48 protein-coding genes and 1 pseudogene (1 of these 49 running past the window's edge) are annotated in these 57671 nt (G+C 61.3%); 21 read left to right on the top strand and 28 right to left on the bottom strand.

Annotation, left to right across the window (positions count from 1 at the left end; all coding sequences use genetic code 11):
- The 3 genes from FJ404_03870 to FJ404_03860 all read left to right on the top strand — a co-directional run.
- A protein-coding gene (locus FJ404_03870; protein ID MBM3822022.1) for an NAD(P)H-dependent oxidoreductase crosses the window boundary here: on the top strand, nucleotides 1-403 show its 3' portion. 245 nt of this gene lie to the left of the window's left edge; the window shows 403 of its 648 coding nt (coding positions 246-648); its start codon lies off the left edge, out of view; it ends in the stop codon at nucleotides 401-403.
- Nucleotides 404-421: 18 nt separating this feature from the next.
- Entirely contained in the window at nucleotides 422-1618 is a 1197-nt protein-coding gene (locus FJ404_03865) for a histidine kinase (GenBank protein ID MBM3822021.1), read from the top strand.
- A gap of 343 nt (nucleotides 1619-1961) precedes the next feature.
- Nucleotides 1962-6197 (top strand): DUF1592 domain-containing protein, encoded by a 4236-nt coding sequence (locus FJ404_03860; GenBank protein ID MBM3822020.1) that lies wholly within the window; start codon nucleotides 1962-1964, stop codon nucleotides 6195-6197.
- Between the two features lie 235 nt (nucleotides 6198-6432).
- Here the strand turns inward: FJ404_03860 and FJ404_03855 are convergent, their stop codons facing one another.
- The 5 genes from FJ404_03855 to FJ404_03835 form a co-directional block, all read right to left on the bottom strand.
- Nucleotides 6433-8115, bottom strand: coding sequence for an ABC transporter substrate-binding protein (locus tag FJ404_03855; protein ID MBM3822019.1), 1683 nt, complete (start codon nucleotides 8113-8115; stop codon nucleotides 6433-6435).
- Nucleotides 8112-9083, bottom strand: a complete 972-nt coding sequence (locus tag FJ404_03850) for a dipeptide ABC transporter ATP-binding protein (GenBank protein MBM3822018.1) — start codon at nucleotides 9081-9083, stop codon at nucleotides 8112-8114. The genes FJ404_03855 and FJ404_03850 overlap by 4 nt, the downstream gene beginning before the upstream one ends.
- 73 nt (nucleotides 9084-9156) lie before the next feature.
- Nucleotides 9157-10125, bottom strand: coding sequence for an ABC transporter ATP-binding protein (locus FJ404_03845; protein ID MBM3822017.1), 969 nt, complete (start codon nucleotides 10123-10125; stop codon nucleotides 9157-9159).
- Nucleotides 10126-10370: 245 nt separating this feature from the next.
- Entirely contained in the window at nucleotides 10371-11390 is a 1020-nt protein-coding gene (locus tag FJ404_03840; GenBank protein MBM3822016.1) for an ABC transporter permease, read from the bottom strand.
- A 151-nt stretch (nucleotides 11391-11541) separates the two neighbouring features.
- Nucleotides 11542-11868: a hypothetical protein gene (locus FJ404_03835; protein ID MBM3822015.1), complete on the bottom strand. Its 327-nt coding sequence runs from the start codon at nucleotides 11866-11868 to the stop codon at nucleotides 11542-11544.
- Between the two features lie 305 nt (nucleotides 11869-12173).
- On the opposite strand from FJ404_03835, the gene FJ404_03830 reads away from it, so the two are divergent.
- On the top strand, nucleotides 12174-12692 hold the full coding sequence (locus tag FJ404_03830; GenBank protein MBM3822014.1) for a sel1 repeat family protein: 519 nt from the start codon (nucleotides 12174-12176) through the stop codon (nucleotides 12690-12692).
- 33 nt (nucleotides 12693-12725) lie between these two features.
- Nucleotides 12726-14948: a sel1 repeat family protein gene (locus tag FJ404_03825; GenBank protein ID MBM3822013.1), complete on the top strand. Its 2223-nt coding sequence runs from the start codon at nucleotides 12726-12728 to the stop codon at nucleotides 14946-14948.
- Here FJ404_03825 and FJ404_03820 read toward each other — a convergent pair.
- Both FJ404_03820 and FJ404_03815 read right to left on the bottom strand, forming a co-directional pair.
- Nucleotides 14945-16191: pseudogene (locus FJ404_03820) on the bottom strand (anion transporter). The gene FJ404_03825 and the pseudogene FJ404_03820 sit on opposite strands and share 4 nt — an antisense overlap.
- On the bottom strand, nucleotides 16191-17777 hold the full coding sequence (locus FJ404_03815) for a TolC family protein (protein ID MBM3822012.1): 1587 nt from the start codon (nucleotides 17775-17777) through the stop codon (nucleotides 16191-16193). The pseudogene FJ404_03820 and the gene FJ404_03815 overlap by 1 nt, the downstream one beginning before the upstream one ends.
- 111 nt (nucleotides 17778-17888) lie before the next feature.
- Here FJ404_03815 and FJ404_03810 point away from each other — a divergent pair, with 111 nt between their 5' ends.
- The 3 genes from FJ404_03810 to FJ404_03800 all read left to right on the top strand — a co-directional run bounded on the left by FJ404_03810 (nucleotide 17889) and on the right by FJ404_03800 (nucleotide 21536).
- Nucleotides 17889-18410, top strand: a complete 522-nt coding sequence (locus tag FJ404_03810; GenBank protein MBM3822011.1) for a hypothetical protein — start codon at nucleotides 17889-17891, stop codon at nucleotides 18408-18410.
- Nucleotides 18411-18495: 85 nt separating this feature from the next.
- Nucleotides 18496-20715 carry a hypothetical protein gene (locus FJ404_03805; GenBank protein MBM3822010.1) on the top strand — a complete coding sequence of 740 codons (2220 nt, stop codon included), beginning with the start codon at nucleotides 18496-18498 and terminating at the stop codon, nucleotides 20713-20715.
- An 83-nt stretch (nucleotides 20716-20798) separates the two neighbouring features.
- On the top strand, nucleotides 20799-21536 hold the full coding sequence (locus tag FJ404_03800) for a Nif3-like dinuclear metal center hexameric protein (GenBank protein MBM3822009.1): 738 nt from the start codon (nucleotides 20799-20801) through the stop codon (nucleotides 21534-21536).
- 43 nt (nucleotides 21537-21579) lie between these two features.
- Here FJ404_03800 and FJ404_03795 read toward each other — a convergent pair whose 3' ends face one another.
- A complete protein-coding gene (locus FJ404_03795) occupies nucleotides 21580-22122 on the bottom strand; it encodes a glutathione peroxidase (protein MBM3822008.1) in 543 nt (180 codons plus the stop codon).
- Between the two features lie 86 nt (nucleotides 22123-22208).
- Here FJ404_03795 and metF point away from each other — a divergent pair, with 86 nt between their 5' ends.
- Nucleotides 22209-23102: a methylenetetrahydrofolate reductase [NAD(P)H] gene (gene metF / locus FJ404_03790; GenBank protein MBM3822007.1), complete on the top strand. Its 894-nt coding sequence runs from the start codon at nucleotides 22209-22211 to the stop codon at nucleotides 23100-23102.
- A gap of 3 nt (nucleotides 23103-23105) precedes the next feature.
- On the opposite strand, the gene FJ404_03785 is transcribed toward metF, so the two are convergent.
- The 5 genes from FJ404_03785 to rpmI form a co-directional block, all read right to left on the bottom strand.
- The gene (locus FJ404_03785) at nucleotides 23106-25541 is read right to left on the bottom strand and encodes a phenylalanine--tRNA ligase subunit beta (protein ID MBM3822006.1); all 2436 of its coding nucleotides are present in this window, start codon (nucleotides 25539-25541) and stop codon (nucleotides 23106-23108) included.
- Between the two features lie 38 nt (nucleotides 25542-25579).
- Nucleotides 25580-26770, bottom strand: coding sequence for an AP protein (locus FJ404_03780; GenBank protein MBM3822005.1), 1191 nt, complete (start codon nucleotides 26768-26770; stop codon nucleotides 25580-25582).
- Entirely contained in the window at nucleotides 26742-27758 is a 1017-nt protein-coding gene (pheS, locus tag FJ404_03775) for a phenylalanine--tRNA ligase subunit alpha (GenBank protein ID MBM3822004.1), read from the bottom strand. The genes FJ404_03780 and pheS overlap by 29 nt, the downstream gene beginning before the upstream one ends.
- Nucleotides 27759-27863: 105 nt before the next feature.
- A complete protein-coding gene (rplT, locus tag FJ404_03770) occupies nucleotides 27864-28235 on the bottom strand; it encodes a 50S ribosomal protein L20 (protein MBM3822003.1) in 372 nt (123 codons plus the stop codon).
- A 40-nt stretch (nucleotides 28236-28275) separates the two neighbouring features.
- On the bottom strand, nucleotides 28276-28485 hold the full coding sequence (gene rpmI / locus FJ404_03765; GenBank protein MBM3822002.1) for a 50S ribosomal protein L35: 210 nt from the start codon (nucleotides 28483-28485) through the stop codon (nucleotides 28276-28278).
- Between the two features lie 146 nt (nucleotides 28486-28631).
- Between rpmI and FJ404_03760 the strand changes: the two genes are divergently transcribed.
- The 7 genes from FJ404_03760 to FJ404_03730 all read left to right on the top strand — a co-directional run bounded on the left by FJ404_03760 (nucleotide 28632) and on the right by FJ404_03730 (nucleotide 36048).
- On the top strand, nucleotides 28632-29273 hold the full coding sequence (locus FJ404_03760) for a hypothetical protein (GenBank protein ID MBM3822001.1): 642 nt from the start codon (nucleotides 28632-28634) through the stop codon (nucleotides 29271-29273).
- Nucleotides 29274-29857: 584 nt separating this feature from the next.
- Entirely contained in the window at nucleotides 29858-30160 is a 303-nt protein-coding gene (locus tag FJ404_03755) for a hypothetical protein (protein MBM3822000.1), read from the top strand.
- A 113-nt stretch (nucleotides 30161-30273) separates the two neighbouring features.
- On the top strand, nucleotides 30274-31203 hold the full coding sequence (locus FJ404_03750; GenBank protein ID MBM3821999.1) for a hypothetical protein: 930 nt from the start codon (nucleotides 30274-30276) through the stop codon (nucleotides 31201-31203).
- A 66-nt stretch (nucleotides 31204-31269) separates the two neighbouring features.
- Nucleotides 31270-32700 (top strand): PhoPQ-activated pathogenicity, encoded by a 1431-nt coding sequence (locus FJ404_03745; GenBank protein ID MBM3821998.1) that lies wholly within the window; start codon nucleotides 31270-31272, stop codon nucleotides 32698-32700.
- Nucleotides 32676-33512, top strand: a complete 837-nt coding sequence (locus tag FJ404_03740) for a methyltransferase domain-containing protein (GenBank protein MBM3821997.1) — start codon at nucleotides 32676-32678, stop codon at nucleotides 33510-33512. Before FJ404_03745 ends, FJ404_03740 begins: the two co-directional genes overlap by 25 nt.
- Nucleotides 33451-34623: a sel1 repeat family protein gene (locus tag FJ404_03735; protein MBM3821996.1), complete on the top strand. Its 1173-nt coding sequence runs from the start codon at nucleotides 33451-33453 to the stop codon at nucleotides 34621-34623. The genes FJ404_03740 and FJ404_03735 overlap by 62 nt, the downstream gene beginning before the upstream one ends.
- Nucleotides 34624-34626: 3 nt before the next feature.
- Nucleotides 34627-36048, top strand: a complete 1422-nt coding sequence (locus FJ404_03730) for a hypothetical protein (protein ID MBM3821995.1) — start codon at nucleotides 34627-34629, stop codon at nucleotides 36046-36048.
- On the opposite strand, the gene FJ404_03725 is transcribed toward FJ404_03730, so the two are convergent.
- The 6 genes from FJ404_03725 to FJ404_03700 all read right to left on the bottom strand — a co-directional run bounded on the left by FJ404_03725 (nucleotide 36026) and on the right by FJ404_03700 (nucleotide 40693).
- On the bottom strand, nucleotides 36026-36592 hold the full coding sequence (locus FJ404_03725; protein ID MBM3821994.1) for a hypothetical protein: 567 nt from the start codon (nucleotides 36590-36592) through the stop codon (nucleotides 36026-36028). The two genes, FJ404_03730 and FJ404_03725, sit on opposite strands and share 23 nt — an antisense overlap.
- 21 nt (nucleotides 36593-36613) lie before the next feature.
- Entirely contained in the window at nucleotides 36614-37357 is a 744-nt protein-coding gene (locus FJ404_03720) for a hypothetical protein (protein MBM3821993.1), read from the bottom strand.
- A gap of 19 nt (nucleotides 37358-37376) precedes the next feature.
- Nucleotides 37377-37919, bottom strand: coding sequence for a hypothetical protein (locus tag FJ404_03715; protein ID MBM3821992.1), 543 nt, complete (start codon nucleotides 37917-37919; stop codon nucleotides 37377-37379).
- A gap of 13 nt (nucleotides 37920-37932) precedes the next feature.
- Nucleotides 37933-38403, bottom strand: coding sequence for a hypothetical protein (locus FJ404_03710; GenBank protein MBM3821991.1), 471 nt, complete (start codon nucleotides 38401-38403; stop codon nucleotides 37933-37935).
- Between the two features lie 316 nt (nucleotides 38404-38719).
- On the bottom strand, nucleotides 38720-39883 hold the full coding sequence (locus tag FJ404_03705) for a mannose-1-phosphate guanyltransferase (GenBank protein MBM3821990.1): 1164 nt from the start codon (nucleotides 39881-39883) through the stop codon (nucleotides 38720-38722).
- Between the two features lie 12 nt (nucleotides 39884-39895).
- Nucleotides 39896-40693, bottom strand: coding sequence for a tryptophan synthase subunit alpha (locus FJ404_03700; protein MBM3821989.1), 798 nt, complete (start codon nucleotides 40691-40693; stop codon nucleotides 39896-39898).
- Between the two features lie 388 nt (nucleotides 40694-41081).
- On the opposite strand from FJ404_03700, the gene FJ404_03695 reads away from it, so the two are divergent.
- From FJ404_03695 to FJ404_03680, 4 genes are read left to right on the top strand one after another with little or no spacing between them, the layout of a single operon-like run.
- Nucleotides 41082-41897 carry an AAA family ATPase gene (locus tag FJ404_03695; protein ID MBM3821988.1) on the top strand — a complete coding sequence of 272 codons (816 nt, stop codon included), beginning with the start codon at nucleotides 41082-41084 and terminating at the stop codon, nucleotides 41895-41897.
- Nucleotides 41894-42835, top strand: a complete 942-nt coding sequence (locus tag FJ404_03690) for a hypothetical protein (GenBank protein MBM3821987.1) — start codon at nucleotides 41894-41896, stop codon at nucleotides 42833-42835. The genes FJ404_03695 and FJ404_03690 overlap by 4 nt, the downstream gene beginning before the upstream one ends.
- An 18-nt stretch (nucleotides 42836-42853) precedes the next feature.
- The gene (locus tag FJ404_03685) at nucleotides 42854-43513 is read left to right on the top strand and encodes a CAAX prenyl protease-related protein (GenBank protein ID MBM3821986.1); all 660 of its coding nucleotides are present in this window, start codon (nucleotides 42854-42856) and stop codon (nucleotides 43511-43513) included.
- Nucleotides 43498-45123, top strand: a complete 1626-nt coding sequence (locus FJ404_03680) for a hypothetical protein (protein ID MBM3821985.1) — start codon at nucleotides 43498-43500, stop codon at nucleotides 45121-45123. Before FJ404_03685 ends, FJ404_03680 begins: the two co-directional genes overlap by 16 nt.
- 360 nt (nucleotides 45124-45483) lie before the next feature.
- Here FJ404_03680 and FJ404_03675 read toward each other — a convergent pair whose 3' ends face one another.
- From FJ404_03675 to FJ404_03640, 8 genes are all read right to left on the bottom strand, one after another.
- Nucleotides 45484-46791: a PQQ-like beta-propeller repeat protein gene (locus tag FJ404_03675; protein ID MBM3821984.1), complete on the bottom strand. Its 1308-nt coding sequence runs from the start codon at nucleotides 46789-46791 to the stop codon at nucleotides 45484-45486.
- A 269-nt stretch (nucleotides 46792-47060) separates the two neighbouring features.
- Nucleotides 47061-47630: an SRPBCC family protein gene (locus tag FJ404_03670; GenBank protein MBM3821983.1), complete on the bottom strand. Its 570-nt coding sequence runs from the start codon at nucleotides 47628-47630 to the stop codon at nucleotides 47061-47063.
- 9 nt (nucleotides 47631-47639) lie between these two features.
- Entirely contained in the window at nucleotides 47640-48677 is a 1038-nt protein-coding gene (locus FJ404_03665; protein MBM3821982.1) for an AAA family ATPase, read from the bottom strand.
- Between the two features lie 20 nt (nucleotides 48678-48697).
- Nucleotides 48698-49531, bottom strand: coding sequence for a DUF4159 domain-containing protein (locus tag FJ404_03660; protein ID MBM3821981.1), 834 nt, complete (start codon nucleotides 49529-49531; stop codon nucleotides 48698-48700).
- Complete coding sequence (locus tag FJ404_03655; protein MBM3821980.1) at nucleotides 49528-52131, bottom strand: tetratricopeptide repeat protein; 2604 nt, start codon at nucleotides 52129-52131, stop codon at nucleotides 49528-49530. The genes FJ404_03660 and FJ404_03655 overlap by 4 nt, the downstream gene beginning before the upstream one ends.
- A 452-nt stretch (nucleotides 52132-52583) precedes the next feature.
- Nucleotides 52584-53540, bottom strand: coding sequence for an ABC transporter permease (locus FJ404_03650; GenBank protein ID MBM3821979.1), 957 nt, complete (start codon nucleotides 53538-53540; stop codon nucleotides 52584-52586).
- 110 nt (nucleotides 53541-53650) lie between these two features.
- The gene (locus tag FJ404_03645) at nucleotides 53651-55318 is read right to left on the bottom strand and encodes an ABC transporter substrate-binding protein (GenBank protein ID MBM3821978.1); all 1668 of its coding nucleotides are present in this window, start codon (nucleotides 55316-55318) and stop codon (nucleotides 53651-53653) included.
- Nucleotides 55251-56363 carry a sugar phosphate isomerase/epimerase gene (locus FJ404_03640; GenBank protein MBM3821977.1) on the bottom strand — a complete coding sequence of 371 codons (1113 nt, stop codon included), beginning with the start codon at nucleotides 56361-56363 and terminating at the stop codon, nucleotides 55251-55253. Before FJ404_03640 ends, FJ404_03645 begins: the two co-directional genes overlap by 68 nt.
- A gap of 16 nt (nucleotides 56364-56379) precedes the next feature.
- On the opposite strand from FJ404_03640, the gene FJ404_03635 reads away from it, so the two are divergent.
- The gene (locus FJ404_03635) at nucleotides 56380-56598 is read left to right on the top strand and encodes a hypothetical protein (protein MBM3821976.1); all 219 of its coding nucleotides are present in this window, start codon (nucleotides 56380-56382) and stop codon (nucleotides 56596-56598) included.
- Nucleotides 56599-56640: 42 nt separating this feature from the next.
- On the opposite strand, the gene FJ404_03630 is transcribed toward FJ404_03635, so the two are convergent.
- Entirely contained in the window at nucleotides 56641-57369 is a 729-nt protein-coding gene (locus tag FJ404_03630; GenBank protein ID MBM3821975.1) for a type II secretion system protein, read from the bottom strand.
- Between the last annotated feature and the right edge of the window lie 302 nt (nucleotides 57370-57671).

The following is a 57671-nucleotide window of genomic DNA, read 5'->3' as shown; positions in this document are numbered from 1 at the left end:
AGTGAGGGTGGAGCGCGCGGACGCGCTCATCCTTGGAACTCCCGACTATCACGGAAGCATGAGTGGAGCGCTGAAGAATTTCCTCGACCATTTCTGGAGAGAGTTCGCCGGCAAGTTGTTTGTGCCGGTCGTCGGCTCGCCGGAGAAGGGGCTGACCGTTGCCGATCAGATTCGCACCGTCGCCCGGCAATGCTACGCGTGGTCGCTGCCCTACGCCGTTACTTTCTCGGACAAGGAAGATTTGAAGGATGGAGAAGTTTCGAGTGACAACTTGAAACATCGCTTGCGCATGATGTCCCGGGATGCGCGGATTTACGGAGGGCTTCTGTCCGGCCAGCGCCGGGAGGATCTCGCCGGCAACGACGCGTGCTTCATGGCGCGTTATCGCATCCCGACGGGATAGTTCCGAAAAGGAGGACGCATGAAGAACGCATCCCCCGCGGGTGTCGTCCCTCCCGGGGACCGCGCGATGTCCGCCCCTGCTCGATCCGGGGCAAGCGAGCCCCCAGGCGCGGTGTCCACGCCAGGAGCGTGGGAAATTCCGCGCGCCATGCGCTTGCTTTTCTTCGCCGGGATTTGGACGTTGATTGGGCTGAGTTTTGCCGGACAGTTCTACATCTCGAGTGCCAACGCGGGCAGTCCGGTGAGCTGGAGGCAGGCATTGGCCTGGTCGCTGGGGGATTGGTATGTCTTCGCCCTGCTTTCCTGGCCCGCTTCGCGCTGGATTCAAAGTCATCCCTTGCGCCGGGCATCGTGGTGGAGGCCGGCGCTGCAACATTTGATCGCCGGCGCTGTTTTCTCCCTGCTTTACATGGTGCTCCGGGCGTGGGTCGGGCAATGGCAGGGACAATGGTCGGGAAGAAGCGCCACGTTTGCCGACGCGTTCTCCCCGTTGCTCGTGAAAACCTGGCACTTCAACATCCTGATCTACGGCGTGCTCCTGGCGGTGGTGCAGGCGTTGGAAAACGCGCGCCGGTTTCAGGAGCGAGCCCAGCGGGCGGCGGAGTTGGAGCGGGGCCTGGTCCAAGCCCGATTGCAGGCGCTGCAGATGCAACTGAACCCCCACTTTCTTTTCAACACCCTGCATTCCATCTCCACCTTGATGCACCGGGACGTGGAACTCGCGGACCGCATGATCGCGCGCCTGGCAAACCTCTTGCGATACTCGCTCGATCATTCCGAGACTCGGGAAGTCACGCTGGAACGCGAGCTGGAGGCCTTGGAACTCTACCTGGACATCGAGCAGACGCGGTTCGGTCCGCGCTTGACGACGCGATTCGACATCGCGCCGGAAACGCGGGAAGCGCTGGTGCCGAACCTCATCCTTCAGCCCATGGTTGAAAACGCCGTTCGGCACGGCCTTGAACCCACCGGGCGTCCCGGCCAGATCGAGATCCTCTCGAGTTTGCGTGGAGGTCGGCTCCAGCTCGAGATTGCGGACAACGGCCGGGGCTGGAGCGGGGCCTCGCGCGAAGGCGTGGGGTTGTCCAACACGCGGGCAAGGCTGCAAGCGCTTTACGGGGACGACGCCAAGCTGGAAGCCGGGCCGCGCGCTGAAGGCGGCTCGGTCGTGCGAATCAGCATGCCCTTCCACAAGGAACCCCGGGCTGAAACGTAGCCGGTCGTTGCGGACGGAAACGGTTCGGAACCGTTCAACCTCCCGACTAACTTGGTGGTGAAGTGAGTCGGGAGGTTCAACTCTCCATGAACCTTCAGGTGTGAGGGCGACGTTCCACCGCCACCCTGCATTTTCGATCGGGAAAGAGGATGGGATGCGGTGGAACGCATCCCTCCCGCCTCAGGTTCATGGCTTCAACTCACGTTCAGTTTGGAGGTCCATTCTGCCCATGGACACTCATTCGTCTGCATCGGCGATCATTGAACCTCAGCACCCCCGTGCTTGGTGGAAGCGATTGCCAACGGGCGTTTGATCCGCCACTCTCACCGGAGATTCCACGCCTATGCACCGCGCTCCCAAAGCTTCCTTCCTGACCTTTACATCGATTCTGGCCCTCCTCCTCTCAGGCGCAGAGGCCTCGGCGGCTCGAGCCAGCTTTGCCGCGGTCGAAAAGGAATTCGATTCCAGAGTCCATCCGCTCCTGGAACGTTACTGTTACGATTGCCATTCCACCGAGAAACAGAAGGGCGACCTGGACCTGCAGCGTTTTCGAACGCTGTCCGAAGTGCGCAAGGATCCCCGGGTTTGGGAACAAGCGCTGGAACAACTGTCCCACGGCGAAATGCCGCCCGCAAAAAGTCCGCAGCCATCGGAAGCGGAACGGCAGCGCATGCGGCGCTGGATCCGGGATTACTTGCATCAGGAAAGTCTGGCTCAAGCGGGCGATCCCGGTCGGGTCCTGATGCGCCGGCTCAGCAACGCCGAGTATGACGCCACCGTGCGCGACCTCACCGGCGTGGACCTCAAGCCTTCCCGGGAATTCCCGGTGGACGGCGCCGCGGGCGAAGGCTTTGTCAACACCGGCGAAGCGTTGGTCATGTCCCCGGCGTTGGTGGACAAATACCTCGACGCCGGCAAAACGATCGCTGGCCATGCCGTGCTGCTTCCGGATGGGTTCCGTTTTTCCGCGAGTTCGCGCCGCGGGGATTGGGTGGCCGGGTTGCTCGCCGAGATCAAGGCTTTCTACGCCCGTTACACGGACAACCAGGGCGGCACCCGGATCAATCTTCAAGGAATCCAGTTTGACACCAACACCGGCGGGCGGCTCCCGATCGAACGTTACCTTGCCGCGTTGATCGAGGAACGAGACCAGCTTCGCCAAAGCAAGTCTGACCGCTTCGAGGCCGTCGCGATCCGGCGCGGTTTGCACGCCAAGTATCTCCGCGGCTTATGGAATCTCCTGGAAGGCCGAGAACCGCTCTTCCTCATCGACGGGCTGCGGGCGCGCTGGAAGTCCGCCCGCCCGGGTTTGGAAAAGGAATGGGTCGAAGAAATCACCCGCTGGCAAGGCGCCCTCACGAAGTTTCAAACCGTGGGGCACATGCGCCCTTGGATGGTCCCGGTCGATCCAATCGCCGAAAAACAGGAAATTCGCCACGTCATTCCCGTCCCGGAACGCGAAGCCACTGCCAACGTGGTGCTGGGCGTGAACGACGCGGGTGACGGGGCCACCGAGGATGTCGTCGTCTGGGAGAATCCGCGGCTCGCCTTGGCGGGTGGCGCCCAAGTTCCCCTGCGCGACCTGCGCGTTTTTACCGAGCGGATGCTGGCCCGCCGCGAACGTGTCTTCGCCAGCGCGGCCCGAAGCCTGGCCGCCGCCGCGGAGTTTCTCGATGCTCCGGATCGCGCCGACCGCCAAGCTTTGGCCGCGAAACATCAGTTGGATCCCGCCGACCTGCAGGCTTGGTTTGATGGCCTGGGTCTCGGATCTCCCGGTTCCCACAAACTGGAACTGATGACCGGCCGGATCGAGAAATCGGCCAACTACGATTTCGTCAAAGGCTGGGGATCCGGCAACACCCCCAACCTCGTGGCCAACGCCTCGACGCAACACGTGCGCATCCCGGGTAATGTTCCGGGTCGAGGCGTCGCCATGCATCCCGCGCCGAAGCACGCGGTCGCCGCGGGCTGGCGCAGTCCCCTCCGCGGATTGGTCCGGGTCCAAGGCAAACTGACCCACGCCCATCCCGAATGCGGCAACGGGGTGACTTGGTCGCTGGAATTGCGCCGGGGCGGCATGCGCCAGCGCCTCGCATCCGGGATCGCCCAGGGCAATCGCGCGGGGACCTTGGGGCCGATCGAGGATGTTTCCGTGCAAGAGGGTGATCTGCTCTCCGTCGTGGTTGGACCCCGCGATGGGAACCACTCGTGCGATTTGACGGGTGTCGAGTTTTCTCTGCGCGAAAAAGAAGGCGCACGCCGCGAGTGGGACCTCGCCAAAGACATCGCCGACGACGTGCTGGCGGGCAATCCTCACGCCGATCGCTGGGGCCATGCCGCGGTATGGCACTTTTACATGGAGCCCATCGCCGAGTCGGGAGCCGTTCCTTCGGTCATTCCTCCAGGCTCAATTCTGTCCCGATGGTCCACGGAACGGAGCCCGTCCCAGCGTGCGTCCCTCGCCCGGGACTTCGAAAACCTGCTGCGAACGGGTCCGCCCTCCGGCACGAACAACCCGGATCGGACGCTCTTCCTCCAACTCGCCTCTGCGACGGGTCCACTCCTTTTCCCACAAGTGGCCGCGTGTTTGAAGTCGGATGAAAAGCAACCCACCGAAGGCAACTCCGATTGGGCGTTGCCTCCCGACATTTTTGGCCGTCATCCAAACCACGGTGCTCTGGCGGCCGCGGATCTCTGCGTGAAGGCTCCGGCCTGGCTGGAAATGAAATTGCCGGGGAGTTTGTTCGCCGGCTGCGAATTCCTGACCACCGCGAAACTCCATGAATCGGCGGGTGGCGCCGGGAGTGTTCAAGTCTCCGTCTCGAGCTCTAAGCCGGGGGCGGCAAGCGGACTCTCTCCCGCACCGTTCGTCGCCACGGGAGCGGGACGCGGCGCGTGGGGCTCGGATGCGGGCGGGGTGTCGCACACCGCGCCCGTGCTGGCCAAGCCCGGCAGCACAGCCTGGAACTCGGCGAAGAAAGGGTTCGAAACGTTCCGGACGTGGTTTCCGGCGGCGCTTGGCTACACCAAAATCGTGCCGGTCGATGAGGTGATCACCCTGACCGTGTTCCATCGCGAAGATGAACCGCTCCTGCGGCTCATGTTGAACGAAGAGGAAAAAGCGCAACTCGACAAGCTCTGGGCCGAGCTTCGCTTTGTCGGTCAAGACGCGCTCACCATCGTGGACGCCTACGCGCAGCTCATGGAGTACGCGACGCAGGACAGCAATCCGAAGCTGTTCGAACATCTGCGCGAACCCATCACGTCCCGCGCGGCTGCGTTTCGGTCCGAGATGGAAGCCGCCGAGCCGAGGCACCTGGACCACTTGATCCGGTTTGCGCACAAGGCTTGGCGCCGTCCCACCACCTCGGCCGAGGAGTCGGAATTACGGCGCCTTTACGGGTCCCTGCGGGCGGAAAAGCTGGGGCATGAGGAGGCTTTTCGACTGACGCTGGCCCGAGTGCTCGTGGCTCCCTCCTTTCTCTACCGGGTGGAACAACCTCAACCCGGAGCCGAGCCGAGGCCGGTGTCTTCCTGGGAAATGGCGAACCGTTTGAGTTACTTCTTGTGGTCTTCGTTGCCGGACGAAGCCCTTTTTCAATCCGCGCGACAAAACCGGTTGTTGCGCGAAGAAGACCTGGTGGTTCAAGGGCGGCGCATGCTTCAAGATCCTAAAGTGCGCGCGCTCGCGGTGGAATTCGCCTGCCAATGGTTGCACCTTCGCGATTTCGACACGCATGACGAGAAAAGCGAACGGCATTTCCCGGCCTTCGCCTCGCTGCGCGGAGCCATGTATGAGGAGGCGATCCGATTCTTCGTCGATCTGTTTCAACGGGACGGATCGGTGCTCGAAATCCTCAACGCGGATCATGTTTGGGTCAACGCGGAGCTGGCTCGCCATTACGGCATCCCCGGAGTCGAGGGGGCTGAGTGGAAGCGCGTGGAACGCGCCGGACACTACGGACGAGGCGGCGTGCTGGGCATGGCGGCGGTGCTCTCGAAACAAGCCGGCGCTTCCCGCACCAGCCCGATTCTCCGCGGCAACTGGCTGGTCGAAACGCTGCTGGGCGAGAAGCTCCCCAAGCCTCCGCCCAACGTTCCCCCATTGCCCCAAACGGAAGCGGAAACGGGCGAGCTGACCGTCCGAGACATCACCGAGAAGCACAGCAAAGTGCCCGAGTGCGCGGTGTGCCATGTGCGGATCGATCCCTTCGGCTACGCTTTGGAACGTTACGATGCCATTGGCACTCGCCGCGACCGTGATGCGGCCGGACGCCCCATCGACGTGAAGGTGGAACTGCCGCTCACCGGCAAACCGGTCGTGGAGGACATGGCCGGATTGCGCCGTTACCTCGCGGAGGAACGCGGCGACGAGATTGTGCGGGTTTTTTGCCGCAAGCTTCTCGGCTATTCCCTGGGACGCGCGCTCAAACTTTCGGACAAGCCTCTCGTCGAGCGAATGATGACGGAGCTCAAGCGCAAGCAATACCGGGTGTCCGCCGCGATGGAAACCATTCTGAAAAGCCGTCAGTTCCGCTATCAACGCGGTTTGGAAGCCACCGTGGAAGAGAAACTGTGAACACTCTTCAGTGGGCGCATCCCGAAGTTGTCGGCACACTGGCGCAGGCTGCCCAGCCTGCAGTGTCGCCGACTGCCAGTCGGCCCGGCGCGTGAAGATCGAGGCCCCTCCATGCTCTCCACGCGCCTCGTTCCCATCGCCGCCCCGCAGGCTGGGCAGCCTGCGCCACAGCAGACAGGGCTGTCGGCGTTACCACGAAAGCCCGGTCACCGACAACTTATGGATGCGCTGCTCTTCACGGGCGTCGAGCCTCGGTCGAACCCTCGAAAGAGCACGCTTCGAGCCGCGCGGGCGGCCAGAATCCGCGAAATTCGAATCCACGCAACCAGGGCTGGACCGCCATCTCGTGGTCGAGCTGGATCAGGAAGATCCAGGGCGCATCCCGCACCACCTGGCGCTCAATGGACTGGTAATGGGAAATGCGTTGGGCGGGATTGACCTCGCGATCCGCCTGGCGAAAGAGTTCTTGCACGTCCAGGTTGGAGTAGAAGGAGGTGTTCATGCACGCTTGCTCCGTGATGTTGTCTCCATTAAGCAGGCAATCGAGTGTTTCCTTCGGGTCGTCCGCAATCGTCACCCAGTTGTACATCGACAGGGGCACCGTGCGGCGGCGCCCTACGGAATCGTTGAGCGCGGCAAAACTCACGGAGTGAATCCGCGCCTCCACTCCGATCTCGCGTAGATTTTGCTGCACGAAGAGCGCCGACTTCATCCAAACCGGGTTCTCCTGCGGCGCCCAGAGCTGCGTGGCAAAACCGTTCGGAAAGCCTGCTTCCGCGAGGAGGCGGCGGGCGAGCACCGGATCGTAGGAGTATTCGGGCAGGCCGCGGTTGAACCCGCTGACCACCAACGGCAGCGGACCCCGCTGCGGCTGGCCGCGGTGGGAAAGAACTTTCATCAAGCCCTGGCGATCCACCGCGTGATTGAGCGCCACCCGAACCAGCCGGTTCGTAAAGGGCCCCATTTCGCAGTTCATGACCACATAGGTGGGCGTCGTCCCGCGCACCACACGCAACAAGGAGCGGAGCGAGGGATTGCGGCGGAAACGAATAAAGTCCTGATCGGCCAGGAAATAGAGGAAGTCGAGTTCACCTCTTTCGAACATCATCGCTTGTGTCGTGCGATGGACGTTGATCAAAACATCAATGCCGCGAAACGGCTTTGAGACCGTTCTGAAAGAGTGGGGATTTTGTTCGAATCGCAACGCAGCGCCCGGAACCCATCGTCGAATTCGATAAGCGCCCGTGCCGGCAAGGGGGATGGGCGACCTCTTTCCATCCCACGAGGCATCGACCCGGGCAATGCCTCCCGCGGGGGTGCCCAGCACATGAAGAAAGGCGAGATCCGGCTGTTTGAGCCGAAAGCGAAAAGTCAGCGGATCCATGGATTCCACCCCGGCCAAGGCCACAGGTTCGATCCACCGCTCCCCCTTGCCCCGCGCGTCCCGACCCGGATCCTGCTGCTCCCGCTTGCGGGCCGACTCAAACTCCGCCGCGCCGAGCAGATTCTTGAAATAGACGGTCAGGAGCGCGCCATGCACGGGATTGAAGATTCGCTCGAAGGACTTGACCACCTCGATCGACGTCAACGGTTGGCCATTGGAAAACCGCACGCCCGGATGAAGTCGAAAGGTATAAGTCAATCCGTCGCTGGAAATCTCCGGCAGCGATTCTGCCAGCACCGGTCTGAATTGCCCATCCACCCCCGCTTCCAAAAGCGTATCGAAGACAAATCGCGAAAGCGTTCCTTCCTCATTGGAAAAAGCTCGAACTGGATCCAGGCTGCGCGGGTCCGCTTCCACTGCCAATCGCAGCGTATCACGGGCGGGTTTCGTCGAAGAGGCCGCGAGTGAGCGTGTTTGAAATCCCCCCACCAGCACCGCCGCCCAAGCCAGAGCCAAAGCACGGCGCCCCCTCATCTTCTTGCCAAATGGCAGGCCGCCGAACGCTTCTCATTCAGGGCCCGCAATGCGGGGAGTTCCGTCCGGCATCGAGTTTCCGCCACGGGACAGCGCGGGTGAAAGGGACACCCCGCCGGAGGATTGATCGGAGAAGGAGGGTCGCCCCCCAGCACCATGCGCTTTCGTCTGCGATCCGGATCGACCGTGGGAATGGCGGAAATCAAGGCCTGGGTGTAGGGATGCTTCGGGCTGGCGCAAATCTCGGAAGCAGGCCCTTCCTCCACAATCCTCCCGAGATACATCACCAGGATGCGATCGCTGATGTGTTCCACCACCGCGAGGTCGTGCGCCACGAACAGGTAGGCCATTCCGCGAGCCTGTTGCAAATCCTGGAGCAGATTCACAATCTGCGCCTGCACACTCACGTCGAGCGCGCTGACCGGCTCGTCGCACACCAACAGCCGGGGCTCCACCGCCAAAGCGCGCGCGATGCCAATGCGCTGGCGCTGACCGCCGCTGAACTCGTGGGGGAATCGCGCGGCGTGAACCGGATCCAAGCCCACGTCGGCGAGCAACTGCTCCACTCGGCGGCGGCGATCCGCGGCGTTCGCGGCCAGCCGGTGAATATCCAAGGCCTCCCCGATGATGTCCTCCACGGTGAGGCGCGGATTGAGCGATCCGTACGGATCTTGAAAGATCATTTGAAAGCGGCGGCGCAGGGGTCGGAGCTGTTGCTCGCCCCAGTGCGTGATCTCGTTGCCTTCAAAAAGAATGCGTCCGGCGGCGGGTTCCAGGAGCCGGATCAACGCGCGCCCCAGCGTGGTCTTGCCGCAGCCGCTTTCTCCGACCAATCCCACCGTCTCGCCGGGTTGCAGCGACAAGCTGACGCCCTGGACGGCCCGCACCCATTCCGTGGGCGGCCCGAAAAAGGGCCGCTTGACCGGAAATCGAACTTCGAGGTCTTGAACTTCCAACAGCGTGGCCATGCCGAGGGTGCTTGTGGTCAAGAAACGGATGGGGTTCGAGGTTCAGCTTGGCGGGAGGATGCCTGGATTTTTTTCATTTCGCCCCGGCCCCCGTCCAGGGACAACGCACGGCGCGTCCTCCCTCCTGAGTCAAGAGCGCGGGCTGTTCCTCGCGGCACTCCGGTTTCGCCTGCGAGCAGCGCGGGTGAAAACGGCAGCCGGCGGGAAAAGCGCCGGGCAACGGCACGCTTCCCGGGATGGTTTCCAGGCGTTCCCCTGCGTTTTCAAGGGAAGGAATGGAACGGATCAACGCCCGGGTGTAAGGGTGCAACGGTCGGCGCAAAATGTCGCCCGCCGAACCCGACTCCACAATCTGTCCCGCGTAAAGCACCGCCACCTCGTCGGCCAAATCCCCGGCCAAGCCAAGGTTATGGGTGATCAGCAGGACCGCCATGCCCAACTGGGCGCGCAAGTCCCTCAACAAATCGATGATTTGGGCCTGGATGGTGACGTCGAGCGCCGTCGTGGGTTCGTCGGCAATGAGCAACTGGGGACGCGACGCCAGCGCCATCGCGATCATCACGCGCTGCTGCATGCCGCCGGACAACTCGTGCGGATAGCTACGCGCTCGCGTCTCGGGAGCGGGGATGCCGACCTGTTTCAACAGTCGCACGACTTCGGCGTCGGTGGCGGCGTCCGGGCGATGATAACGCAACGCCTCCTTGATCTGGGATCCGACCCGGAAAACCGGATTGAGGGAAGCTCCCGGCTCCTGAAAGACATAGCTCACCACCCCTCCGCGAATGCCGCGCAATTCCCGCGCGTTCATCTTGAGAACGTCGCGTCCTTCGATCCAGATCTCTCCACCCGCGTAACGCGCCGGTGGACTGGGGAGCAGCCGGGCGATGGACAGCGCCGTGACACTCTTGCCCGATCCGCTCTCGCCTACGAGGCAGAGCGTCTTGCCCGCTTCGAGGGAAAGCGAAACTCCATCCACCGCCCGGGACGCCGACGAGCCGGAACCGAATTCGAGCTGAAGATTTTTGATCTCGAGGAGCGGCATGAAAAGCGCCTAGCCCGGAAATTGCATACTTGTCCCGTGACTGGGAATTTCCGGGCTGGAGAAACCGCGCCCTCGTGGCACGAAACAACTCATTTTGGTTACGCCCGAGGAATGACTTCGTTCAACCGTGTGTTGAGAGGAAAATGCATGCATCAGGGTGAGCAGGGACGCGGTTCTATCTAGCCCGCATTGTATAAACTCGTTTGTGATCGTTTTCCATTCCAGTCGAGTGTGAAACATGCGGGCTAGGTCCCGGTTTGGATGCGAGGATCGATCGAGCCGTAGAGCAGATCGACCGCGAGGTTGGCCGCGACCACCAACAACGCGCTGAAGAGCACCGTGCCCATGATCACGGGCACGTCCAGATTGAACACGCTTTGCACGGCCAGAGTGCCTATGCCGGGAAGCGCGAAAACGTTCTCGACGAACATCACCCCTCCCAGCAACGCGGCCACGTCCATCCCCAGCACGGTCACCACCGCAATGAGGGCGTTCCGCAATCCGTGCCGGAGGAGCACTGCCGACTCGGACGCACCCTTGGCGCGCGCCGCGCGGACGAACGGACTACGCAGCACCTCCACCATGCTGGCATGGATCAATCGCGAGTAGTAACCCACCGAAAGCAAGGCCAGTGTCGCCGCCGGCAACAACAAATGCTGCCAGCCGTGAAATCCGGCCACCGGAAACCAACCCAGCTTGTAGGACAACGAGTATTGAAGCATGCGTGCCAGCCAGAACGAGGGAATCGAAAGCGACAATGTCGCCAGAACCAGGACGGACCGATCCAGCCAAGTGCCCTGGCATCGCGCGGTGTAGACGCCCAAGGGCACCGCCAAGGCCAGCCAAAACAACACCGCCAGGCCGGACAACGCCGCGGTGACCGGGAGTCGACTTAAGATGGCCTCCGCCACGGGCTGGTCAGTGACATAAGATTGTCCCAGATCTCCGCGAGCGATCCGGGCCAAATGCAGCCCCAGCCTGTTCCACATCGGTTCGTCCAGATGAAATCTCTCACGAATGGCCTTGATGACGTCGGGAGTCGCTTTGGGCCCGGCGATCACTCGAGCCACGTCACCCGGCACCGCATTGACCAACAAAAAAGTAAGCACCGCCGTCCCCAACAACGTCACCAGAGCCCCGGCTAGACGTTGGAACAGCCGGGTCATCATGGAAATCGGCGATCCAAAGATACTCGGGAGCTCACAAAGCAAACCTAGAATGTCCCCCAAACCGAGGTCGAGGGGAAAACGAGCAGCAACGCTCATCGGGAGGAGCGCGGCTGTGTCGGAGACCAGCCGCAGCGCGCTGACAGGTCGGAAGACTCCAGATTTTTCAACGTGCGGCGGGGCTCGAAGGACGACCCAGCCGCGCTCCGGGGCCAGACGAGAACGACTGGAAAACGAGAATCCCCGCGACTTACCCCAGCCGTCTCAACACCAAGGCGAGCACGGTCAGGATCACCATCATTCCGCCCGGCATGAATTTTTTCGATTTCGCGAGCCGCATGCCGAAGAACACGAGAAGAAAGGCCAGGACAATATCGGCGACGTAGGATTGGAAAATAATTCCGGACGCGCTCAAGCTCAGGATGGCGGCGAAAGACACGGACGCGATCAGCGAGGCCTTGCTGCCAGCCTTGAAAAACCCCACCAATCCGCCCGCCACCAGCAAGACGATGTAAACCCAAAGCACCGTGTTGGGATTGATCAAGCCAAGGACCGGACCAAGATCGAACAAGTTCATGCGGCCCCGAAGGTTCGGCTAAACGGCGTTCTCGTCGAGCGAAAATCGACGTCCGCCGCCTCGAATATCCCTGACATCCTTTCTTTGGCGCCTGCCGAGGGAGGCGCGTCGCCGCGTTCCCATCCACCACCCAAACAGAGAAGAATTCTCCATCCGTCCGTCTGATCCGTGGTTGCCCCGGAAAAAGCTCAGCCGTTAGTCGTGGAACAGGGGAATGCAAACACGTCTTGTCGATGGCCGGACTCGGTTCTACACTCCCCTGGCTCTCGTCCTGGAACCGACTCAGGGCCGAACGCTGACCATTCATGGCTTTCAAAGAACAAAGCGACCTGCAACTCAAAGCCTACTTCGGTGATGTGCAGGCTCAGTATGAGCTCGGTCTGCGCCACACGCGAGGCGAGGGCGTGGCCCTCGATTACACGGCGGCAGTCTCCTGGCTGTCCAAGGCGGCCGCGGCGGGCCTGCCTGAAGCCCAGTTTGTGCTGGGAGCGCTTTATCAAAACGGACAGGGCGTTCCTCGCGACACGGAACGAGCCGCCCACTGGTATCATTTAGCGGCCGAAAAGGGCCATGCTGCCGCCCAATTCAATCTCGGCTATTGCTACGAAACCGGTGAAGGCGTCCCCAAAGGAAAAGACGACGCGGTGCTCTGGTATCGTCTGGCCGCCTCGCAAGGTGATGAGGACGCACGAGCGGCCCTGCAGGAGCTGCTCGGCACACCCCATTCCCCGCAAAGCCTCCACGAATTAGAGCAATTGGCGGATACCCAGCTCCAGTCCGGAGGCTTTGAAACTTCACGTGAGAATTTGGTGCCGCGCGCCTAGGGTGGGGACGCCACCGCCCAATTCTGCCTCGGCATGCGCTATCTTGAAGGAGACGAGGCATCCCGGGATTATGACAAAGCGGTCAGTTTGCTTCGAAGAGCGGCCGATCTGGGGAACACCGACGCTCAATTCGCCCTCGGATCGCTTCACCGCTCAGGCCAGGGAGTCGAGAAGAATCTCGAAACAGCGCTGGTTTATTACCGGCTCGCGGCCGCTCATGATCACGCGGCGGCGGCGTTCAACCTTGGATTCGCCTACGAAACCGGCGAGGGTGTGGACGTCGATCTGAAAGAAGCCCTGAAGTGGTATCAACTTTCCGCCAAACTGGGGGATCCTGACGCTCAGCAAGCTTTGCTCGATCTCGAACAAGAACGAGCCGGCCAGGAGTCCGCTGCCCCGCCTGTGGTCACCGCCGCGCCTGCCGTTGCAACCCCTCCACCGGAGCCCCTTCCGGCCTCGCCCCCGGCACCCGAAGAGCTCAAGCTGGATCCTCCGCTTTCAGAACCGGCGGAACCGCCAAAGGCCACCGAGATCTATGAAGAGGAATTGCAACCGAGCCTTCCCTTGGCCGCCATCGAACCCCCGGCGCCGCCTCCCCCGCCGGTCTCCAGCCCGGTCCAACCGGCGGACATGAAGTTGCCCGAGATGGCCTCGGTTTCTGCTGTTCCCGAAAATCAACCCAAGACACCTGCCGCTTCGACACCTCCGGCCGCATCCGATTCTTTGCCGAAGATCATGAAACAAGACGATTTGCCCCTGCCTGCCGCTGGCGATGTTGCGGGCATGAACCAACTGGCCAAGCAGTATCTCACCGGTGTGGGCGTGGCCCGGGATGAAGTCCTCGCCTCGCTGCTCTACCGCCAATCCGCCGAAAGCGGCAGCGTCGAGGCGCAAATGGCCATGGCCGAACTCTGCCAGCAAGGCCGCGGGGTGCCTCAAGACTACACGGAAATGGCCGCGTGGTATGCCCGATCCGCCGGTCAGGGCAGCGCGGAAGGCCAAATGCGCCTCGCCGTTTGTTATGAGCGCGGGGAAGGCGTTCCGCGCGATCCGGCGGAATGCCTCAAGTGGTTCGAAAAAGCCGCCGCCTCAGGCCACGTCGAAGGCCAGATCAAACTCGGGTATTCGCTGAACACCGGCTCCCATGGCCGCCTCGATCCTTCCGCCGCCTATCATTGGTTTGCCAAGGCCGCCGCCCAAGGCAACGCCAAAGGCCAGGTGAAAGCCGGATTGGCACTGCTCCACGGACGCGGAGTGAACCCCGATCCGGCGGGAGCCTCCCGATTGCTCGAGGCGGCGTCCGAACAAGGCGAAGTCGAGGCATGGCATGCCCTGGGGCTCATGACTCAGAAAGGCAACGGCCGAAAACAAGACGCGTTGGGCGCCGTGCGCTATTTCCGCAAAGCCGCCGAAGCCGGCCACGCGGGCGCTCAGTTGCAACTGGCCTTGTGCGCTTCCGATGGACTCGGCATAAAGCAGGATTGGGCGGAAGCCGCCAAGTGGTTCAAGGCCTCCGCGGAACAAGGCGAGGCAGAAGCCCAGTGGAGATTCGGACGCTGCCTCGAGGAAGGACGTGGCGTCACACCCGCTCTGGACCAAGCCGCCGAGTGGTACCGAAAATCAGCGACGCAAGGATTTCTCCAAGGACAAAAGCGGCTCGCCCAAATGCTCGATGCCGGCCTCGGCACCGTCAAGGATCCTTCCGGAGCCGCCCAATGGTTTCACGAGGCAGCCGAACAAGGGGACGCCGATTCTCAACTGCGCCTCGCCCAATACTTCGACCAAGGGATCGGGGTCGGCCAGGATCACGCCATGGCGGCCAAGTGGTTTTTCGCCGCCGCGGAACAAGGCGTCCTCGAAGCCGAAATCATGATGGCACGCTACCGCGAACAAGGACTTGGGGTTGAGCGGGACGAGGCCGAAGCGGTCCAGTGGTACGGGCGCGCCGCAAAGCAAGGTCATGCGGAATCGCAATTCCACCTCGGCCGCCGATTCGAACAAGGCCGGGGCATCTCGACAAACTTGGTCGAGGCCTACACCTGGCTTAATCTGTCCGCCGCGCTTGGATACAGCGCTGCGGTCGCCTATCGGGACAATGCCCTCAAAGCCCTGACCCCGGAACAATCCGCGGAAGCCCAGAAGCGAGCCACTGCCCTTTATAAAGAGCTAGGCCCTCAACTCCTGCGCGCCCGCCAGGCCGGTGGAAAATGGCAGGAGTTGCTGGCGCGAAAAGCCCCGCCCTCCGCCGGGCGTTAGCCAGGAGCGTCCATCATCAGGAGCAACCCCATCCCGAGCACCGCCGAAAGCAGCGTCACGGGAATGCCCCAGCGCGCGTAGTCCCAAAAACCCACTTCGCAGTGGCCTCGCGCCGACTCCACCACGATGACGTTGGCGACGGATCCCAGAATTGTGAGATTCCCGGCGAACGTGGTGCAGAGCGCCAGCACTTTCCACATCAGTTCCGGATCCTGAAATCCGGGGATCCACTTTCCCGCCACGAGCACAAACGGGACATTCGAGAAAACATTCGATCCCACAGCCGAAAACCAGGCCAAGTTCCATGCCTGCGATTCCACGCTCGCTCCGAAGAGACCCCGCACGGACTGAAAGGCCCGCTCCGACAGACCGGTGCCGTTCAAGCCCTCCACCACCACGAAGAGCGCGGCGAAGAAGAGCAGAAGATGCCAATCCACACCTTTCAATACCTCGTGGGTGTCCCGCCGGGCCAAGACCATGAGCACCGCCGCCCCGCTCAGCGCGGTCCATGCCATGGGCCAGCCCGCCAGGAATCCCGCGAAGACAAGACCAAGGCTCCCAGCGCCAGACCGCAGAGACGCGCGTCGGGAGAAGGCGCTGGACCCTCTGGAGATTCAATCCGGCAGGCCGCGAGTTCGCGGCGAAACCCAAAGCCCAGCACCGCGCACTGGATCGCTAATCCCACGAGGGCCACCGGCAATAAGGACGCGCTGAAAGTGGCAAATGGGATTTTTGAGAAAGTTCCGATCAGGACGTTTTGGGGATTTCCCACCAGCGTGGCGACGCTTCCCACATTCGCGCTCATGGCCAGTGCCAGCAGATAAGGGGGCAACGGCAGCTTTCCTTTGACCATCACCCGCACCACCAGCGGGGTCAGCATCAGACAGACCGTGTCATTGACCAGGAGGGCGGAGAGGACACCCGAGGCCAGGGTCAGTCCAATCAACAAACGTTGGGGCGAACCCGCGCTTCGCAGAATAAAATCAGCGGCCCATTCGAAGAAGCCTCCCAGGGAAAGATACGAAGCCACCAGCATCATCCCCAGCAACAGCACCAACGTGTCGTGATCCACCGCGCGATAGGCCTGCTCTGGAGTCAGCACCCCGGCCGCCACCATGCCCGCTGTGCCAAGCAACGCCGCGGCCGGCCGGTTCAGCGGGAGGATTTTCAGCCGCCGACCGCTGATCAAGGCGTAGGTCACCGCGAATATCCCCACCGCCCAGTAATCCCGCGTGTCCGGCATCAGCGCGACAACGTGTTCGAGGCCGCGGTTTTGACCTTCAACCCCACGAGCTCATAGGCCTTGCCGGTGGCGAGCAGCAACCGGGATTCGCGATTGGCGGAATAATACCAATTCGAGGCCAGCGTGGTTTCAGAGCTGGTCAGCCCGGACCGGGTGTCCACGAGCTGGTCGATGTTGATCTTGCCCTCGAAATACTCCTGGAGCCGGCTCTCGAATTCCTGCGCCTTCTTTCGAATGACCTCCATGTTTTGCGTTCGATTCCGATCGTTATCGAGCAAGGCCCGGGTCTCGGTGGTGATGCGGCGGCGCACTCGCAATTCCTCCGCCTCGATTTCCGCTTCGAACTGGCGGATTTCCGCCTCCGCTTTGAGTTGTGAAGATTTCAGAACTCGCCGGTCGTTCAAACGAACGTTCAATCCTCCACCCACCGTCCATCCGCGAAAACGGTCGTCGAAACTTTGCGATCCCAGGGGAAAGGTGGTGCCCTCCAGAAACGCGGTCACATCGTAGCGGCCGTTGATCGCCCGCTGCCGCTGCAACTCCGCGTTGTTCTTCGCGTCTCGCAGCACGGTGAAGGCAGGGTTGTTCTCACGGGCCCGGTCCAGCAGGGCAGCGAGCTTGGCCGGATCATCCGCCGAATCGGCAAAGGGACTCACGCGATACTCGGGAACCCGAATCTGAAGGGGTGTCCCCGGTGCCAGCGCCAGATACGATCGCAGAATCTCCGTGTCCTCCTTGCCTCGCGAGGCATAGAGATTGCGGGATGATTCCGCGCTCCCGCGGACCGATTCCACTCGCGCCTGGTCTCCGGCTGGCAGCCTGGAATCCGCCAAAATCTTGGCCAAGTCCGACGCGTAACGGTCGTAAACCTCCACCAAGGCCTGATAATAGACCGCCTCGTTGAAAAACTCCAATGCGTCGTCCACCACGCCGCTGTAGTTCTTCAGGTAATCCAACTGAGCCTTGCGCGCCGTCGATTCCTGAAAGGCCTGCGCGATAATGCGTTCCTGCCTCCGCCGCGATCCCAGGAACGGCATTTCCAACCGCGTCCGCACCAGCGCGCCGCTCCCCGCCTCCACGTCGGTGCTGCCGTCCATGAACGGGCCGAACTCGTAACGCGAATACGCGCCGCCCACCTCGGTGCTCAAGACCGCCCCCTCGAACGTCTCCTTCTTCAATCCCACCACGGTCTCCACCGTGTTGCCGAACGCGTCGCGGCGATTCGGGAAATCCGACAAATCCGAGCGGAGTTCCACGAACGGCTCCAATCGACTCAAGTTCGCCCGAAACTCGTCCAACCCATGCCGCGCCGCATCCATTTCCTCGCGCGAGGCCCGGACGGTGGGATTGCGGGTGAACACGAGTTTCACGATCGAATCGAAACTCAACTCGGGCGGTGGGGCAAGGTCCACACCCGGCGCAGCCGCCACCCGGCCCGCACTCCAGAGCAGCACCCACCCCAGGACCCAGCAAACCGGGAAACCCCATCGCTTGCCGGGCCGTCCCGCGGACCGCCTCGCACGGCGTGGCGATCGGGGAACCGAGGGGTGCGCGAACTTCAAGTTCTGTGACATCGGCGATCTCATGGGCGACTCTAAGACTAAGTGACCGGCTCCCAAATTCAATGCCCGGTTTCGAAGAAGACCGAGTTTAGGGTTGAATCCACTGCGGTGATTCCGCACCAATAGCCAGGACTTATGAAATTGGACGAATCGCAACGACAGAAGGTTTCCTCTTGGATCCAGGAAGGACTGCAACTCGGCGACATCCAAAAGAGGTTGGACAAGGAATGGGGCCTGATCCTGACCTACATGGAAGTCCGCTTCCTGTTGGATGATCTGAAGCTGGCTCCGAAAGATGTCGAAAAGGTCGCGGCGCCGCCCATGCCCAACCTGAAGCCCGGAGGCGCGCCGCCTCCATCCACGCCCCCGCCGCCCCCATCCCCCGCACCGGCCCCCAAGTCCTCCCCGCCCTCGCTGACGCGGGAAGAAGCTGCTCCCATGGGCAACGTTTCTGTCGTGGTGGACCGCGTCACGCGACCCGGCGCCGTCGCCAGCGGCCAAGTGAAATTCAGCGATGGCAAAGCCGCCCAGTGGTATCTGGATCAAATGGGGCGCCTGGGGTTAGTTCCCGAGGAGAAGGGCTACAAACCCAGTCCTTCGGACCTGCAATCCTTCCAAGCGAGCCTCGAGAGCGAGCTCTCCAAGCTCGGCTTTTGATTCGAGACGCGATCGGACGCCACGCCCCGGAGAGACTCTCGCCGGCCCAAATTCAGGAAAGCATTCCCGCATCGTCCCTCGGCCCATGATTACCTTGCGCCTCGTTTTCAGTCTCGCTTGCGCGGGAATCCTCGCTCCCCTGCCCGCCTCGTCCGCCACCCCCAAAGAGCCCGAAGCCCAAAAGGAAGCGGATTGGGTGGACGGCCGATGGGAGAAGACCGAGACCGGCCCTTTCCTGGCCAGCAGCGTCAAGCTTCCCAGCGGCTGGGTCGCCAAAGGCCTCTCCATCCGCTTGAAAGGCGCGGGCAACATGGACAACACCACCGTGCTGTATGACACGCTTCAGGGAGTGCTCCGCGGTGCTTGGATGGGAAACTTTTTGAAATTCTCCCCCGCGAGATTTGGCCTCACGGACGCGCCCCAAGTCGGCGGACATGTGGTATTCCAAAGCCGCGCCGACGCCAGCTGGCTCATGGATGGCAGGCCCGTTCCGACCCGGCATCAGGGATTGTCCCTGCGGGGAGAACGCGTCGTCCTCGAATATGATGTCGGAGGCGTCAGCATCCTGGAATCCCCGGGGATCGCCCGCCGGGGGCCTCGCGTTTGCCTCGTCCGTCTTCTTCGCATCGGTCCCTCGGTCCAACCGCTCGAAGTTCCACTCTTTCAAGGCGACCGCGCGGTCGCGTCCTCCGAGCAATGGGCGGGCGTCGTCCGGGACACGACCGAGGTATGGGCCGGGCTCTTCGGAAATGCTCAAGCCAGCCTCAAACCCCGCGGGTCCGATATTTACCTGGTGGTGGAAGCCTCCCCGGCGCCTCGCCAGATCGAGATTCGCATCTTTCCGGAATTGAGCCAGCCCTTGCGTGCGGTGGATTTCGAGCTCCAGGCCTCCGTCCCCGCCGACTCGCTGGAAGCCTGGCTTGAAGCCCACGATCACCGTCGCTGGGGCGCAGAACTCGAGTTGGAAGGCAAACGCTCCCTCGATCGCGATTTTCTCGCGGTGGACGAGATTCCCGTTCCCTTCGACAATCCCTGGAATGCGTTGATGTTTCTCTCCGGCATCGACTTCACTCCAAACGGGGACGCCTATGTCTGCTCGATTCACGGCGATGTCTGGCGAGTGCGCGGGCTCGATGATTCACTCACCCTCGTCAAGTGGAAGCGATTTGCCACCGGCTTGTTCCAGCCGCTCGGGCTCAAAGTCGTCGCCGGACATGTTTGCGTGCTCGGAAAAGACCAGATCACCCGCTTGGTCGACACCAACGACGATGGGGAAGCCGATCGCTACGAAAATGTCTCCAATGTCATCGCCACTTCGATCGGCGGACACGACTACGTCACGAACCTGGAAACGGACGATGAAGGGCGATTCTATTACGTCGATCCCCGCGGAGCTCACCGCGTCTCCGCGGATGGAACTCGCGACGAACTTCTGGCCACGGGCTGGAGAAATCCCAATGGCATGGGACTGGGCCCTGGCAACATCCTCACGGTGACTCCACAGCAAGGCACTTGGACGCCTGCCTCGGCGATATTCGAAGTCACTCCTGGCGGTTACTATGGGTTCGGGGGTCCCAAACCCGACAAAGCCGGCCCGCTCGGTTACCACCCGCCCCTGTGTTGGATCCCCCACGCGGTGGACAATTCCAGTTCCAGCCAAGTCTGGGTGCCAGCCGGCCAATGGGGTCCACTCACCGGGTCCATGCTGCACTTGGTCTGGGGGCGCTGCAACATGATGCTCGTGCTGCGAGACCCAGACGAGGGGACGGTTCAGGGGGGGGTGGTGGGATTGCCGGCGAAGTTCCTTTCTGGCCCCATGAGGGGTCGCTTTCATCAAGGCGCGCTCTACGTCGCCGGCTCGACCGGCTGGCAGACCAGCGCGGTGAAGGACGGCAATCTGGCCCGGGTCCGTTTCACGAACAAAGCGCCACGGCTTCCCCTCCAACTCCGCGCGCACCAAGACGGCGTCTGGATCCGCTTCAGCCTGCCGCTGGAAAAATCCACCGCCATGGATCAAGGCAGCTACGCGCTCAAGCGCTGGAACTATCGCTACACTTCCCAGTACGGTTCGAAGGACTACCAAGTCTCCCTTCCCGACCAGGAAGGGCGCGAAGAGGTAGCCATCGAGTCCGCCAAGCTCTCCCTCGACGGACGTTCGGTGTTCCTTAAGACCGGACCTCTTGGTCCCGCCATGCAAATGGAACTGAAATACAATCTGGCGATCGAAACCGGCGAATCTGTGTCATCCCCGGTCTGGTTCACCGTCAACAAACCTCGACCTGCCTTCGGAGAGAAACTTCCATGAGCGTCCGTCCGCCCTCCAACGCTCGTACAACTCCCCTCCGTGGCCCGAAGCCGACTCGACGACCCTCCGCGTCGCTGGCATCCATGGTCGAGTGGTCCAACCGCACCCTTCGTCTCCCGGCTTTTGTGGACTACCCCGGGGCCGTGAATGGTCTCCAAGTCGAGAACCAGGGACGCGTGCATCGCATTGCCGCTGCGGTGGACGCGAGCTTCACCACCGTGCGCAAGGCCGTTTCCCAAGGCGCGAATCTACTCGTCGTTCATCATGGATTGTTTTGGGGAACAACCCATCCCTGGACGGGTCGACGTTACGCCCTGATCCGGGAGCTCATGGACAGCGACATGGCCGTCTATAGCGCTCACCTTCCCCTCGATGCTCATCCGCGACTGGGAAACAACGCCCTGCTCGGACGCGCTCTGGGCCTGGGCCGCGGCCGCCCGTTTTTCGAACACCAAGGTGCGAAGATCGGACTGCGCTTTGAAACCAGGCTTCCGAGGCTCGAATTGAATCGGCGCATGGGCGGCGTTCTGAGGGTGCCGCCCATTCTCATTCCGGGAGGCCCCGAACTTTGCCGGCAGGTGGGGGTCATCACGGGCGGTGGCGGTTCGGAAATTGTCAAAGTGGCTCAGGAATCGGTCGATACCTTCGTCACCGGGGAGGGACAGCACTGGACTGCCGCCCTGGCGGAGGACCTCGGGGTCAACCTCTTTTACGGCGGCCACTACGCTACTGAAACGTTTGGAGTGAAGGCGCTGGCCGCTGCTCTCTCGGATCGCTTCAACGTCCCCTGGTCATTCGTCGATCACCCCACGGGCCTCTGACCAGGCGGAGCAATCACGCCCGGTCCAAAGCAGGGCTTCGGCACTACTTGGCGGCCAGTGCGGACTCGATCGCGCGAACCACTTCGGCCGCGTCAGGCGTGGTCCCCGGGTCGAACCGCTTCACGACCTTACCGTGGCGGTCGAGGAGAAACTTCCCGAAGTTCCATTTGATGTCGCCAGGAAAGGGGGATTCCTTGCCGGCGAGCGCTTGATACAGCGGATGACGATTGGGACCGTTGACCTCGATCTTGTCGAACATGGGAAAGCTCACGTTGTACTTGCTCGAACAGAAGCTCAGGATTTCTTCGTTCGTGCCAGGTTCCTGCTTCCCGAACTGATTGCAGGGAAACCCCGCCACGACGAGCCCTTGATCCTTGTACTTCTGGTAAATGGACTCGAGCGCTTTGTATTGCGGGGTCAATCCGCATTGGGAAGCCACGTTGACCACCAGGATCACCTTTCCCTTGTGAGGCGCGAGCGACGTGGACTTGCCATGAATGTCTTTAACCGGGATTTCATGGATCGATCCGGCGAACGAAGTGAGGGAGGCCATGGTCAGAGCGAGGAGGGTGGCGAGTTGTTTCATGGCTGAGAAGTAGCAGGCATCCCGCTTTTGTCAATTTTTGAGCTCAAAACATTGATCCGCCCGGGTCGCTTGGCATACTCGCGCCCATGATTCAAACGGTGCGCGACCTCTATCAGGTCTCCGGACCCTCCGGAAACCCGGTCATCTCTGTGGAGTTCTTCCCGCCCAAAACCGAGGAAGGCGAAAAAACGCTGATCGAAAAAACCGCGCCCGCGTTTAAAGCCGCCGGCGCCCGCTTCGCCTCCGTCACTTATGGCGCGGGAGGATCCACTCGCGAGAAAACGCTTTCGCTGGTGGACCGCCTCCAGCGGCTGCACGACTTCACCACGGTCGCCCACCTCACTTGCGTCAATCACACCGCGGAGGAAATTCGCGCCATCATCGAACAAGCCCGCGCGCTGGGCATTCGAAACTTGCTCGCTTTGCGGGGCGACCCGCCAGGCGGCGGCGCTTTCCTCAAGACCCCGGGCGGATTCGAATACGCCTCGGAACTGGTGGCGTTCATTCGCCGGCAGGGCGATTTTTCCATTGGTGTCGCCGGATTCCCCGAGGGCCACGTGGCCTGCACGGAAGGCCGGGAAGCGGATTGGCGGCATCTCAAAGGAAAAGTGGACGCGGGTGCGGATTTCGTTCTCACCCAATTGTTCTTTGACAACGCCGACTTTTTGCGATTCCGCGATTTCGTCACGCGCCTCGGCGTTTCCGTCCCGGTCGTCCCCGGCATTCTTCCCGTGTTGAACGGCCCCCAAATCAAGCGCTTCGCCTCTCTTTGCGGCGCCAAACTCCCTCCGCCGATGGTTGAGACGTTGGACGGCCTGGCGGGCGATGAGGAAGGTTCCCTCGAGTTCGGCATCGATTTTGCCGCCCGGCAATGCGCCGAACTCCTCCGTGAAGGCGTGCCCGGCATCCACTTCTACACGCTCAACAAAGCGCGCTCCGTCGTCTCGGTGCTGAGGCAACTGGGTCTGACTCCGGCCTAGTTCTCAAGCCCGGATCACGGCCTGCACCGCTTCCTTCAATTTCGCCAGCACTTTTTCATGTGCCTCGTTGACCTCGGCGTCGGTCAACGTCCGCTCCGCGTGGCGATAGCGCAAAGCGTACGCCAAACTCTTGTGGTCCTCGGGGATGCCCCGGCCCCGGAAAACATCGAAGATCTCGACACTTTCCAAGTGAGCCGGCTTGGCTTGCTTGATCGCGGCCACGATTGCCTCGTGGGTGATCGATTCCGCCACCACCAGAGCGGCATCGCGCCGGATGCCCGGAAAAAGGGGCAGCGGCTTGAACGACCGCCCTTGCTGGCGCCGCGCCAGCAGCAAGTCGAGATTCATTTCGGCCAGAAAGATCGCCCCTTTGAGATCCCAACGCCGGGCCGCTTGAGGAGAAAGCTGTCCTAATTCGCCCACCGGGAGTTTGCCCCCCAAAGCCAGTGCGGCCGACTCGGCCCAAAGTCCCGCCGCTTCCGCGCGCTTCGTCAAAACCACCCCTTTCACTCCCAACCCTTCGAGGAATTCCTCCACCACCCCCTTCAAATCGAACACGTCGAGGGTTTCGTCCCGTCCACTTCCCTGCCAGAAGCCCCGCTCACGCAACCCGGAGAGCACCATCGCCACACGGCGTTCCTCTTGCACGCCCGCGGTCCCGCCCACAAACACCCGTCCTATCTCAAACAGCCGCACATCCGATTCCCGCCTCGACTGATTGTGCTTCAGCGAATCAAGCAGCCCCGGAAGCAAACTGGGGCGCAACGCGTCCATGTCGCTGCTCAAGGGATGCGCCAACCCCACGCGACGAGTCTCCTCCACGCAATAAGATGCGGACTCCGACGCAATCAATGTCTGCCCCTGCGCTTCGTGCAGGCCCAAGCCCGTCAGCAATCGGCGAGCTTCATCTAGCTCGTCAAAACGGGCGTCAAAAGGATTGTCGCCCACCGCGCCCCGCGGAGGCGTGGCCGGAATGCGGTCCACGCCATGCAACCTCACGACTTCCTCAATCAGATCGATCTCCTCCTTCAGATCCACCCGCCAACTCGGAACTTCAAGTTCCCGGAGCCCTCCCGACCCGCCGACCGGCTTGAGCCCAAGCCGGACCAGAGATTCCTGGACCTCCGATTCCGGGATCTCCACACCCAACACCTGCGCCACACGCTGCGGACGCAGTCCGATCCGCTTGACCTCAGACCGGCCATGCCGCGCATCGACACAACCTTCCAACAAAACGCCCCCCGCAGTCTCCAAAATGAGTTGGGCGCACCGTCGGCTCGCCTCATCGCACGCCTCCAAATCGGCGCTCCGCTCAAACCGGTAACTGGCATCCGTCCGCAAGCCAAGCCTCTTCGAGGCGCGGCGAATCGCCGAAGGCAGGAACCACGCGCTCTCAATCAACACGTCCCGAGTGTCCGCCTGGATTTCACTGTTCAATCCTCCCATCACTCCCGCGAGCGCGATCGCCCGGTGCGAATCGGCAATCACCACCATCTCGGCGTCCAGGACCCGCCTCTGCCCGTCCAGCGTGACAAAGGCTTCCCCTTCCCCCGCCCGGCGCACCACGACCGTCGCCTGGCCGGAGCTGTCGTTACCCACCAGCCGAAGATCGAACGCATGCAGTGGATGGCCCATCTCCATCAACACGTAATTGGTGACATCGACCACATTGTTGATGGACCGCAACCCCACCCGCTCCAGGGCCACGCGCAGCCATTCCGGGCTGGGCCCCACTTTGACACCCCGAATGACCCTCGCGGTGTAGCGCGGACAGAGCTCCGGCGCGTCCAACCGGACGGCCACCCGATTCTCAACTCGGTCCTCTGCAGCAGGAGGCAAAGCGGTGGAAGGCATGCGCAAGGAACCGCCGGTCAGAGCCGCGATTTCCCGCGCGATGCCCAGATGGCTGTTGAGATCGGGCCGGTTGGGAGTGATTTCTAAATCATAAATGACGTCTCCCCCCGACCGGCCCAGATATTCCGCGAAAGACTGACCCACGACCGCGTTCCCCTTCAGAATCAAGAGACCGTCCACGGCGTTGGGCAGCCCGAGTTCTTGGGGCGAGCACATCATGCCTTGGGACTCCACCCCGCGGATTTTTCCAATCTTGATGACAAACGGTTCCTTCTCCCCGGGCTTGGGCGGCAGAGCGCTGCCCGGCAGGATCAGCGGAACCTTGTCCCCCGCCTTGAAATTCTGCGCGCCGCAGACGATCTGTCGTTCGCCCGCCCCGTCACGAACACGGCAGAGAGAAAGCTTGTCCGCGTTCGGATGCTTATCCCGCGTCAACACTTCCGCCACCACAATGCCCTCGAACTCTGCGGTCAGGGTTTGGACGCCTTCAACTTCCACGCCGAGCATGGTCAGACGGTCGGCCAATTCCGCGGCGTTCCACGGAACCTCCACGTATTTTTTCAACCAATTGAGCGAGATCTTCATGTCATCAAATGCGCCGGCAACCGTGCCTTTCCCCTGCCTCAGCGTGTTTCACCCAGGGACAGTGGAGGCGCCGCGCGCCGGGAGGCCGCCACAAAATCGTGTCCCACCAAAGCCGCCACGGTCGCCGCCACCTGCCCCGCGGTGGCGGTCTGTTGCGAACGTTCACCCAGGGCAGGGACACCCGGGCCCATCACGGCAATCCAACTGGCCGCCGACTCGGGCAAGGCGCGTCCGTGATTCTTCCAAGCCACAGGACCCGAACCGCGCCCGTGATCCGTCGTCACGATCAAGGCGGTTTGATCCCGATAAAACGGCATCGATTGCAGGAGCTCCCAGAATTCCTGCAGGAAGCGATCGAAACGCCTGGCGGATTCGAGATACAGGTCATAACGCCCATCGTGCGCCCAGTCGTCCGTCTCCCCCAGGGCGATGTATCCCGCGCGAGGTTTCCGATCCCGCACGGCTTTCTTCGCGACCGCCGCGCAAAACGTGTCGAGTGAAACATCCCCCCAAATCGGCGTGACTCGATCCACCAACTCCTGGAACTCGGCGGATACCGGAAGCGGCTTGGCCCCCGGCGGCAACGGGAACGCGCTCCAGACCGGGATCCCCGTTTGACCCGCGTTCAGGACCCAAGGAATCACGCCCCAACTGACGGCCGCGAATTGGCGCCCGCGAAATCCGGGCTGAGTGTTCAGCCACTGGAAGACGTTCAGGTTCGGGTTGGGCTTGGCATCGTTTGAATCAATGCGGCTGTCCGGAGCTCCGGTGAGGAACTCGTTGTAGCCGGGATAAGAAAAGTTGTGTCCGTTGGTCACGCGCACGTGGCTCTGGCGCTTGGGATTGCCCCAAACCTGGCCGCGCGGCGCCAGGGTTCCCCAAAAGAAAGGGAGCAAGGCTTCTCGACGCGCGGTCTCCGTCTCGCGCCAGAAGGCTTTCAAAACTTGATTGGTGTTTTTGACCCGCCCCACCTCCGCGTCGATCAAGGGCCGTTCGGCCCCTTCAAAAAGTTCCTGCCAGCGCAATCCATCGGTCGTGACAAGAAACACGTTCTTGGCGCGCACCGGTCCCGCCGCTTCCAGATTCACACTGGCCCACGCCATCGCCCACACGGCGCAACTGCAGGCGGTCAACCCGCGCGCCCGCGCGACGGGCGGCCACATCCGGGAAAAAAGCTTGGCGAAGGACATCATCGAAATCTCAGAATTGGCGCAGAAAGCGAACGTCATTTTCGTAAAACAGGCGGATATCCGTCACCCCGAAGCGCAACATGGCCAGGCGTTCAATGCCGAAACCAAACGCCCAGCCGCTCCAGACTTCGGGGTCGTAACCCACGTTCCGGAACACTTGCGGATGCACCATGCCGCACCCGGCGATTTCCAGCCAATCCTTGCCGAGCTTCCTCACCAGCGCGTTGCTAAAGTCGATTTCGAAGCTCGGCTCAGTATAGCTGAAATAATGCGGACGAAAACGCAGCTTCACTTCCGAACCCAGCACTTCCTTGAACACAAACTCCACCGTGCCCTTCAAGTCCCCCACGGTGACACCGCGATCGACGTAGAGCCCTTCGATTTGGTGAAAGGTCGGATTGTGCGTGGCGTCAGCATGGTCCCGCCGGTAAACGCGCCCGGGCGCAATGATGCGCACCGGCGGAGGCTGCTTCTCCATGACCCGGATCTGCACCGACGAGGTGTGGGTGCGCAACAGCGGCGGCTTGCCCCCGGGCGCACCTCCCGCCACATAGAACGTGTCTTGCGCGTCCCGAGCCGGGTGATCCGCCGGGGTGTTCAAGGAATCGAAACAATGATAGTCGTCCTCAATCTCAGGACCGTCCGCCACCACAAACCCAATCTTGCGAAAAGCGCGGACGATGTCGTCCGTGATCTGCGTCAAGGGATGCGGACGTCCCAACGATCGGCGGCGCCCGGGGAGGCTGAAGTCCGAAGGATGCTTGGGCATCGCGGCCTGCGTCTCGAGTTCGGCGCGACGGGCCGCAAGCAAGGCTTCGAGTTTTTCTTTGGCGGCATTGAAGGCCTTGCCCGCCGCCGGCCGTTCCTCCTTGGCCAGCCCGCCCAACCCCTTCATCAGGGAAGTCAAGCGGCCGGAAGGTCCGATCCATTTGCCTTTGCACTGCTCCAAGGCCGCCGGCGTGGGGGCCGCGCCGAGTTCGTGCTCCGCCTGCTCGCGGATCGTTTCAATTTCCTGAAAAAGGCTCATAAACATCGGGTCAATGATCGCCCGGGCAAAAGAAACGCGGGCGCCCGGTCTCATCCGGACGCCCGCGTCGCCGCAACCCCATGTGGGGGCGAAAAGGAATTTCGGTCAGGCCTTGGCCGCTTTGGTCCGAAGCGCTTCCTGGGCGACGCGCACCAGCTCGCCAAAAGCCGCCGCATCGGTCGCCGCGAGATCCGCCACGATCTTGCGATCCAAAGCCACTTGAGCGGCCTTCAACCCTTCAATGAGCCGGCTGTAAGTGATGCCCGCGGCGCGGGCTGCCGCGTTGATGCGGATTTGCCAGAGCGCGCGAAACGTGCGCTTCTTCGCCCGGCGATCCCGGTAAGCGTATTGCCGTCCATGATCGACCGCGTCGGAAGCGTATCGGTAAAGTTTCGAGCGACGCATCCGGAAGCCTTTGGCGGCCCGGATGACTCGTTTGCGTCGCTTCCAAGAAGCGGGGGCGTTAGTAACTCGCATGGGATGTCAAAAAGTCGAAGTTGAAAAAGGCTTCTCGAAATCAATGACTGAACGGGAGGTTCTGCTTGATCCGATAAGCATCCGTCGGATCCACCACCTTCATTTCGCCCAAACTGCGGCGGCGCTTGGCGTTCTTGGTGGAAAGAAGATGGCGGCGCCCGGCGCGGGAGCGCAATACTTTGCCCGTCGCGGTGATTTTGAAGCGCTTGGCCACCGCCTTACGGGTCTTGACGCCTTTGGGTCTTCGCATAACTCGATAATAAAAGAGCGCGAACTATAGGTACCGACCCTGGACGCTGCAAGACGTATTTTGGCCTTGGAAATGACCCGGCTTTCAATCGAAAAATCCCCTGGGAGCACCCATCTTGCCTGCTTCCCACCACCCACCACCCCATTTTGACCTCCCCCATCCATAACGCCCCCCCGATCGAAAACAGGTTCTTCACCCTGGGACTCCCCATGCGTCCAGCCTTGGATCCGGCGTCGATCAAAGAAGCTTACTTCCAACGCATCTCGAGAGCTCACCCGGATCGACAGGGTCTCGATGGCCCCGAAGGCCAAGCCGACGAAGCCGCCGCAAAACTCAATGCGGCGTTCAAGACCCTCTCGGAACCGTCCTCCAGGCTTCGACACCTGCTCGACCTTCTGGGCATTCCCCTTCAGAAGAACCCCCCGGCCAATCTCACCGACCTCTACTTCGAACTTGCCGGAATTCTCCGCGAGACCGATCTGGCTCTGGTCAGCGTCCCCAAGAATACCTCACCACTGCTCAAAGTGCGGCTGTTCTCGAAGGTGCAAGAAACTCAGGACAGATTGGACAGCATGAATCAACGAATCGTCGAAATCCAAACCCTCGCATTGCAGTCCCTCCAAGATTTAGACGCCCAGTGGCCACCCGATTTCCCTCCCTCAACCACCCCCATGCAACTGCAACAGTTGCAAGAGGTTTACACCACGTTGAGCTACACCTCAAAATGGCTGGCCCAAATTGCCGAGCGAAAGTCGGCTGCCCTTCAACTCCTCCTCGCGTCAGATTGACCCAGAATGAGCCCCGCCCAATCCTGGTGAGGGAATGGATTGTCTCGCATCCAACTCATGAGGAGGAAGGAACTTCCAATTCTTGATTCTTTTGAGGTTTTGAGAAGCGCCTGAGTGTTCCGTTTTAGGACACTCCTGTCTGATTCCGAGCCCTTTTAGGTCAAATTCGACGATTTAGCCCCATTCCACACCTTGGAAAGGCCATGGCACAGTTAATGCTTTATGATGAACCATGGAAAAACTGGCGCATTTCGGAAAACGGAATGAGTTAGAAGCCCACCGTCTCCATCATCATGGTGGAGGCAAAAAGGCAAATCCGTAATCCCACCTTGGTGTGGCCCTCGGGCCACGCTCTTCTAAGAAAACCCGGTGGTCTGTGTTTCCGCAGGCCACCGGTTCTCTGTAGTCTCGAACCGGAAATTCAGCAGCGTCGAGATGCGCAAAAGTCTGAGCGTCAAAGGCCTGCCAAAAGTTGAGGCGGATCCTCCGGGTGAACCATCGAAACTTGAAAAAGGCTTTTGCCGCCAAGATCTTGCGAGAGATCGTTACTGAATTGCCGTTGCCAGGTTGAACGGTGCATCCCGATGTTGCCGGTGATGCAGGTAGGGCGCGTCCGTCCCGGCGCGCCGCCGGAGCATGATGTTTTGCATCCCGTGGGCGGCGGGCTGGGACAGGCCCGCCCTACCAACAACATCGGGATACACGGCAGGTTGAATACCCATCGGTTTTTTCCTTTTCTTTCCAACCCTGGCCCGCATCGTCTAACCCGCATATTTCACACTCGGCTTGAACGAGAAGCGCTCACCATCGAGTTTCAGCAATGCGGGTTAGATCAAACCGCGCCCCTCTTCAATCAACTCATGCTTTTCTCATTCCACATCCTGTGAAAGGAAGTTCTTCTTCGGACCCATCGAAAAGGAAGCGTTTCGGGCAACCAGGGCGCGGTTTCCCTAGCCCGGAAATTCCCGGTCGCGGAACAAGTATGAAATTTCCGGGCTAAATGATGCCGGTCCGCGTGATTTTCAACCCTTCGGCTCAAGGAGGACGCGCCGGACGACACTTGGCCCGCTGGCAGGCCCAACCCGGCCTCCTTATCCAGCCAACCCAAGGCGCCGGCGATGCGACTCGCCTCGCCAGCCAGGCCGTCAACGAAGGATGCCGTTGGGTCATCGCCGCAGGCGGTGACGGCACAATCCGCGAAGTCGTCACCGGATTCATGCGGGCAGGCGCCAACCCCTCCAACACCGCGCTCAGCATCCTCCCCTTTGGCACCGTCAATGTCTATGCCCTCGAACTCGGCCTGGCAGCCGTACCCCGTTTACCGCCGGATCTGGACGATGCCTCCAACGACCGCTGGGTCGATCTCGTCGAGATTCAGTTTCCAGACCCGACGAGGAACCCAGCCCTCTGGATGCTGCAACTCGGAGGCGCCGGACTGGATGCCCGCGCAGTGGAAATCGCGAGTTACAAGCTCAAACAAAGGATCGGGCGGTACGCCTATGCCTGGTCGGCCTGCCAAGCCCTGACCGAAAAGCGAGGACGCTTTCGAATCCAATCCGCCTCGGGAATCAGCGCGGAATTGGACCAGCTTTTTGTGGGCAAAGGCAAACGATTCGCGGGTGATCGCCGCCTGTTCCCCACCGCCGAACTCGACGACGGCCTCATCCACCTTTACGGATGGCCCAGAACGACATGGTCGAAAGCGCTCCGGTTGGCACAATGGCTTCACGCATCAGACCCCTCCGCCCCTCCGCCAGCCTGGCAAGCTGCTTCGCCCGAGATCCGGCTGGATCCGGTCTCGCAGGAGCGTGTCCCGCTCCAGATCGACGGAGACTTTGCAGGGGTGCTGCCCTGCGTGATGAGCGTCCGGCGCCGGGCCGTGCGCATTCGACCTTTTGCATTGACACCTGCAACCGCCCCCACGAGTTAATGCGGGCGAACGCAAGCCCGGCCGCCGCTTGAAATCGGTGAGGCAGGAATGCGATACAAGACCATCATGAAACTTACCTTGCCCCGCCGCCTCCCGAATTCCATTCGCGGATTGGCCCTGTTCGCAGCCCTCGTCGCGTGCTCCAGCCCGCACCTTGCGGCCGCCTCGAAAACCCCTTATCGATCCAGTGAAACGGCCTTGGACCGCTACGTCCGAACACCCGACGCTTCCTACCGTCATCAACGGGTCAAAACCCACGAGGGCCCGGGGTTCAAAGCCCACGTGCTGGAGATGACGTCTCAAACCTGGCTCACAACCAATGAAGTCGATCGTCCGGAGTGGAAGCATTGGCTGACCATCATTCAACCCGCGGAGGTGAAAAGCCAGAAGGCGCTGCTCTTCATCGAAGGAGGCGGGAACGGACCCAACCCTCCCAAGTCTCCCGACGAAAAAATCGCGCAGATCGCGTTGCGCACGAAATCCGTCACCGCCCAACTCCGCATGGTGCCGAACCAACCGCTCGTGTTCGCCGGGGAAACCGAAAAACGCAGCGAGGACTCCATGATCGCTTACACGTGGGACAAGTTTCTCCGAACCGGTGACGAAAAATGGCCGGCCCGTCTCCCGATGACGAAAAGCGCGGTTCGAGCGATGGATGCCGTCAGCGAATACTGCGCCACAGCCGAAGGGGGAGGTGTCCAAATCGACGGTTTCGTCATCGCGGGGGGCTCGAAGCGCGGCTGGACGACCTGGACCGCTGCGGCCGTGGACAAACGCGTTGTGGGCGTCATCCCGTTCGTCATCGACGTGCTCAACATGGAACCCTCGATGCAACACCATTACGCCTCGTACGGCTTTTGGGCCCCCGCCGTGGGCGACTACGAAGCCCAAGGCATCATGAACTGGATGGGCACGCCGGAGATGAAAGCGTTGCTGAAAATCGAGGAGCCTTACGAGTATCGCGACCGGCTGACCATGCCCAAATTCATCGTCAATTCCGCCGGAGACCAGTTCTTCCTGCCGGACTCGGCCCGCTTCTACTTCGACGACCTGCCGGGCACCAAATACCTCCGCTACGTGCCCAACTCCGATCACGGACTGAAAAACACGGACGCGCTCCTCACCCTGCTGGCCTGCTACGACGCGGTGATCTACAACCGTCCCCTCCCCCAATTCACCTGGAATCATCCGCGCGCCGGGGAAGTCAAGGTTCGGACCCAGACGCGACCTTCAGAAGTGAAGCTTTGGACGGCCACCAACCCCAAAGCTCGTGACTTCCGCCTCGACACGCTGGGTCCCCTTTACCAGAGCCAACCCCTCAGCGATCAGGGCAACGGAAGCTATGCCGCCAAAGTGGCCAAGCCCGAATCCGGCTTCACCGCTTACTTTGTCGAGTTGACCTTCCCCAACGAAACTCAGCCGTTCAAGTTCACCACCGACGTCCGCGTGGTCCCTGACGTCGCCCCTCACCGATGGGTCCCCAAACCAGTGCGATGAGCGAGTCCACGCCGTATCTCCACGGATTCGATTCCGCCGAACAAGACCGGCTCTGGCAGCAAGCGCGATTTCTGGCTCCTTATGTCTTCGAACGCGTCCGCTTGAACGGCGTGCGCAGACTGCTCGAAGTCGGTTGCGGCACCGGCGCCCAGACCGAACTCCTCCTGGAACGTTATCCCGAACTCAAGATCACCGCCATCGACCGCGAACCCGCCCAGCTGAATCGCGCCCGGCCCTATTTCTCAGCCCGGCCCGCATTTCATACCCGCGTCGAGTTCGTCCAGATGGACGCCGGCCATCTCGAATTTCCGGACCAACACTTCGACGGCGCCTGGTTCATTTGGGTCCTGGAGCACGTCGCGGATCCTCTGGCCATGCTGCGGGAGACCAGAAGGGTTTTGGCCCCGGGTGGAACCGTCATCCTCACGGAGGTTTGGAACTCAGGACTCTTCATTCATCCAACCCAGCCCCATCTGCAAGCCTACTGGAAAGCCTATAACACACTGCAGGAAGAGATCGGCGGCGACCCCTGCGTGGGGGTGAAACTCGGCCATCTCCTTCTGCAAGCCGGATTCTCCGACATCCAAGTGGAACCACGCCCCCTCTTGTTCGACGCTCGCCATCCTGCCTCCCGCACCGCAATCTTTCAGTACTGGAGAGACCTTCTGCTCAGCGCTTCGCGTCCACTCCTGGAGCGGAAGCTCGTTTCCCAGACCACAGTCGAAGCGCTCCACCAGGAATTTGACTTCCTTGCTCGCATCGATGATTCAGTGTTTTTCTATGCTTTCATGCAAGCCCACGCCAGGGCCTGAGCGCCCGGTCAAATCTCTCAGCCGGCGACTCGCCGGCGCTGCTTGCGGGCTGCTCCTTCTGGCCGTGTCTTGCTCCGACAAATCAGACTCCCCCCCGAAGCCAACCTCCCGGAACACGTCGAATTCTCTATCCCTAGCCACTTCGACGAACCCGGTCCCTCCTCCCGCATCCATCCCGATCGCTCCCGATCCCAACGTCGCAGTCACAACTGCACCGCCCACGATCGTGGAAGTCACACCGCCGAAAGCCGCTGCCCCCCCTCCTGTCGCGGCGCTCCCCACGGATCCGCCGGCCGCGGTTTCCACTCTGCCGCCGGCCCTCGGGATCGCGGACCGGGAAGCCGCTTTTCTGCGGGCCATGCGAATGTTGAAGTCGGCTTCGGCCACCGAACGCAGCAACGCCCTGCAACAAATTCAAGCGAGCGCCGAGGCTGGCCTCCCCGCGGCGCAACACAATCTCGGCGTGTTCTACCTGCATGGGACAGGGGTGGCCAGCAACCAAGCCGCGGCAACCCGCTGGTTGCGGCAGTCTGCAGAACAGGGCTTTGCCGAGGCTCAGTTCAAACTCAGCGCTCTTCTCGTCTCCCAGGGGGAAGCGCCGCTGGAGGAGGCCGCCGGATGGCTTGAAAAGGCATCCGCCCAAGGCCACGCCGAGGCCGCCTACCAACTCGGAGTCATCCGGCTGCGGGGAATCAGAAACCAACCGGACCCGGCGGGCGCCGCTCGCGCCTTCCGAGTGGCCGCCGATCGAGGACATGTCAAATCTCAGGTGAATCTCGGGGTGCTCCTTTTTCACGGCGGCGCCGGCGAAACCAACCGCAATGAGGCGTTGACATGGTACCGACGCGCCGCGGATCAAGGCCACCCCGGCGCCCGCTTCAATCTCGGCACCGCGCTCGCCAAGGGCGATGGAATCGATCAAGACTTGGTCAGCGCCTATTTCTGGCTTTCGCTCGCCGCTCAACAGGGCGATCAGGACGCCGAAGCGGCCGTCAAAGAAACAGTGGCCACGATGACTCCCGCCCAACTGGCCGAAGGGGTCCGGCGCGTCTCAGCGTATCGCCGGAGCACTCGCGCGGAGGCTCCCTCCTCCCCGTCCAACCCACCTTGACCGATGCGCTCGCCCCCCCGCATCTCTCGTCGCAGGGCACTGGCCGCCATGGCAGCCGCCGGATTGGGCGCCGCTCCCGGTTGTGTAGCCCGCCGGTCGGGAGGCCTCAGCCTCGCGGCGTTCTCAACCGAAGTCACCGTGCCGCTTGGCCATGGAATGATGGGCGGCGCTTGGGTCTCGAAATCCGTCGCGGATCCGCTCGAGGCCCGTGGCATCGTGCTGTGCGGCTCCGGAAGACCGGTCGTGTTCGTCTCGGTCGATTGGTGCGAAATCCGCAACGACGCCTACACGCTCTGGCAGCAAAGGCTGGCCTCGGCCGCCGGCACAACCCCCGAACGAGTCCTCCTCTCCACCATCCATCAGCACGACGCTCCGATCGCGGACCTCGCCGCCGAATCCCTCCTCCGATCGCGTGGACTGGCGGGTTCGATCTGCGATCCCGTTTTCCACGAGCAAGCGGTCCGGCAGACCGCGTCGGTTCTGTCCAGCGCCATGGCTCAACGCCGTCGCGTCAGCCATGTGGGCACGGGAATCGCGAAGGTGGAACGACTTGCCTCCAATCGACGCTACACCATGCCCGACGGCGCCGTTCGATTCGACCGGACCAGCGCCACTCGGAATGCGTTTGCCATCCAAGCAGAGGAAGGATTGATCGATCCGTGGCTGCGTTGCTTGAGTTTCTGGGATGACGAGACGCCGTTGGCGGCTTTGAGTTTCTACGCGGTGCATCCCATGAGTTATTACGGGCAGGGGGAAGTTTCAGCCGATTTTCCAGGCCTCGCACGCCGACGGCGCCAGCGCGAGAATCCCTCCGTGTTTCAACTCTACGCGTCCGGGTGTTCCGGGAATGTCACCGCTGGAAAATACAACGACGGGTCGCGAGAGAATCGCCCGAAACTCGCCGACCGGCTCGGAGAAGCAATGCGCGCCGCCTGGAACACGACCGAGCGATATCCGGTGTCGCGCTGGCGATTGCGGACCGAACCGGTGCCATTCACGCCGCGCGATAGCACCGGTTTCTCACGCCTGGAACTTGAGGCCAAGCTGAGTCCCGGCCACGCCCCCTTTCAGCAGTGTCTGGCCGCCATGGGCCTGAGCTGGCAAGAACGCGTGAAACGGGGCCGGCCCATCCAGGTGCCCTGCCTGGACCTCGGAGCCGCCATGCTGCTGCTGCTCCCGGGGGAAACCTACGTCGAGTTTCAACTCGCGGCCCAGCGTTTGCGTCCCGACCGGTTCGTTTGCGTGGCGGGTTACGGCGATGGCGCCACCGGCTACGTCCCCACGAGACGACATTGGGAGGAAGGGGACTCGAATCTGACCGATTGGTGCTGGGTCAACCCTGACAGCGAAAGCACGCTCTTGGAAGCCATGCGCCGGGCGATGGAAGCAGAGGAATCGCGGCTCAAAGTTCGTTCCACGACGTGACATCGAATCCCGTGGAGGGTCCTACCCGCCCCAACAATTCATCGTAGTGGAAGTTGAAGTGTCCGTTCATGCGAACGGTCTTCGACACACTGGCGCCGATGAAATCGTTGGTGCTGCTGCTTCCACCCCCATTCATGACAAAGGCGGCGCTCGGAGCGTAGATCGCGCCGATAAAGGCTCCGTTGCCGGAGATCGACAAGCTCGTGTTGGAAGGCAATCCGTAATAGTAGAGATTGGTGGCGCAGCCGGACTGATTGATGATGCCATTGCCACCGAAGGAGGCGGAACCGCCCACGTAGACCTTCAAACTCGAGTTCGGCGCGATCCGGATCAACGCGTTGCCCGTCAAAGCAACATCGCCTGGAATGTAAAGCCGGCAGTGGTTGGTCACCAGCATCACCTTGGTTCCATTCAGGGAGAGTTCGCTGCGATAATAGTCGCCCCCATTGAGATAATAGGTGTAATTGGTTCCACCCACCGTGGCCGGCGCCATGGTCAAGCCGCTGGCATAAGGCGCCGTCACATCCCGAAATTGCACGTTCATATCGTCGTCGGGCCAGCCCGGCTAAACGCCATTATTCGAGGTTCGCCAGGCTCGGCTGCCAATGCCGCCGCCGGGACCGAGGGACACGGTCCCTCCGGGTCCGGTGCTGGCGCGCCCGTAGATATCGGCGTTCCCGACAGTGAGAATCCCCTCGATCCCTCCATTCGTCGCCACGTCACCATTGTCGCGAGCCTTGAGGGGATCGTATTGCCCGCCGGTGCTGTAAAGTGGATTCGAGGAATCGAAACTGTCGGTCATCACATTCTGGCCGTTCATGTCGATCTGCTCTTTCGCGACCATCGCCTTCATCCACATCCCGTCGCTCAGGGTCGTGACCCGCACCACACGGAACACTTCGTTGGTCGAAGAAGGCACCCGCACCCAGCCTTGCGAATAGATGGTTGGCGCACTGCCGGATGAGATTGCGACCCGATAACGCACCTCGTCGTGCGATCGCTCCTTCACGTAAAAAGTGCCCGTCAAGTTCGTGACGCCGAGATCAAGGCTGGACTGAGTGGTCCACCCCTGTGAAGCGAGCGAGCTGGCGTGGTTTTGATTGAGATGCATCAGCGCCTCTTCAACTCCTCCCTCAAGCACTCCAACGGCATGGTTCCATGCTATGGATCTCATGACGGACTGGTTCTGAGTGGAGACCAGGCCGAGATAACTGGCCATGGAAACTCCAAGCACCGCAGAGGAAACCAGGGTGTAGACCAGGGCTCCGCCAGCTTGGGCAGATTGGGGCGCGAATCGACGCGTTTTCATAATGCTTTCGGTAGTGAATCTACTGTTTGCGAATCACGATCTTGGCGGACTGCACGCTTTCCGTGTTCGCCGTGCTGCCAAAAATTTTGCGGGAACAAGTCCACGTCACTTGCACCACCTTGGCGTTGGTCGCGGTCGCCGAAGGGTACTGGTCGTAGGTTCCGCCGACCGGATTGCGCTGGAAGAGGCTAAAACTGAGATGATCGCATTCGCGAAGCAGCACCGTGCTGGTGCCGGACTTCGATCGCAACAGTTGCTTGCTGAGCGGGAAATACTCATACACCAGGGGCTGGCCGTCGGAATCGTTAAACTCCAGCCGGTTCGTCGTGCCCGAACTGAGGTAGTTGGCCTGCCTCACCTCACGGGTCAAGGTGTCGAGGGCATTCCGGCTGTCCCCGTCCAATTCCGCATAGTTGGAAAGCGCCGCAAAACTCCGACCACTGTAAAACGTCGCGGCGCACATCGCGACCATGGCCATTCCTCCGATCCCCAGCCCGATCAGCATCTCAACAATCGAGAGGCCTGCGGCAGATCGTGTCGTCTTCGTTCGATCAATCCTCATAGGAAACTCCCTTTCAATACACGTAAGCTTGCAATCCCTTGCGTCCGACCAGCGTCTCCATCGATCGGGTTCGCCTCTGCGAACCCGAATCCCACTCCACCTCCACCTGAACGATCTTGAGATTGGTCGCATAACTTTCAGACCACCCCGAATTCGCGATCGACACCGTTCCCGTGTAAGTGATCCCCTGTGACTCGTGGATGTTTGTCGTCGGGTAGTAGTAGGCGGTGAAGTTGGTCGGAATGAAACCGTTTGAGTTGATTTGCTCCCACGTGTAGAGACGCAAGGTCTCGAACTTCTTTTGAAGAATTTGCGTCGCACGAAGGTTTTCGCGCGCCAACTGAATCACCGCAAACCCGCTGGCGAGTCCCGTGTAGAGCGAAGTGAACGTCACTCCAATAATGCTCACCGCGGTCAGGGCTTCCACGATGGAAAAGCCCCCTCTTGCTTTTCGATGACTTCCGGGATGCTGATAGATTTTCATCTTTCTCATCTCCCACTGTCGCAACCCTCGTGCCAAGACCTTCAGGGTTCGGCAAAGTGGAGAAACCGTGACCTTCGAACTTAACCTCAGCCCGATAATACGGACATCGGCCCCTATCTCCGGATCAGGTTTGACGACGATCCTTTTCCTCAGGCTGTCCACGTGTCCTCGGTCTTGCCTTCAACCAAGACATCTGCGCGGGAGGGGTTAGAAATCGTCCACTGCCAACTGAGGCGCCTCCTGCCCTGGCGCCGGGGATTCGAACCTATCGACCCTCAATTGAGGGCAGCCGGGCAGGCCACAAATATCTCCTTTCCTAAAGCAAATGCTTCCGTTTGGGGTCCTCCCCCAACCGCTTCACAAGCTCCTTCACTTTTTGCGCCTGGGATTTGTGCATCACCAGCAACGCGTCGTCCGTCTGCACCACGATCGCGTCCCGCAAACCCACCAAGGCGATGGGCCCGCGCTTCGAAGTCCGGGCATCGATGACCAAATTGCGGGCCGCGTCCACATGCAGAAAATCCGCTTGGGCGCAGTTTCCTTCCGCGTCGGACTTCAGGTGGCGGGACAGCGCGTTCCAGGCGCCCAAGTCGTCCCACCCAAACGAACCGTCCGCCACCACCACGTTCTGCGCTCGCTCCATCAACGCGTAATCGATGGAGATCCGCTTGATCTCCGGATATTCCTTGGCCAGCACTTTGGCCAGCTTGCCCTGGGAGGCCGCCGCGAACCATCGGCGGCAGGCTTCCGCCATTTCCGGTTGATGCTTCGCCAATCCCTCGGTAATCGTGACAAACGACCAGACAAACATCCCCGCGTTCCAGCGATACTGGCCGCTCTGGACATACTCCACCGCCTTCTCGTAGACCGGTTTCTCCACAAACCGCTCGGCCTTGTGAAAATGCGTCTTGTAGGGCTTGGCCCCATGCGGCGCGGGTAAAGGATTTCCGAACTGAATGTAGCCATAACCTGTGGCCGGCTCCGTGGGCGGGATTCCAATGGTGACGATCACCTGGCCCCGGCCGGCCAAATCGAAACAATCAGCCAGGACCTTCTGAAAATCCTTTTCGTCCGGGATGACGTGGTCCGCCGGAAGGACCGCCATAACGGCCGTCGTGCAGCGCGCCCCCACGATCGCCGCGCCCAAGGTCACCGCCGCGCAGGTGTCGCGTCCCACCGGCTCGGCGACGATGTTGTCCTTGGGAATCTTCGGCAACTGCTTCCTCGTCTCGGCGACTTGAGCTTCCTGGGTGATCACCAGAATGTTCTTCTCCGGCACCAAAGGCAGAACCCGCCGGACCGCCTGTTGCAGCAAGCTCTCCTCCCCGAGCATCTTCACCAACTGTTTGGGAGATTTCTCCCGGCTCACAGGCCAAAAGCGCTCGCCGCGCCCGCCCGCCATGATGATGACGAAGCGGTTCGACCCGGTCGCCGACGGGACGGCGCCCCGTTTACTTTGGGATGACTTCTTCGTGGCCATATTCAAAATCGATTATTCACGGATGGCTTGGGCCAGGGTGCGCACCCAACCCGCCACCGTGGGCACCAATGCGGGCGTATCGCCAAGCTCGGCAATGCGGTTTACAATCGCGCTCCCAACCACGATGGCATCCCCATAGGCCGCCACCTGCCGCGCTTGATCAGGATTCGAAATCCCAAATCCAATCGCCAGCGGAAGCGCCGTGTGGGCGCGAATGAGCGCCGCCCTCGCCGGAATCGTGTCCGCAATGGTGTCCCTCATGCCGGTGACGCCTTCCCGGGAAACATAATACACGAATCCCGTGGCCCGCCGCACAATCAGACTGATGCGTTCCTCCGGAGTCGTCGGCGCGACCAAATAAATCCGGCAGAGTCCGTGCGTTTCCATCAAGGTCTCGTAATTTTCGGATTCCTCCGGCGGCAAATCCAGCACCAGCAATCCGTCCACACCCGCGGCGGCCGCGTCGCGAATGAACTTCTCCAATCCCACCCGATGCAGCAGGTTGTAGTAGATGTAGAGCACGATCGGGATCTGCGATCGCCGTCGAATCTCCGCGACGGTCGCCAGAACCTTGGGTGGAGTCGCACCCGAGGACAACCCACGTTGCGCCGCCAGTTGATTGACAATGCCGTCGGCGAGAGGATCGCTGAAGGGAACACCCAGCTCCAGCACGTCCACCCCCGCCTCGTCAAAGCCCCACGCCAAGTCCCGGGTGGCGGCTAAATGGGGATCGCCCGCCCCAATGTACACGATCAATCCTTTTTGCTTCCGCTGTTTGAGCGCCTCGAAACGCCCCGCAATGCGATTCATTGCAATCCAGTGTTTCGAGACCCCCTCCAACTTTCAAGGTTCAATGCTCGATCTTGGACCGAACCCGTGCATCCGCAATTTGCCGGTGACCGGGTTGTCGTGGTAACGCAGACAGCCCTGTCTGCCGTTGGGCAGGCGGCCCAGCCTGCGGGGCGACGAAGGGAACCGGGTGCGTGGAGAGCATGGAAGGGCTTCGTTCTTCACCCGCCAGGCCGACTGGCCGTCGGCGATACGGCAGGCTGGGCAGCCTGCGCCACACGACAGCCAACTTCGGAATGCACCGGGCCGGAACCTGAATCACTCCCGGGCCGGCAGCGGCCCAGCCATGATTCAGGGCCCTTCGACGGTTTTCCTTTTCTTCGGTTCCGCCCTCGGGCTTAATTCGCCCGTGTATCTCGAATACTACGGACTCAAGGAGCCGCCATTCGACATCACCCCAAACCCGCGCTTCCTTTTTTTTAGCGCCAAACATCGCGAAGCCTTCAATCACCTCCTCTACGGCATTCGCGAGCGCAAGGGCTTCGTCCAGCTCACCGGCGAGGTCGGCGCGGGCAAGACCACACTCTGCCGCGCTTTGCTCGAACAGCTCGGAGACCGCTTCTCCACCGCCTTGATCCTGAATCCCGTGCTGGACGCCGACCAGCTCATGAAGGCCATCGCCATGGAGTTCGGGCTCAAAGTCAAAGGCATGGACCGCCTGGAGACGGTCGCCGCCATCAACGAATTCCTCCTTGAACACGCCCACCAGAATCGCGACGCCGTCCTCATCATCGACGAATCGCAGGACCTGACCAACGACTTGCTGGAACAAGTCAGGCTGCTGTCGAATCTGAAAACGGACGATCGGAAACTCCTGCAGATCGTGCTCATGGGCCAGCCCGAGCTGAGGGACCGGCTCGACGATCACCGGCTTCGTCAGTTGCGGCAGCGCATTACCGTGCGATATCACCCTCGCCCCTTGAGATTCGCGGAACTGGGGCAATACATCCACCATCGGCTCCAAGTCTCCGGAGCCAGAGGAGCACCCTACTTTTCCGCCCCCGCGCTCTGGCGCATTCACCGCTACAGCGGAGGCATTCCCAGGCTGGTCAACGCGCTCTGTGACAAATGTCTGCTTGCCGGTTTCGTCCGCCAGACGGATCGCATCGATTACCGCACTGCCGGGTTGGCAATTCGCGAACTTGAAGGGAAACTCGACTCATGAGCCTCATCAACGACGCTCTCAAACGCGCCAAACAAGCCCAAGCGCAAAAACCGCCCGAACGCCCGCTTGGGGTCAACCTCGAGCCTGTCTCCGCCAACGGCCTGCGTGGACTCCCCGTCTGGCTGATTCCCGTCGTCATCGTCGTCTGCCTCATCGCCGCCAGCGGCCTGCTCTACTACGGATGGAACGTCTCGAAACGCACCCAGCAAGCCTCGGCTAAAACCCCGACCCCATCGACCCCGCCCGCCGCCTCGCTTCGTAATGACCCCACCACAGCACCCGGCTCCGCAACAGTTTCCCCGACCTCGGCTCCCGTGCCTACTGCCAACCCCGCCACTCTGCCCGCCGCCGCCAAAGTAGCCACCACCCCCCGTCAACCCGTCCAGGTGGAGACCAATCTGGTCACACGCACCACACTTGTGGCGGCCGCGCAGGCTTCCGTCGAAACCACCCCGGTAGCTCCCCCGGCCAAACCTCCTCAGCCCACGGCCACGGCAAATGAAGGCAGCCCGGCAACGAAAATTTCTGTCCCCCCAACTTCTGAACCCGCTCAGAGGACCGCGGCCACGAAACCCGTCGAAGTTTCCACCCCGCCAAAATCGGAAGCCACTTCTCCCCCGCCTGTTTCGACCACTTCCGGCGCCGCCACAGCATCCCCGCCCACCGCCCCTGCGACTCCGTCCACGCCCCCCGCCCGCCCGGCCAACGCTGCGACGCAACCCTCGACCTCGGTGGCTCAAACACCCTCGGAACCTGTCGAATGGCCCGCGCTGAAGCTTCAAGGCATCTTTTACCGGCTGGCCCGGCCTTCCGCGAGCATCAACGGCATGACTGTTTTCCTGGGGGATACCGTGGAAGGCGCCAAAGTCATTCGCATCGAGCGGCAAGCCGTCTATCTCGAAATCCGCGGGCAGCACAAGATCCTGTTCCTGCCTTAAACGATCCCCGCGCTTCGGATGCTGTCCTCTTGGGCTCAAAATCCAACCGCAGTGCGAGTGGCGCCGTTCGCGCTCTATCTCGCCCTCACTTTCTTGCAAGGCAAGCTGGGCGAAGCCTCACTCTATTGGGGCTACGCGCTCAAAACCGTGCTGGCCGGCGCTCTCGTTCTCGCCTGGCGCAAACATGTCCCCGAAATGAGATGGGCCTTCAGCCTGCCCGCCGCGTTCATCGGCCTTCTCGTGCTGGTGATTTGGGTCGGACTCGACCCCTACTATCCCGCCATCGGTCGCAGCGGACCGGGCTGGAATCCTCACCGTTTCTTCGGACAAGACAGCCCCTGGGCTTGGTTCTTCATCGTGCTGCGTATTTTGGGTTCAGGACTGATCGTTCCCATGCTGGAGGAGGTTTTTTACCGGTCGTTCATGACACGCTATTGGTCCAGCGCCGATTTCACCTCGGTTCCGCTGAGCCAGCGGGATTATCGGGGCGCGGCTATTACCGCCGTCGCCTTCGGCTTCGCCCATTCAGAATGGCTCGCCGGCATTCTCTGTGGCGTCTGCTATCAGTGGCTGGTGTGGCGCCGGGGCCAACTGGGTGAAGCCATGACGGCGCACGCGATCACCAACATCCTGTTGGGAATCTGGATCGCCTGGCAGGGAGCTTGGATCTTCTGGTGAACGGCGTTCCGCCTTGTGTGGTGTTCGAGGACGAGCACCTGCTCGTGGTCCACAAGCCTCCAGGCTTGAACACCCATAAACCCGATCCCTTCGCAGGCGACGGACTCTACGATTGGCTGCGCGATCGCGAACCACGCTGGGCTGGTCTGTCCATTCTCCACCGCCTCGACAAAGAAACCTCCGGCCTGATCGTGTTTGGAAAAACAAGGGTCGCCAACGTTTCCCTCAGCGCGCAGTTCGAGAGCCGCGCCATCAAGAAAACCTACCATGGCCTCACCCGCCAAAAACCGAGGTCGCCTCAATTCTCCGTCCGCACCCGCCTCACCCGCGATGGAGCGCGCTACCGCTCCGCCGAAACCGGAAACCTCGCCGTCACCCACTTTTCCTTGTCCGGCCCTCACGCGCTCGGCTGGCTGGTCGAAGTCCGCCCCGAAACCGGACGCACTCATCAAATTCGCGCGCACGCCGCCGAACACGCCATCCCCTTGCTCGGCGACAAGCTCTACGGAGGCGCTCCATTCCCCCGGCTCTGCCTGCACGCCACGCGGCTCGAATTTCTTCATCCCGTTTCCGGAGAACATCTTCAATTCGACGCGAAAGCGGACTTCGAATCCCCGGGATGGAGCCTGCTCCGGCAAGCGATCCTCGACCCCCGCGAAACCGATGCGTTCCGGCTTCTCCACGGCGAGCCAATCCGCCACGACTCACCGCTGCCACCAGCACCCACCAACCCCGACATCGAGCGATACGGCCACTGGCTGCTCGCCCTCGGTGAACAAGATCCCGGCGAGCACGAGTTGAACGCCCTCCAGCAGATCCAAACCCAAACGGCCACCCGTGGTGTTTACTTCAAGAAGTTGGACCGGAAATTACGAACCTCCCGGCCTGAGGCTCATTCAACACGCTTGGTATTGGGCGAACCCGCGGACGCGCCGGTCATCCGCGAGAATGGTTTGAGCTTCTCGGTTTCCTTCCAGGAAGGGTACTCTGTCGGACTGTTCCTCGATCAAAGGGACAACCGCCGCCGTCTGGCCCGGAACTGGATCGCCGCCGATTTTCCAGTCTGGCATTCGGAACATCGGGAACCGCAGGTGCTCAACACGTTCGCTTACACCTGCGCCTTTTCGGTCGCCGCCGCCTCCGCAGGAGCCGTCACCACCAGCCTCGATCTCTCGAAGAAATATCTCGATTGGGGACGGAAGAATTTCGAACTCAACCGCCTTGATTCCGCCCGGCACGACTTCGTCTTTGGCGACACCTTCGACTGGCTGCGCCGGTGGACTCGAAAACAAAGGAAATTTCACGTGATCCTGCTCGACCCGCCCACGTTCTCGCAATCCCGCCAAAGTGGCGTCTTCCGGGTCGCCAGCGACTTCCACCGGCTCGTTGACTCCGCACTTCCCTTGCTGGCACCAGGCGGTGTGATGCTGGCCAGCACGAATTCGGCTTCCTTGCGGCCCGATGAATTCCTGGCCCAAATACGCGCCCCCATCGAACGCGCCCGCCGCAAGATCCTCCGCTCGCACTACGTTCCGCAGCCGATCGATTTTCCGATTTCTCAAAGCCGTCCCGCCTATCTCAAAACCTGCTGGCTTCAGATTGAAGGCTAACCCGCATCATTCACACTCGACTGGGTTGGGAAACGCTCACCATCGAGCATTCCGCCATGCGGGTTAGATCAAACCGCGCCCCTGTTCAACGAACTTATGCATTTCCCGTTCGACACACTATTGAACCTCCCGACTAACTTGATGGTGAAGTGACTCACCATTCCGCACCCCGGCCCGGCGGAGTTCTTTGGCTTAAAACGGCAATCCAGCAGCCTCGAGCTACGCAAAAGCTTGACTGAAAAAAGCCTGCCAAAAGGAGGCGTTTCGTGCGACAGGGCGCGGTTTCCCTGGCCCGGAAATTCCCGGTCGCGGAAAAAGCACGAAATCTCCGGGCTGAACGGCTGTTTGGAAATTGAGCACTCACTTCGCTTTCACATCGAAGCAGGCGAGGCGGTCATGATAGCGAAGATACAATCGTCCATCCAACAACACCGGATGCGCCCAGGCGTCCATCGCGGAAGCTTCCGCGAAGCGAAATCGCCCCCGAATTTCAAAACCCGATTTTCCGGATTCCAGAAGCAAAACCCATCCGTCCTCGCTGTAAGCGTAGACGCGCCCGTCCGCCGCCAGCGCCGACCCTTTCACGCGATCCGCCATGTCATAGAGCACCTCGCCCGACTTCGCATCCAAGGCGACCCAACCTTTGCGGGAGGAATAATGCGCGCCGATGATCTTTCCATCCCACACCACAACCCCGCCCTGGCAGGTATCCAACCGGGTCTGCCAGCCCTCTTCGGCTCTTGATTTCCCGCCCTCCACGCTCAATTTGAACCAATGCCCGCCTTTGCCGTGCGGCGCCGTCGTGAAAATTCCATTTCCCACCACGACCGGAGGCATCGCCAACACAGAGTAGGTGGTCGGCCGCTTCTCCATCCATTGCAGCGCGCCCGTCCGCGCATCCACACAGAAAAGATTCTTCAACGAAGATCCCACGAGCCAGCGCTTCCCCCCTTGCTCCACCAAAATGGGCGAAACATAACTCGCACTCTCCCACTTCCCCCCGGCCGCCGCGTCCTGATATCCGGGGGTTCTCCATAACACACTGCCGTCCTGCGTGGACAACGCCGCGACCAGCGCCTTCTTTCCTCCTGCCGTCACATAGACACCGTGCTCATCCACCGCCAAACACTCGCTGAGCCCCCAGGTGATGTTCTCGCCTTCGAATTTCTGCAACACATCGATGGACCAGTGCTCCCGTCCGTTCGCCGGATCCAAACAGACCAGCCGCCCGTGGGCGTTCATGTGGAAAAGGCGACCACCGAAAAAGGTCACGGTCGAACGAGCCCCGGGATAGGGATCCTTCCAGGCCGCGCCGTTCGTCACGCTCCAGATCGAACGACCGGAAAGGTCCAACGCCGAGATCTTTAGATGATCCCCCACGTCTCCGGTCACGAAAACTCGTGATCCCACGAGAATGGGAGAAGAGTATCCGCGGCCCAATCCCTGGACTTCCCAAATCCGTTTCGGTCCGCCTTCCGGCCAGGACTGCAAAAGTCCTGTTTCCCGGCTGACGCCGTCCCGCGACGGCCCCCGGAATTGAGGCCAGCCGGCTTCCGGAGAAGATACCCAGCGGAGTTGGCCGTCGGCTGCCTGGACGGACCAGGCCATCATCGCCATGGTCCACACGCCGGCGACGAACGTTCGAATGTGAAGGAGGTTCATGCTCATGACATCTCGATGATTTCTGGGACGTGATGAATCATTGGCCTCAATTTCAGAAAGATGCAAAGAGGACTCGAGGCCGGGGCTGCGGACGGCGTGCGAGAGAGAACTTCGATTCGAGGCAAAAAATGGAGAATTCCCCTCTATCCTGAAGTTCCAGACAGCCGGTCGATATTCCTGATTCTCATCGAGCCGACCGAAAGCCCGTTTTCATCCGTGTGATTCGTCTGATTCGTGGGCGGATGACTCCCGCACCCGTGGATTTGGGGAGAATTCTAGGGATTCGGCGATTTCACCGGCTCCTTGGGCTTGGGCGCGCTCGATTCCACGACCGCTTTCAGATTCGCCAACCCCTTCTCGAAATCCTTGCCCACCATCTTGTCCATGTTCATGAAAAGGTGGAACGCCTTCATGAAGAAACTGTTCTCGCCGCTCATGGCCCACCGCACAGTCGTCCGTCCTCCTTCCTCTCGAAAGCTGGACTCCGTCAGGTTCACGGTCGCAAAGGGCTTGATGAACTCCAGCCTGATCTTGACGCGCTCGGATGTCTGGCTCTCGAGCAACGTCATGCGCCCCTCCCCCACTTCTTGATTGCCCGTCCAATGATAAACCGCCCCGGGCCCCGAGCTCGCGCCGGAAAACTCAACCTTCATCGAGGGATCCAGTTTGGCCCAGGGCGACCATGACTCCCACTTGCGAAAGTCGTCGACGTGTTCAAAGACTCTCGACGGCGGCGCCGCCATCGTCGCCGAGCGTTCAATGCTGAACTGGGCGGGCCGCGAAGACACCGCCACGACGAAAACCACCACCAACACCAGCACCACGCCGAGGATTTTCTTGCGCATGGGATCCTGCTATTTCTTCGCCACCACCGCTTGGGTCTGCAAGGCTTCAATCAGACGGCCTATCACTTGCTCGACGGTCGCACCCTCGGCTTCCGCCCGGTAGTTCAGCAGGATGCGGTGGCGCAATACCGCCGGAGCCAAACTCTGAATATCCCCCACCGTGACGTGCGAACGGCCCTGGAGCAAGGCGCGCGCCTTGCCTCCCAAGACGAGGAACTGCGCGGCGCGAAGGCCCGCCCCCCAACTGATCCAATCGTTCACCCAGGCGGCGGAACCCGCGCGGCGGGGTCGCGAAGAGGCCGCCAGCTTCACCGCATAGCGGATGATGTCTTCCGCGACCGGCACCCGGCGCACGACCTCGTGAAAACGAAGCACGTCCTCGCCGTGAAACAACGGCTCGATCACTGCCGATTCGTGGGTCGTCGTGCGCGCCACCACCTTCACCTCGTCGTCCTCGCCCAGGTAATCGATGACCACGTTGAACATGAAACGGTCGAGCTGCGCCTCGGGGAGCGGATACGTTCCCTCCATCTCGAGGGGATTTTGAGTAGCCAGCACGAAAAACGGCTCGGGCAACACGTGCCGCACACCCGCCGCGCTCACCTGATGCTCCTGCATCGCTTCCAGCAACGCGGCCTGCGTCTTGGGCGGCGTGCGGTTGATTTCGTCCGCCAAAAGCATGTTGGCGAAAACCGGTCCCTGCAGAAAGGTCATCCTCCGTCCCTGGTCACTCTCCTGCAAAATCTCCGTGCCCGTGATGTCCGCCGGCATCAAATCAGGCGTGAATTGGATGCGCTGGAACTTCAGATGAAAAATGCGCGCGATCGATTTCACCAAGAGGGTCTTTGCCAGCCCCGGGGCGCCGGTAATCAAACAATGCCCCCCCGAAAACAAGGCGATCAGGATCTGCTCCACCACCTCGTCCTGGCCCACGATCACTTGGGCCAGTAACTCCCGGATCGAAGCCCTGGCCTGAACCAGCTTCTCCACCATTTCCTTCTCGAACTCGCGATTGTGTTGGGGCGATTCCGCCCATGGTTTAATCATAATGGATTCTGTTGCCAATTTCAGTGCGTCATGGCGTAAAAGACCACGTTGATCCCCAAAGGATACGCCCTTTTTTCCGAAAAGGTGCGGAAGTAATACTCGTTCTCGCCCTCCCTTTCCCATCCGTCGCCGTTGTCCGTGTTGTGACAAATGACCACCATCAAGCGCCCCCGGTCGTCGTAAATCCCGCGAATGCTCAAATCTCTTCCGTCGCGCTCCCACGTCACGCCCGTCCTTTGGCTGCGGATGCCGGTGTAGACGTTGGGCACTTGCAAGGCCTGCTTGTCCTGCCCCAAATCAAAAACACAGTGGAAAATCGGATGATCCATCGACAGTTCCTCCGGCTCGCGGTCGGGAAACACACGTTTGATCTCGGCGTAAAAGTTCTCCCACTCGCGCTCGCCCCAGAAATCATCCACCATCAAAAACCCGCCGTTGAGCAGGAAGGTTCGAAGCGCCTTGACCTCGTCCTCCGAGAATTGCAGCCCGCCCGGCTCCACAATGTAAATGAAGGGATGATCCCAAAGTTCGGAATCCGTCAACTTGAAGATCCGCCCCTCGGGATCGACCCGCAAGGAGGTCATTTGCTGGAGTCGATACGACAAATTCAAGTCGCTGTCGGGAGCGTCAATGGCCCACCGGGGCGATCCGTAGTAGTAACCGCCTCCAAACGGACTCGAGTACTCGATGCGCGCGAAGGTGAACACATCCCGGCGGAACTCCGGCGGAACGGTCCACTCCGGAAAGGCCACGCTGTGGCGCTCCATCTCACGGGCGGTTCGCGGCGCGGCCGCCAGACTCCCCGCCACGAGCAAGGCGACCGTCCAACTCCGTCGAAACCAGTGGGTGTTCATGGCTCGCGCCGGACTGCCGCCGGACGGGCGGACGCCATCTCCAACAACAGCTTTTGCGCTTCCCGATAGCGGGGAGCCTCCTCCAGCGCCAGCAGCACGTGGCGGCGCGCCCCGGCGTCCCGCTGCCGCCACAACAACGTCGCCAGCTTGAAATGCACGTCCGCCAGATCCGGCGGATCCAGCTTCAAGACGGACCGCCAAGCCATCACCGCCTCGCCCCAGCGCGAAAGCCGCTCCGCGGACTCGCCCAGGGCTCGATAGGCGGGCATCGAAGCCGGACTCACCTCCAGCCATCGAAGCGCGTTGGTGCGCACGGCCGAGTCGTCCTTCGCATCCATCGCCAACTCGATCAGCCGGGCATACGCCTCGGTGGCGTCCGCGTCGATCCCTGCCAAACGCTCGAGCGCATCGCGCTCGGCGGCGGCCTCTTTCAACTTCCGATGCACACGGGCCAGGAGGACCAGAGCCGAATCCGCTGCGGCATGGTTGGGATGAAGTTCGGCCAGCCGGCGCAGGGGCGCCTTGGCCTCCTCCCACTTCTCTTCTTCCAGCAACCGTTGGACAAACGCCCTTTGCACCACCGCGTTGGTGGGGAATTCCCAGGCCACTTTCGCGTCGGGTTCGCTCAACCCCAGGACCGCCGGCTTGCGAAAATCCAATCCCGGCGCCAGCGCTTCGGCGCGCGCCCGCGCGAACGCCGCGAACGCTTTCTCGATCTCCGCCATCGGCGCCGTTCGTTTTTGAATCGCGTCGTTGATCCAGACGCCCTCGCCCAAATCCACAAGAATCTCGCGGAGCTTCGAGTAGCCGTATTTCTCCACCAGGAAATCGACCACCAACGAGGATTGGTAATAGGCAAACTGCATGTCCTCGCTGGTGCGCGCAGTCAGGAACGCGCCGCTCATTTCCGCCACCGGCTTGGCCTTGCCTTCCAGGATTCGCTCCCGGAAGCGTTCGGTCATTTGCTGGCCCCATCCGCGATGGCGCAGGCGTTCCTCATGCACCGAGATCCCCTCGCTGAGCCAGCGCGGCATGCGGTTGCGGGTCAATTGCAGGGTCAGGACGTGGCAAAATTCGTGATAGAGCACCGCATGCCAGTTCGCCACGCCGGTCTTCTGCGTCGCCGGGCTGTTGGCGGTGATCACCGGGCCGAAACACACGCCCAAAAAGCCCGGGTTCTCCGGCATGCCAAACGTGCGGACCCCAAAGTCTTTTTGGTTGGGAAAAATCTCCACGATGACCGGTCTCGGCGGCGTCACTTGATATTTTGCGCAAAGATTGGTGCGGGCCATTTCGAGCACTTCCAACACCTTGTCGCCGTACAATTCGCTCTCCTTGGCTTCCATGCGCACGATGAAATGCTCGTTCGTCAAGGTTCGGAACTTTCGCATGACATCCTTGAGATTCATGAGATTGAACGCGGTCACATCGTAACCGTCCTTCTCGTGAACCTCGTCCGCCAGTCCCCACCCCTCGGTCTCTTCGCCCAACCGCAACAGGTCCTGCGCCAATTGAACTTTGGCCGGCAGAAAATCGGGCGCCAGAGCCAGCGCGCGCTTCTGCCGCTCCGCGCCCTCGGTAAATCGATACTTCTGCGAAAGCTTGCGCCCGATCAGATGATCCACCGCCGGATTGCTCGAACCGAATCGCAAGGCCGCCTCGCGGTCGGCCTTTTCCCCGTCCAGGTCGTGGCGCAAATGCCTGATGACGGCGCGCAAGGCAAGCGCTTCCGCGTCGTGGGGATTGACTTTGAGCGCCTTGGCGATTTGTTCTTCCGCCTGCTCGTATTGCTCGGCGTCGATGGCGGACTCCGCGAGCAAAAGCATGCTTCCCACATGCCGCGGATTGATCTCGAGCGCCTTGCCCGCCATCTCCACCATCGCGGAACGCTGGTTGGGCGCGTAGGCCCGGGCCAGCCCGAGCAGCAAATCCGGATCCTTCTCGAATTTCTTCAGGGCCGCCTCGTAAGTCTTCGCCGCCAATTGGAAATCACCCTTCGCGAGCGCCAATTCGCCCGCCGCCATCCACGGATCCCGGGAATCCGCCTCCAGCGTCTTGGCTCGTTCATAGAGGTTGTCCAAAACCGCCTTGGGATCCGCCCCCGTCAGCAGGGCCGCGCGCCCCAGCGCCACGACACTCGCAGCATCCCGCACGGAAAACCGCTGCGTCCCCAGGCGGACGAGGTCTTCCATCATTTCCTGCGCGCGTTCCGCGTCGTTGTTCTTGAGGAACACTTCCCTCGCCGCCCAGCGCAGCCTCAAACTCGAACCGAACCGGCGCAGCGCATTGGTGGCGATGTGGTAGCTCTCGGGATAACGCCCTTCGGCCAGGAGCGCCTCGAATTGCAAAAGCCGCCACTCCTCGTGGCGCTCATTCTTGGAAAGCACCTCCCCCGCCGCCTCGGCCGCTTTTCGATAATCTCCCGCCCGGATCCATTCCCTACCCTCCGAAACTTCCACCGCAGCCGCGCGGCCACCCCATCCTGCCGTCAGCATCAACCCCAACGACAGCAGCGACGCGCAACCGAACAGCCGGAACACCCCTCGGAAATGACCGCGCTTCGCCCAAAGCGGGATGGAGGCCGCGCGGAAGTCGCTCATAAGCTGGGCCAAATCCAATCAGAAACAGGAGCGGAAGCAATGATCGAGTGGCGTTTTCGCGGTGAAGCCGTGCATCCGCAAGCCGTCGGGGCGCGCCGTTCACGGCGCTTCAAGGCGTGTCTTCAAAGGGGCATGGAAGGTTCAACGGGCAAGGGTGCTGCGAGGGCGAAGGCATTCACCCCGGGCGGGCCATGGAGCGGGAGGAAATCGCCGCGGCTGGTCGTCACGAGCGGAAGCGGCGTGAACGCCGCGCCCCGGCGCTGCTGCGCGCATCACCGACAACGAGTGGATGTGCTGGTCGCGAATGGACGATCTCCAAGCCAGCACGACGCGCTCCGGAAAGCACCGTTGTGAAGCATGGTGTCGAGGTTGGTGGGGTTGATCAAAGCCAGCTCGAGTGGCCGACTGCACGACGGCCACTTCGGCGGCGAGACGCCATTCCGATTCTACGCTCACGGCCGCCGCTTCGGCTCCATGACCTCTTGCAATCCCTGGCCGAGCAGATTGAACCCCAGCACCGCAAGCACGATGGCCAGTCCAGGAACGATGACGAGATGGGGGGCGGAGATGAAATAGGGCTGGCCGTCATTGATCATCGAGCCCCACGTCGGAGCGGGTGGCGGCACGCCAATGCCCAGATATCCCAAGCCCGCCTCCAAGAGGATCGTGCTCGCGGTCATCATCACCGCCAAAACCACCACCGTGGGCATGATGTTGGGAAGAATATGGCGGAAGATCAGCCGGAGATCGGTGGCTCCCAGAGCGCGCGAAGCAGTGACAAACTCCCGCTCCTTGAACTCCAAGACCCGGGCGCGCACCACCCGCACCATGCCGGGCCAGCAGACGAAACCAATGATCAAAAACAAACTGACCATGCCCCGCTTCAACTCCAAATCCAGAAAATGCCAATCCCATCCCGGGGGATGCAAATGCAGCACGCGTCCATCCATCACCCCCGCAAAGGCCACCGCCAAAAGGATGCCGGGAATGGTCATGTTCATCTCCGTGAACCGCATCAAGATCAGGTCCAGCTTGCCGCCATAGAACCCCGCCAAAATGCCCACCGCCACGCCGATCAACGTCGCGGTCAGCATTCCCGCCACTCCCACGGTCAAAGAAACCCGGGTCCCGTGAATCACCCGGCTGGCCACATCCCGGCCCAGGTTATCCGTTCCCGCCCAATTCGCGCGTCCTGGCGGCAACGGCATGCCATCGTCATCCAGCCCGGACGAAGTTTGCTGAATCGGATTCGCCAAGAACCCCGCCTTCACCCCCAAAGGCGCGACCAGGGCCGCCAAGACCATCCCCAGCAGGATCAAGCCTCCAGCCAACACAAGCCGGTTGCGAATCAATGCGGACCAACCCCTTCCAGGAAGGGTCGCTTCGCCCGAAGTCGGAGTCTCGTTCATCGAGGATTCACTCCCGGCTCACGCGATCACGCGACATCCAGGGCAACCACTTTCCGGCTTCTAAATTCATATCAAACCATGCTGCCAAAGGGACCCTGGCCTGCCCACTCTCAATTCCGCAGCCATACTTTCTCGAATCTCCACAACCAGACCGGATGCCACGGAGAGCCCCGCACCCTGGGGTTTTTCAAAATCGCATACTGCTCTTCCATCAAAGGAACCCACGGCGCATCGAGCATCATCAACCGCTCGGCTTGCTGGTAAAGCGACTGACGTTCCCCGCCTTCAAGCGTCGCTTCGGCCTTAAGCAACAAATCGTCCACCTGGCGATTGCCATAAAACGACAGGTTGTTGCAATCGCGGTCCGTGATCCGCTTCCCGCTCAACAGCACATCGAGAAAGTTGCTCGGGTCCGGATAGTCCTGCACCCAGCCCCACACTCCGGACGCCACTTCCCGCCGGGTCCGAGCCTTGACCTCGAAAGCGGGCTGGCTCAGAGGCTTCAACGCCACCTTGATGCCCACCTGGGCCAGGTCACCTTGGATCGATTGCGCCGCCTTCACATCGGGGACCCGCGTTTGAATATAGTAGATCTCCGTTTCAAATCCGTCCGCGTATCCCGCTTCTTCCAAAAGTCTCTTCGCCGCGGCCCGATCGAGAGGATAACTCGGCAGGGTTGAATTCGTCCAAGGCATCGACGAGGGAACAATCCCCGTGGCCACCATGCCAAATCCAGCCGCCAATTTCACCAACCGCTCACGGTCAATGGCATAATTCATGGCGCGGCGCACCCGCGGGTCCTGAAAGGGCTTCAGCTCGGTGTTGAGAAAAAAATACTGAATGCTCACCGAGCGAACCCTCTCAACCAGGTGCCGTCGCGCCGGATCGCGAAGAAAACTAACGCCGCACACCGCGCCTCCATTCGCCCAATCGCGGTCTCCCCGCTCCACCATCATTGCCGCCAATGCCTGATCGCCTCCAATCATGAGATCGAACGCGTCCACATACCCGTCGCTCCCGAAATAATGCGCGTTGCGCTCCAATCTCCAACCGACGCCCCGCTTCCACGCCGTGACCCGATAAGGACCAGACCCCGCCATGTGATATTGGAAATCCGCACCATGCTTGCGCACCAATTCGCGCGGCAACGCGGAGGCAAAGGACATGGCCATGACGTATCGAAACGTATACGACGGTTTCTCCAGCGTGATGCGCAGGGTAAACCGGTCCGCGGCCTCCAATCCTCGAACCCGTGTCGCGCGGCCTTCGGCGAAATCACGCGCTCCTTCGATCTCCAGGTAATAGGTTTGCCCCGGAGATCCCGTCTTGGGATCCAAGATCCGCTCCAGGGCAAAAACGTAATCCTCCGCCTCAACCACCCGCCCGTGGCTGAATCGCGCGTCCGGATGCAACTCGAAAGAATAGGTCCTGCCATCGGACGTCACCGACCACTTCCGCGCTTGATCAGGAACGATCCGCGCCTGGCTGTCATAATCAAGCAACCCTCGAAAAAGAAGCTTCGTGAGGACGACGCTGTCCGTATCAAACGCAATCGCCGGATCGAGCGACCGCCAGTCGGTCGGATACCATAACCGCAAGGTGCCACCCCTGACCGCCAACTCGGACGCAACCGGAACCAACGCGGCGCCGGACGCCAGCCATGCCGCGAGCAAGAGGAACCCGAATCGTGGCGGATGTCCCAATCGGAAGTTAGAACCGCAGTTGTTCCAGGTAACGCAAGGATTGAGGGATTTGGTCCACCACGGTCGGAGATTCATCCTCGATGAAGTAATGCTTCACGCCGGACTTCTTGGCCGCTTTCAGGATCGCCGCCCAATCCATTTGGCCCGTGCCGATGGGCACATCATTCGTCACGTCGGCTTTGCCCGAGAAATCGCCCGTCTTCATCCCCTTCTTCATATCTTTGACGTGCATGAGCTCCCAGCGCTTGGGATACTTCTGCAGCCAGTACACCGGATCGTGGCCGGGATGTTTCACCCAGAAAACATCCATTTCGAAGCGGACATACTTCGGATCCGTCTCCCGCATGAGCAGGTCCATGAACGTCTCGCCCGCGTGGGCGCGAAACTCGTATCCGTGGCAATGGTAGAAAAACTTGATGCCGTGCTTGGCCAGGACTTTGCCCGCTCGGTTGAATACTTCAATGGCTTGGCGGCATTCCTGCTCGTCGAATTCGCGTTGATGCGCGATCCAGGCACAACCCGCGTACTTCAAGCCAAGGACCTTCGCGTCCCGCGCCACGCCCTCCGCGTCGTCCCGGTACCGTTCGAATGAGAAATGACCGCTGATGGGCCGGAGACCGTGTTCCTTCAACATCTCGCGAAACTTGGCCGACGAGAGATTGTAAGTGCCTGCAAGTTCAACGTCGCGAAATCCGTATCCCTGGGTCAGCTTGAGCCCTTCATGAACATTGCGCGTGAACTGACCGCGCAAACTGTAGAGCTGCAGTCCGAGCGGACCTTTGAAATCGGGCCCCGTCCCGACCGGGCCAGCCGAAAGCTGGAGGGTGAGAGCGCACAAGGCGACGAAAACGAAACGCTTGAACCGTCGAATGGATGGTTTCACGGGGAAATTGAACCCGAGCCCGGTCCATCCGAAAAGCAGGAAAATTGGGGAGCCAGGACCGGTCTGGGGGTATAACCCGGCGTTCTCGATCTTCCACGCTGAAGCGGCGTGAACGCCGTGGTCCGTGGACCTTTCGGGTTGGATGCGGACACTTGGCGTGGCGCAGTCTTCCTGATCTACCGCGTTGCATACCCTGGTTCTGAACGTTCTCTCGTGGCTTGCGACCCGCGGCCTCAAGGGCTAGCGTGGAATCATGATTTCAGATATCCGTCAGCTCTTGAACACGCGACCGTTCGAGCCGTTCCTGATCGTTACCACCGGCGGAAATCGGTATCGGGTCGCGAGCACCGAGCATGCCGGCATCGACCCTCAACGCAGCCGGGTTCACGTCTGGTTTGACGACGGGAGCAGCGTGACGATCACCGGACTGCACATCGCCTCCATCGAAAAAGAAGCGAAACAAGAGGTCTAGCCCGGAAGATTCCAGCCTTGGCCAATCCGGGAATCGCCTCGCTCACCACATGTTCCAATAGATGCCGCCTTGCCAGGCCCAGCGATTGGACATGATCTGAATGTTCCGCCACTGCACCGAACTGTCGAGCAGGAGGACATTGCCCCCGGCTGCTCCCGCTTCTTTCGCGGTGGTTTTCCGAGTGATGGACATAAAGACGTTGCGCGAGCGCTTGATCGATCCTCCCGAACCGTGTGGCGCGATGACCCATCCGGTGCCCCCCTGCGGCTCAGCCCAAGCGTTCAGGTCGGCGGCGACGCAGAGCGTGGGGTCATCCGTCATCCGTTGCGGCGAAACCCAGGCATTGGGCTCGCCCGCCCACGGTTTCCTGTGCCCGCCGTTGTAGCTGTAACCGATCACGTAGCCGTAGGGGGCCTGGTAATACTGGAATGTGCCGGCCAAACTCGGACACGTGCTCATGTTGGTGGCGCTGTATTGCCGGATCGCGTTGTAGGTGTTGGTGCTGATCCAAATGGTGTGCGACTCCCCGTTGTCGCGATAACCCTGGGGCAGGCGGTCGTTGTTGTCCCCGGCGTACATGTGCAGGGCCAATCCCAGTTGGCGAAGTGCGTTCTGGCAGGACGTGCGCCGCGCTCGTTCCCGCGCTTTGCTCAGCGCCGGAAGCAGCATTCCCGCCAAAATCGCAATGATGGCGATGACGACCAACAATTCGATCAGGGTAAAAGCGCGAGGGAAAAGGCGCCGGTCGGCAAAGCGGCTGGGAAGATGCATACCCTCTTCTAACCCTTCCGGGGCGAGTTCACAAGCTTGGCGCGAGCGACCCTGTCCCCGGCGGTGCATCCAGGGGTTGTCGTGGTAACGCAGACAGCCCTGTCTGCTGTTTCGCAGGCTGCCCAGCCTTCAGGGCGGCGAAGGGAACCAGGCGCGTGGAGAGCATGGAAGGGCTTCGTTCTTCACCCGCCGGGCCGACGGGCCGTCGGCGATACGGCAGGCTGGGCAGCCTGCGCCACACGACAGACAATTTCGGGATGCACGGCACCCATGCCACATCCTCGAAATACTCAGGGACAGGA

It is taken from the genome of Verrucomicrobiota bacterium (assembly GCA_016871495.1).
Lineage (GTDB): Bacteria > Verrucomicrobiota > Verrucomicrobiia > Limisphaerales > VHDF01 > VHDF01.
This window is presented reverse-complemented; position numbering and strand designations above follow the sequence as displayed.

Coding starts and splice junctions, on each gene's coding strand:
- FJ404_03650 (MBM3821979.1), bottom strand. CDS start 53,540: ATGAACGAGACTCCGACTTCGGGCGAAGCGACCCTTCCTGGAAGGGGT.
- FJ404_03665 (MBM3821982.1), bottom strand. CDS start 48,677: ATGATTAAACCATGGGCGGAATCGCCCCAACACAATCGCGAGTTCGAG.
- pheS (MBM3822004.1), bottom strand. CDS start 27,758: ATGAGCCTTTTTCAGGAAATTGAAACGATCCGCGAGCAGGCGGAGCAC.
- FJ404_03685 (MBM3821986.1), top strand. CDS start 42,854: ATGCTGTCCTCTTGGGCTCAAAATCCAACCGCAGTGCGAGTGGCGCCG.
- FJ404_03850 (MBM3822018.1), bottom strand. CDS start 9,083: ATGGCCACGCTGTTGGAAGTTCAAGACCTCGAAGTTCGATTTCCGGTC.
- FJ404_03835 (MBM3822015.1), bottom strand. CDS start 11,868: ATGAACTTGTTCGATCTTGGTCCGGTCCTTGGCTTGATCAATCCCAAC.
- FJ404_03635 (MBM3821976.1), top strand. CDS start 56,380: ATGATTTCAGATATCCGTCAGCTCTTGAACACGCGACCGTTCGAGCCG.
- FJ404_03795 (MBM3822008.1), bottom strand. CDS start 22,122: ATGAAACAACTCGCCACCCTCCTCGCTCTGACCATGGCCTCCCTCACT.
- FJ404_03710 (MBM3821991.1), bottom strand. CDS start 38,403: ATGAAAATCTATCAGCATCCCGGAAGTCATCGAAAAGCAAGAGGGGGC.
- FJ404_03860 (MBM3822020.1), top strand. CDS start 1,962: ATGCACCGCGCTCCCAAAGCTTCCTTCCTGACCTTTACATCGATTCTG.
- metF (MBM3822007.1), top strand. CDS start 22,209: ATGATTCAAACGGTGCGCGACCTCTATCAGGTCTCCGGACCCTCCGGA.
- FJ404_03845 (MBM3822017.1), bottom strand. CDS start 10,125: ATGCCGCTCCTCGAGATCAAAAATCTTCAGCTCGAATTCGGTTCCGGC.
- FJ404_03825 (MBM3822013.1), top strand. CDS start 12,726: ATGCGCTATCTTGAAGGAGACGAGGCATCCCGGGATTATGACAAAGCG.
- FJ404_03830 (MBM3822014.1), top strand. CDS start 12,174: ATGGCTTTCAAAGAACAAAGCGACCTGCAACTCAAAGCCTACTTCGGT.
- FJ404_03805 (MBM3822010.1), top strand. CDS start 18,496: ATGATTACCTTGCGCCTCGTTTTCAGTCTCGCTTGCGCGGGAATCCTC.
- FJ404_03745 (MBM3821998.1), top strand. CDS start 31,270: ATGAAACTTACCTTGCCCCGCCGCCTCCCGAATTCCATTCGCGGATTG.
- FJ404_03690 (MBM3821987.1), top strand. CDS start 41,894: ATGAGCCTCATCAACGACGCTCTCAAACGCGCCAAACAAGCCCAAGCG.
- FJ404_03630 (MBM3821975.1), bottom strand. CDS start 57,369: ATGCATCTTCCCAGCCGCTTTGCCGACCGGCGCCTTTTCCCTCGCGCT.
- rplT (MBM3822003.1), bottom strand. CDS start 28,235: ATGCGAGTTACTAACGCCCCCGCTTCTTGGAAGCGACGCAAACGAGTC.
- FJ404_03740 (MBM3821997.1), top strand. CDS start 32,676: ATGGGTCCCCAAACCAGTGCGATGAGCGAGTCCACGCCGTATCTCCAC.
- FJ404_03705 (MBM3821990.1), bottom strand. CDS start 39,883: ATGGCCACGAAGAAGTCATCCCAAAGTAAACGGGGCGCCGTCCCGTCG.
- FJ404_03660 (MBM3821981.1), bottom strand. CDS start 49,531: ATGAACACCCACTGGTTTCGACGGAGTTGGACGGTCGCCTTGCTCGTG.
- FJ404_03755 (MBM3822000.1), top strand. CDS start 29,858: ATGTTGCCGGTGATGCAGGTAGGGCGCGTCCGTCCCGGCGCGCCGCCG.
- FJ404_03810 (MBM3822011.1), top strand. CDS start 17,889: ATGAAATTGGACGAATCGCAACGACAGAAGGTTTCCTCTTGGATCCAG.
- FJ404_03785 (MBM3822006.1), bottom strand. CDS start 25,541: ATGAAGATCTCGCTCAATTGGTTGAAAAAATACGTGGAGGTTCCGTGG.
- FJ404_03645 (MBM3821978.1), bottom strand. CDS start 55,318: ATGAATCTCCGACCGTGGTGGACCAAATCCCTCAATCCTTGCGTTACC.
- FJ404_03720 (MBM3821993.1), bottom strand. CDS start 37,357: ATGAAAACGCGTCGATTCGCGCCCCAATCTGCCCAAGCTGGCGGAGCC.
- FJ404_03865 (MBM3822021.1), top strand. CDS start 422: ATGAAGAACGCATCCCCCGCGGGTGTCGTCCCTCCCGGGGACCGCGCG.
- FJ404_03750 (MBM3821999.1), top strand. CDS start 30,274: ATGATGCCGGTCCGCGTGATTTTCAACCCTTCGGCTCAAGGAGGACGC.
- FJ404_03670 (MBM3821983.1), bottom strand. CDS start 47,630: ATGCGCAAGAAAATCCTCGGCGTGGTGCTGGTGTTGGTGGTGGTTTTC.
- FJ404_03780 (MBM3822005.1), bottom strand. CDS start 26,770: ATGACGTTCGCTTTCTGCGCCAATTCTGAGATTTCGATGATGTCCTTC.
- FJ404_03675 (MBM3821984.1), bottom strand. CDS start 46,791: ATGAGCATGAACCTCCTTCACATTCGAACGTTCGTCGCCGGCGTGTGG.
- FJ404_03655 (MBM3821980.1), bottom strand. CDS start 52,131: ATGAGCGACTTCCGCGCGGCCTCCATCCCGCTTTGGGCGAAGCGCGGT.
- FJ404_03840 (MBM3822016.1), bottom strand. CDS start 11,390: ATGAGCGTTGCTGCTCGTTTTCCCCTCGACCTCGGTTTGGGGGACATT.
- FJ404_03800 (MBM3822009.1), top strand. CDS start 20,799: ATGGTCGAGTGGTCCAACCGCACCCTTCGTCTCCCGGCTTTTGTGGAC.
- FJ404_03725 (MBM3821994.1), bottom strand. CDS start 36,592: ATGAACGTGCAATTTCGGGATGTGACGGCGCCTTATGCCAGCGGCTTG.
- FJ404_03815 (MBM3822012.1), bottom strand. CDS start 17,777: ATGAGATCGCCGATGTCACAGAACTTGAAGTTCGCGCACCCCTCGGTT.
- FJ404_03855 (MBM3822019.1), bottom strand. CDS start 8,115: ATGAGGGGGCGCCGTGCTTTGGCTCTGGCTTGGGCGGCGGTGCTGGTG.
- FJ404_03700 (MBM3821989.1), bottom strand. CDS start 40,693: ATGAATCGCATTGCGGGGCGTTTCGAGGCGCTCAAACAGCGGAAGCAA.
- rpmI (MBM3822002.1), bottom strand. CDS start 28,485: ATGCGAAGACCCAAAGGCGTCAAGACCCGTAAGGCGGTGGCCAAGCGC.
- FJ404_03730 (MBM3821995.1), top strand. CDS start 34,627: ATGCGCTCGCCCCCCCGCATCTCTCGTCGCAGGGCACTGGCCGCCATG.
- FJ404_03715 (MBM3821992.1), bottom strand. CDS start 37,919: ATGAGGATTGATCGAACGAAGACGACACGATCTGCCGCAGGCCTCTCG.